Here is a 57,671-nt window from a genome sequence, read left to right on the forward strand (position 1 = left end):
CGGCCCCCCCGGCGGGGGGCCGGCCGCCCGCCCCCCCCCCCCCCCCCGCCGCCCCCCCCCCCCGCCCCCCCCCCGGGGGGGGCCCCCCCCCCCCCGGGGGGGCGCCCCCCCACGGCCTGCGGGGGTGACCGTCAGGCGTACGCGTCTGGCCCCGGGTCATGAGTGTTGGCAGAACTCCGCGTCGGCGAGGTCCCGGGCCGCCGCGCCCTGGAGCGCGAGGCTGTCGGTGTTGAAGTAGACGGTCATCCGGTGGCGGGTGTCGCGGGTGGAGACCGCGAGGGCCTCGAAGCCGTAGCCGCCGCCGCGGTACCCCCAGAGCTCGACCCCGCAGGAGGTGGTCATGCGGGCGATGCCGAGGCCCTGGTCGTCGATGCCGGCGGGCACGGTGGTGGTCATCTCCCGCAGCTGCGCCTGGGGCAGCAGCCGGCCGGTGAGCAGGGCACGGTAGAAGTGGTCGAGGTCGTCGGCCGTGCTGATGATCTCGCCACTGGCGCGGATCGCCGAGGGGTTGAACTCCGTGACGTCGACGCCCGGCGGGGGCAACTGGACCTGGGCGGTGGAGTAGTCCCGGCCGGACGGCCGGGGCAGCGACTCGCGGGTTCCGGGCGAGTCGGTGCCCCGCAGGTGGAGCGGGTCGATGATGCGACGGCGCAGCTCGTGCTCGTAGGAGCTGCCGGTGATCCGCTCCACGATCATCGCGGCCAGGAGGTAGTTGGTGTTGGAGTACACGAACCTCTCGCCGGGGTCGGCCGTGGGTGGCTTCGACATCGCGACGGCCAGGAGTTCCTCGGGTGTCCAGGTGTCGTGCAGGTGCTCGAGCCAGATCGGCCCGATCTGGTGCAGGGCGGGGTCGTTGAGGTAGTTGTACACACCGCTGGTGTGGTTCAGCAGCTGCCGGACGGTGATGCGGCGGCCGTCGTGGCCGTGGCCCCGGACCAGGCCCGGCAGCCACTTCTCCACGGTGTCGTCGATGCCGAGCCGCCCCTCCGCCTCCAGCTGGAGCACGAGCACGGCCGTGAACGTCTTGGTGATGCTGCCCACCCGGAAGTGGTCCGCCGGACGGGGCGGGCGTCCCGTCCTGCGGTCCGCCACCCCTGCCGTTCCCACCCATCGGCCTTCGCCCTCGGCCACGGTGACGAGGACCCCGGGCGCACCGTCCCGTACCGCCCGCTCCATCGCGGCCCGGGTCCGTGCGTGCTCCGGTCGGCCGGCCCCGTCGGCCGGTGCGGCGGCGGCCGCTGGGGACGCCGGGACCGGCAGGAGTGCGGTCAGGAGTGCGGCGGCCACGGCGGCGAGGATGGCCGGGCCTCTTCCGGTGGCCACGGGCATGGGCGTGCTCCCTCTCGGGGCGGGGATCATCCGTCCTCAGTCAAACAGAGGTGCCACCGCCCCGCATGCGGGGTGACCCGCCGGTGCTTGCCCCGTTCCGGTGAGGAAACCGCAGGTCACCGGGCCGCTGGGGGCGGACAATGCGACCAGGCGGCGGGAGCGGACGACCGTGGCGCCGTCGCCGCGGAGGTTCGGCCCGGCGATGGCGTCGGCGACCTCTGCGGGGGTGGGTGCAGGAGCACCGCGTCGCGTCGGACAGTTGGGTTCGGGGTACGGGCCAGGCCCGTCGATTCTCGCCGGCCGGGCTTCCAACGTCGGTGCGCGGAAGACGAATCGACGTAAGGATCAGGGTTTCGTCTGGCGTGTTCCTGGCAAGCTATCCCAACCATGGGCTTGTCGCCGGTCGCCGGTCATCCTCCTGTCGCTGTCTTCCGTGAGCCCCGGGGCGGGCGGCCCGACCCGGTGCTGGGGCCGCGGGTCGCCGCCGCGGCGGGGCGGGCCGCGCGCGTGCTGGACGGGGTGGCCACCCATGCCGGACCGGTCGAGCGGACCGCCGCGCTCCGGCAGGCCGCCGCGGCAGCGGGCGAGGTGGGGGCCGCGTTGGAGGCGCTGGCTCCGGCCCTGGCGGGTGAGGACGTGCCGGCGGAGTCGACCAGTCAGTCGTACTTCCGCGTCCGCGAGGTGGAGCTGTCGGACCAGCAGGCCGCCCTGCACGGCCTGTTGGTGATTCACCGCGGCCTGGAGGACCTCTGCGAGGCTCCGCTGTCGGGTGCCGACCTGGCGCTGGAGCTGGCCGGGATGCGGCGGTCGGTGCTCGACCTCACCGGAGTCGCGCCGGGCACCGAATCCGGGCCCGTTCCGGCGCCGGCCGTCCCGGAGCCCGGTGCGGGGCCGTCGTTGGAGAGCGCATGGAGCGCGCGCTGGCTCATCGGGCACCAGGTCCACGTGCTGTTCAACGTCTGCGCCGCGGTCGCCGTGGCCGACGCCACCCGCCACCTGCGCGACGGTGACGGCGACGCGGCACTGGGGCGGCTGGCGGACGCGACGGAGTACGTGCGCGGCTTCCCCGCGGCCATGAACCACGCCAGTACGATCCCGGCCGACTACTACATGGCCGCGATCCGCCGGACCATGGCGCCGCCGTCGACGGACATCCCGCTCAGCGGGCGCCAGCACCGCGGGTACAAGCTCTTCCGGGCGGCGATGAAGGACCTGCTGACGCTAGTTCCCGACTCGTACGGGCAACTGGCGGACCGCGAGCCCGAGTTGGCCGAGGTGCGGGACGCCCTTTTGGAAGCCGACATCGTGGACGCCGAACGGCACGTCACCCTCGCGTACTCGATGGTCCGGCTGCGCCGTTCCATCGCCCAGCGGCCCGAGGGCCCCGACAACGCCGTCGCCGAACTACGGCAGATGCGCCACCGCCGCGCGGCCCAGTACGCCCCCCTGATCCGATTCGGGGACCACTACGTCGCCGACGCCGTGGCCGGCCTGCGCCACTCGTGAGTCCGCGCGTCCGCCCGTCCACACCCCCGGCAGGAGACCCGATGCCCGGCACCACCCACAACACCGCCGCCGCCGCGGACTGGAACCTGGGCCCGGCCGACGCCGACACGTGCGAGCGACTGGCCCGGACCCTGTCCGCCGACGGGGGCGACCAGGTCGACAGCCCCGCGTGGGTGGCACGGGCCCGGGACGCCTGGGACGAACTCCCGCTGCCGCTGCGCCGGGCGGTGCGTCGGTTCCGACGGCACTCCGGCCCGCGCGGCACCCTGGTGATCGGCGGCCTGCCCGTCGACCGGGCGGCCCTGCCCCCGACACCGGCCGTACCCGGCTCGGTCCAGCGGCAGGCGACCGTCCCGGCCGCGCTGCTCACCATGGTGGCCTGCGGGCTCGGCGAGCCGCTCGCCTACCTGGCCGAGAAGTCGGGGGCCCTGGTGCAGGACGTCGTGCCCGTGCCCGGGCAGGAGGCCTTCCACGGCAACGCCGGATCGGTGCCGCTGTCCTTCCACACCGAGAACGGCTTCCACCCCCACCCGCCGGACTACGTGGTCTTCCTGTGCCTGCGCGCCGACCACGACCGGACCGCCGGGATGCGCGTCGCCGGCATCCGCCAGGCACTGCCCCTCCTCACCCCGGCCGAGCGGGAGGCCCTGTCCGCACCGGAGTTCCGCACCACGCCGCCGCCCTCCTTCGGCCCCGACGCCGCGAGCGGGGCCGGAGCCGAACCCCGACCGGTGCTGTCCGGTGCGGCCGAGGACCCCGACATCCGCATGGCCCAACTCGTCACCACCCCGCTCACCCCTCGGGCCGCCGCCGCGCTGGCCGCGTTCGGCCGGGCCTGCGAGGCGACCGCCCGCACCCTGCGCCTGGCCCCCGGCGACCTGGTCGTCATCGACAACCGCGTCACCGTCCACGGCCGTACCGCCTTCCGGCCCCGCTACGACGGGGCGGACCGCTGGCTGCAACGCACCTATGCCAGCGCCGACCTGCGCCGCTCCCGCGACCACCGACCCGACGACGGCCACGTCCTCGCCCGCTGACCGGCCGTGACGGGTGGGGGCGCCCCCAGCCCCCGCCCGCCGCGCACGGCACGCACGGTGCGGCCACCCGAGCCCGGAGGCCCTGGGTAGCCGCAACCCGGGACGCGATGTCAGCAGCAGCCGTGCCACTGGTAGTCCGTCGGGGTCTCGAGTCCGGCCTCGGAGGCGTCGCCGTCGGTGCCGGCCGCGGTGGCGGGGTGGATGGTGGTGCCCTTCTTGATGGTCTCGGCGACGGCGATGTCCTTGATCTCCTCCGGCGGGACCGTCAGCGGGTTCGCGGAGAGGATCACCAGGTCGGCGAGCTTGCCGACCTCGATGCTGCCCTTGCGGTCCTGCTCGAAGTACTGGTGGGCGGCGTGGATGGTGATGGACTTGACCGCGTCCAACGCCGACACGCACTGCTCGGGCCCGAGGACGACCTGGTCGGTGCGGGTGCGGCGGGTGACCTGGCTGGAGAGGATGGCGATCGAGTTGGGCAGGGCCACCGGGGCGTCGTGGTGCGAGGTGTAGACCATCCCCCGGTCCACGGCCCAGCGGGCGGGGGAGATGGTGGCGGCCCGCTCCGGCCCGAGGACGGTCTTGCGGTACCAGTCGCCCCAGTAGTACGTGTGCATGGAGAAGAAGGACGGGATGACGCCCAGGCGGGCGAAGTCCTCGATCTGCTCCTCGCGGGCGGTCTGGGCGTGGATCGCCACCGTCCGCCGGTCGGCGTCGGCGGGCTCGACCTCGGCGGAGGCGGTCCGGACCGCCTCGATGAACTGGTCGATCGCGGCGTCCCCGTTGACGTGCGCCAGCACCTGCCAGCCCCTGGCGTACGCGGTGCTCACCTGGTCCAGGACGACCTTGGGGTCCTCGATGGTGGGGTAGCCGCAGTAGCCCTCGGGAGTGCCTTCCGGCCGCTCCTCGTAGGGCTTGGTGAGCCAGGCCGTGCGGCCTTGCGGGGATCCATCCAGGTACATCTTGACGCCGGCAGCGCGCACGCCGCGGTGGTACTCCTGGCTCACGCCGACCGGGTCCGGCTCCGGTGAGGCCGTGGCCTCGTCGGCCCGTGCGTAGGCGACGACGTCGATCTTGAAGGGTTTGAGGGCCGCGGCGTCCCGCAGGGCCTTCAGGTTCTTCAGTGTGGCGCCGCCCTCCTGGACGGTCGTGAAGCCGAAGCTCGCGGCCGACGCCACGCCCTTGCTGAAGAGGGCGGCCATCGCGGTCAACGGCAGCCCCTCGGTGGCCTTTTCGGAGGCCGGACTGAAGGCCGTCTCCTCCAGGACGCCGTTGGGTTCGCCGAACGGCCGGGCCACGGGGCCGGGTTGGCGTCGGATGACGCCGCCGTCCGGGTCGGCGGTGGCCCTGGTGTAGCCCAACTCTCGCAGGCCCCGGCTGTTCACGGCCCCGAGGTGGAAGGACTGGTGGATGGCCAGCACCGGCCGGGTGGTGGACACCTTGTCGAGATCCTCGCGGGTGGGGTGCCGGCCTTCGGCGAGCATGGCGTCGTCGTAACCGAACCCGATGATCCACTTGGAGAAGGCGCCCACCGGTGTCTTCGCCCACGCGCGCAGCTTGTTCAGGAGCGAGTCGATGTCCGTGACGTCGCCGTCGGGGGCGGCCAGCAGGTTGGCGAGGGTGGCCTGCAGCCCGATGCCGCCCAGGTGGCCGTGGGCGTCGATGAACCCGGGCAGCAGCGCGCGCCCGGCGAGGTCCCGCACCTTCGTCCGCGGGCCCTGCCAGCGGTCGACGGCCTCCTGGTAGTCGCCGACGTGAACGATGACTCCGTCCTTGACGGCCACCGCCTCGGGACGGGGATCGGACTCCTGGGAGTCGGCGGCCGCCGTCACGATCTCACCGCCGTGGAAGATGACATCGGCCTCGTCGTACGGTGCCGCAGCCTGGACATCGCCGGCGTCCGTCGTCACTCCCGGCTGACCGCTCATTCCGGTTCCCTTCCGCTGCCTACGTTCGGTGATCCGCTGCCTACCCGTGGCTATCGGGGTGTGAACATGAATCTGAATCTGAACGCTGCTCGGGTACGGCGCTGGGGCAGGTACGGCTAGTGAGGTGGACCATCAGGAGTCGCCGGGTGCGGGCGCGCAAGGGCCGTCTCCCTTCTTGTCCGCGACGAACACCCCGCCGCATCGCCCCGCTCTGCTGCCGTTGCCGTTGTAGACGCTGACGACCTCGAACACGATCGGCTTCACCGCCGTGCGGTGGACGTACTGCGGGGGTTCCTGCGGGCCGACGTTGAAGTCATTGGCGCCGAATCTGTCCTTCTCTCCCCGGGAGCTCTTCTGCGCCGGTTTCCAGAAGGCATACTTCGACATATCGGACCAATTCGTCATGTAGTTCAGCAGGTCTGTGTTCAGGGTGGTGGCCTTGCCGGCCTGTGGCCATCCGGCCTGGACCGCTTCGGTGATCGGGGCGAACCGTGCGGCTTCGGCGAAGAGAACGGCCGGTTGGCACAGGGATGCTCCGTCAGCTCCGTTGCCCTTGTCGGCGAATTCCTTGACCGCGCTGTTCAGGCTGTTGTCCGTTATCTCCAGCCTTCCAGAGCTGATCTTTTCGCAGAGCTTGGGGTATTGCATGCCCTTCGTCCAGCTGCCGGTCCGATCGGCAGGGAAGGGATAGTCGCGCCATTTCTGCTCGGGTGTTTCGAATCGGATGTAGCTGTTCTTGTCCTCGTTGTACAGGCCGATGACGTAGAGGTCGTCCTTGCGCATCAGGAAGGTGATGTGCTGCGACTGGTCGCGGCTGGTGATCCGGAGCCCGACGAAGTCCTCCGTCGTGTATGACTTGGGATTCTTGGGTTTGGCGTCCACCACCTTCTGCTGAATAGACGGGCTGACGTGCAGCCTTCGCATGCCGACGGAGATCTCCACGTCAGCAGCGGGTGCCACGGCGTCGCGGATCGACGCGATGTAGGCGGCATAGGCGTCCGCGCCTTTCCACTGCGGCTCCCCGAATTCCAGGAGCGCGGGGAGCTGTGGGGCTTGCGGTGCTGCCTGTGGGTCGGCGGTCGGAGTGCCGGAGCAGGCGGCCAGGGACACGGCCGCGAGGCCCATGGCGAGGACGGACGGGTATCGGTGTGCGGAGGGCTCGGGCATGGGGTGACTTCTTTCGGGGCCCGATGGGCCCGCGCGGGTCGGAGGCGAGGGGGCTGCGCGCGACCGGGTGCGGCCGGAGGGCGGTTCAGGAGGCGGGGAGGCGCTTGCGTCGCCCGGCGGGCGCCGCCGTGCGTTTGGCGGGCGTCGTGCGCTTGGCTGCGGCCCGGCGGGGCTTCGCGTCCGTCGGGCGAGGCGCGGTGCGGGAGGTCCGTGTCGTACGCGGGGGCGTGGTGATGCGGCCGACCTGCGTGCGCTTCTCAGGGCCCGGAGGCTGGAGGGCTTTGCCTGTCCCGTCCTTGACCACGGGCATGGCCACCAGAATGACGGCCGTGGTGGCCTTCCCGACCAGGGTGAACGTCTGCTCGGCCACCGACGCGAGCGCGGGGACGACGAAGACGACGGTGAGGGATTTCCCGTCCTCGGACGGGGTGACCTTGGCGACGGTGGATCCGTGGTCGGGGACGAACCCTTCGCCCGTCACGGTGACCTCGAAGGTGGCCCCGCGTACGGTGCTCTGGCCCGTGTTGGTGAGGTTCCAGACGTAGGTGACGTTGTCGCCGACCAGGGGTGCGGGGGGAGAGACCGTCGTGGTGATCGCGACCTGCGCGGTGCTGCCGATGGGCACGGGGTCGCTGCCGGAGGCCAGACCGGTCGTGGTGCCGACGGTGGCGGACCGGGTGACGGCGGCCTTCGGGCCGGCCGGGTCGGGGGAGACGGCGACCCGTACGGCGATCTGCGCGGCCTCGCCCGGTGCGAGCTCTCCCACGGGAACGGTCCACCGGCCGGGGTGCGCCGGATCGACGGTGCCGCTGCGCGGGGCGGTGTCGACGGTGGCGTCCAGGAAGGCGAAGTCCTTCGGGAGCGTCAGGACGAACGAGGTGTCCCGGGCGCTGGAGGGCCCGTCGTTGCCGAGGGACCAGACCAGGACGCTCTCGCCGCCGGCGGTGACCGGGTAGGGGAGTTGGAAGGCGCTGATCCGTACGGTGCTGCGGACGGTGACGTTCAGCCGTGCGGTGTGGATGACCGGGCTCGCGCCGTCCGCGAAGAGCAGTGCGGTGACGGCGAGTGGATCGGGGCCTTTCGCCGTGGTGGCGGGAGCTCGGGGCGACACCCGGCAGGTGACCCGCACGGTCTGCTTCCCGGTGGCGAGGCCGTCGAGGCCGAGGGTGAGGTGTCCGTCGCTCTGCGACAGCGAGGACGGGGCCTGGCCGTCGATCAGGGCCTCGGTGACGGTGAGCTCCGGGGGCAGGGCGACCTGGAGGGAGGCGGGGCCGGTGGCGCAGGTGCCGGTTCTGGCGACCGTCCAGGTGAACGGGACGGTGGCACCGGCATCGAAGGTGCGGAGGTCGGCGGTGTCCGGGTCCGGGGTGAGGGTCAGGACGGCGTCGGAGTCGATCTCGATCCGCGCGGCCGCGTCGGCCGGAGTCTGCCCCTCCTCCTTGACCACGGCCCGTCCGCTCACCGTGCCCGGCGCCCGGGTCAGGTCGTCGGCGGTGGTGGTGCCGGTGGCGGTCACGGTGACGGACAGGCCGGGCTTGAGGTCGGGCAGGGATGTCGGACTGGCCTGGACGGGCGCCTTCCTGCCGTTCGAGACGGTGATCTTGGGATTGCTCAGTTCGGGTGGCAGCGTGAGGTCGGCGACGGCGCCGGAGGCCACCGACGGGCCGCGGTTGACCACCGTCCAGACGAGCGAGGCATGTTCGCCCACCGTCACCGGGCTGGGGGTGCCGATGCCGTTGAGCGTGAGCGCGCTCGCCCGGGTGACCTGCACCGAGCCGATCCGGCCCGTGGCGTCGGCGGTGTCGCCCGCCTTGGCGGTGGCGGTCACGGCGGGGATGTCCTTGGCGGCCGGGTCGACGAGGGCCGTGACCGTGACCGCGCGCTGCTCGCCCGGCTTGAGGTCGATCGGCGGCCACTGGACCCTTCTGCCGTCCGACGTCGCTCCGCCGTGGGAGGAAGCGCGGTAGGTGAGGGAGGCCGGCAGGCCGGCGGCGAGGTCGATCTTCTCTGCGGCGGGCCCGCCGGCGTGGGCGAGGGTCCACACGTAGGTCAGGTCGCGCCCGGCGACCACCGCAGGCGGGACAGCCTCGCCGGTGAGGCTCAACGCGACCTTGACCTCGGCCGTCAGGGTGTTCTTGGCGTCGGCGGCGTCGGTGGCCTGGGCGTGGGCGGTCGCCTCCAGCGGGCCGGCGGCATCCTTGCGAACGGTGGCGGTGGCCTCGAAGGTCAGCTGCTGGCCGTTCGACAGCGTGCCGAGGGAGTCGAAGACGAGCTGCCTCTTCGGCTCGTCCCAACGTGCCGTCTGCGATCCGCCTTCGGTGACCAGGCCCTTCGGGTCGGACACCTGGTCGGGCATGGTGATCCGGACGGTGAGCCCGGACGCGTCGGAGGGCCCCTTGTTGGCCAGCGTCCAGTGGTAGGTGATCCGCTTTCCGGCGTCGGCGGGGTTCGGGGTTACCGCCCCGGTCAGGTCCAGCTGGGACGAGACGCGGGCGGTGGCCTCGGCGGTCTTCCAGGCCGGGCGGGCCTGTGCGGAACAGGCGTACGCTCGGGCGGGCAGCGAGCCGGTGGCACCGTCGTCGACGACGGTCTTCACCGAGAAGTCCTGGGTCTTGCCCGGGGCGAGCGAACCCAGATAGCCGATGATCATCTTGGGGGTGGGGGTAGCGGGCAGCCCGTGAACCTCCGTCGGCTTGACGTCGGCGGGCAGGGTGATCGACACGTAGATGTTCTTGGCGGTGACGTTGCGACCGGTGTTCTTGAGGGTCCAGGAGTAGGTCAGGAACTTGCCGGGGTCGACCGTTTCCGGATCGGCTTTCGCCTTGGTGAACTTCAGTGTGGTGGTCTTGTCCTTCTCGTCGTCGTCATCGTCGTCCGACTCGTCGTGGTCCTTTCCGCTGCCTTCGCCGCCGAACGGGGGCGGGAAGCCGAAGGGCCCGAAGTCGAAGGGGAATCGGAAGTTACCCTTCCCCTGTTTGACGGGGATGGTGATGTCCTTGCTGGTCGCCTCGGTGGAGCCATCGCGGGTGAACAGGCCCGTGACGGTGACCTGGTGGTCCTGCGTGTCGCCGACCGTCGTGACGACCGTGAACCATCCGCCGGCCTTGCCGGGCGCCAACTCCTCCTGAGGATAGGTGGCTTGCTGGCCGTCGGCGAGGCTCAGGGCGCTCGGCAGCTTGACCGTACGGGTCACGTTGCGGGCCAGGGACGGACCGGTGTTCCTCACATTCCAGGCCAGGGCGAGCTGGTCGCCCTCCTGGACCGTGTCCGGGCTGAACCGGGTCTCGATGATCTCGAGTCGGTCCTGCACCGCCACCTGGACCGTGGCCGGTGCCTCGGGCGTTCTGGCCGGCTTCCCGGTGCGGGGGTCGAGTGTCTGCGCCTCAGCGCCGGCCTTGAGGGTGAGCGAGCCGCGAACCTCCGGGGCGGGCCAGACACGGAGGGTGAGGTCGGCCGGGCAGTTCGGCGGGAGGGGGCCCAGATCCCAGCTGATGTCCGTGCCCTTGACAGTGGCTGTCGGGGTGGCGGACACGAAGGTGGCGCCGGGCGGCAGGGTGACCCGTGCGGTGACGCCGGTCGCCGTGGAACTTCCCTTGTTGGTGAGTGTCCACCGGAAGGCAGCGGGGTGGTCACGGTCACCCGCCACCACCTGGGCCGGGTCGGTGGCTTCGGCGCGCAGCGACAGCACGGCCTCTGCGGTGGCGGTGACGGTCGCCTCGGTCGCCGGGACTTTGATCGGCTTCTTTGTCTTGGCATCCAGGGTCGTGGCGGAGGCCTTCGCCGAGGCGGTCAGCGGGCCGAGGGCCCCGGGGTCGACCTTCGCGGTGACGGCGACGGACGTGTCGCCGGACTCGACCGGGGGCAGCGCCCAGCTGACGATGCCGCCCTTCTGGAGCGTGCCGTGGTCAGTGGCGGAGACGAAAGCCAGACCGTCCGGCAGCGTCGCGGTGACGGCGAGGCCCCGGACGACGGAGGGGCCCTCGTTGTGGAAGGTCCAGGTGTAGGTGACCTCGTCCCGCCCGGCGACCGTCTGCGGGGGGACGGCGGCCGCTGTGCAGGTGAGCGTGGCGAGTTCCTGGACCTTCAGGGTGACGGGTACCTGCGGGGTGGTTGCCGGACTGCCAGAGCCGTCCGGCCTGCTGAAGGTCGCCACGGCGGTGGCGACCAGGGTGTCCCGTGTGGTCGGGGAGGTCTTCGCCTTGACCGTCACCGTGCGCGATTGGGGTGGGTCCAGGTAGCCGAGCTGCCAGAGGACGCTGCCATCGGCTTGTAGGGTGCCCTTGGTTTGTGGGGCTTCGTCCTCGTAGGCGGAGTCGAAGCGCACCCCGGGAGGCAGGACGGCCCGTACACTCACCATTTCTGCGCTGGACGGTCCTCGGCTCTCCACCTTCCAACGGAAACTGACGGGTTGATCTGCCGGCACCGTGCCGTCGGCGGAGTCACCCGTCAGGGAGAGGTCCACCTTCGACACGGGGTCCACGATGGTCTGCCGGTTTGGCGTCGCGTCGGCGGTGTGGACACCGAACAGGACACCCAGGGGGATGCCGGCGTTCGGTGCGATCTGCACGGTGAGGGCCACCACGGCTTTCTCGCCACGCTTCAAGGGCGGCAGCTTGTGCTCCGGGGCGCGCTTGTCGTCGATGGTGAAGTCGACTTCGCTCAGACCGTCCCCCATGTCGTACTCGCAGACGGCGGAGGTGACGTCGTCGGGCCCGAGGTTCGTCACCGTCCAGGAGAGGACCGCCTTCTCGCCCGCCACCGGTTCGGGAGGCTGCACGGTGCCCTGGCTCAAGTCGAGCGTGGCGTTCTCGAAGACGGTCCCCTTGCTGTTCGAAGAGCCGGGGTCGATGTGGGTGTCGTCGCCGAGGAACTCCGCCTTGACCGAGGCATCGGCGACCTTTGCCTCGTCCGTGTCGCCCGCTCGCCGCCGGGCGCTCGCCGTTCTCTTGGTGGCTGCCGTACGTGCCATCGTCCTGCTGCTCCTCGGTGTGGACTGCTCAGCGGGAAGGGGTGACCGGAAGCCGGTGGGGAACGGCGGGTGGGCACGGTCCTTCGCTCCGGCCGGGCGGGTTCTGATGGGCAGCGCCGGCCGGCGTCCCGCCTCAGGTCCGTTCGAGCCGGACCGCTGCTGCGCCATGGCGGGGACGCGGGGTCTCGCTCCGCAGTTGTCACTGTACGAATCGTGTGCGGATTCCGCCCGGCGGGAGCGTCCGCTCGGATCGTTGCCCGGTCCGGGTTCCGTCCGGCGGACCGGCCGAGGGCGTGACGCCGGACGGCCAGGACCGGCTCGCCAACGAGGCGTTCGAGCGCGCCGACCCGCTGAGGCTGATGCGGCCCTTCGGCATCGCGGAGCTGCCGGGTAGACGGCCTCCGGCCCGGAGCGGGGGAGTACCCCGTCCCGGGCCGGAGGCCGGAACCGCGGAACCATCGGTGCGTACGCCGGTGTTGTCCGGGCGCAGCGGCCTGAGCGGCCTGAGCGGCCTGAGCGGCCTCAGCGGCAGAGGGCTGCTTCGACGACGTTCTCGACGTGCCTCAGGGCGGCCTTGTCGGTCGGGCGGGAGGTCACGGCGATGTTGGCCGCGGCGCTGCCGTCCTCGGTGACGCCGCCGCGGGTCTCGTAGCCGGGGAAGCTGCCGCCGTGGCCCCAGTAGAGGCCGCCGCAGGGCAGGGGCCTGCTCACGAGACCGAGTCCGTAGGCGGCGCCGGGGCCGACGGCCTCGGCGGGGACGGTCTTCTTCATTTCGGCGAGCTGGGCGGGTGGGAGGAGGCCGCCGTGGAGGAGTGCGGAGAAGAAGTGGTTGAGGTCGGAGTTGGTGGAGATCATCTGACCGGCGGCCCAGCCGAAGGAGGGGTCGGTCTCGGTGACGTCCTGCTGGGGTGCGTCGGGGGTTTCGCGGTAGTAGCCCTTGGGGTGGGGCTCGCGGATGGCCGTGTCGCCGGGAGCGGGGAAGTAGGTGTGGCGCAGGCCGACGGGCTTGACGATGCGGCGGTCGATCTCCGCCGCGAGCGGGCGGCCGGTGACCCGTTGGACGATCAGGCCGGCCACGAGGTAGTTCGTGTTGCTGTAGTTGAACCGGTCGCCCGGGGCGAAGTCGGCCTTGAACCGCAGTGCGTTGTCGAGGAGGTCGCGCGGCTCGTAGTAGTGGAACGAGGCATCACCCCGCAGGTACTCCGGGAGCCCGCTGGTGTGCTGGAGGAGCTGACGGACGGTGATGTTCCGCCCGTCGATGCCGTCCCCGCGGACGAGGCCCGGCAGGTAGGTCTCGACGGGCGCGTCGAGGCCGATCTTCCCCTCTCCGACCAGCTGGAGCACGACCACCGCCGTGAACGTCTTGGTGTTGCTGCCCATCCGCACCTGACCGTCGACCGGGACCTTCGCCCCGGTGGCCAGGTCACCCACCCCGGCGGTGTAGTTGCGGGCTCGGCCGTGCCCCTTCTCGACGTTCGCCAGCGTGCCGACGATGCCGTCGTCCCGCACCAGTGCGTCGAGGCCCTGCTGGACGGTGTCCGGCTTCGGTGCCGCGAAGGCCGTGGTGGGGGCCAGCACCCCCGTCGTCAGGGCACCGACGGCCATCGCGGCCACCAGGACCTTCCTGGGGCGGGACGGGTGGACGGTCTGCTGCGCCTGATTGCGCATGCATCAACTCCGGTTGCTTGTCGAGGAAGCCGGCGGGTCACGCCGCTGCCCCAACCCTCTCCGGAGCGGACCACCTGCGACGATGCCGCTACCCACCCGGTCGTGGGTGGGGTTATCCCCCGGTATCCGCAGGAATGGCGGGTTCACGGCAGTACGGCCACCGCCGCCACGTCCGCCGACCGGTCGTCGTACCCGAGCACCGGGGCCTGCCCCTGCGCGCACGCGCCGGCCGCCGGCGGATCACCGGGGTTCGGCGACGAGCAGCGGGCCGCGCGGGCGGACGGTGGCGGCGGTGGCGCTCTCCCGGAGCGGGGTGGCCGTGGCCGGGCTGAGGTGCAGGCGGGCGAGGACGGCCGCGGTGACGACGAGCATCTCGGTCCAGGCGAAGGACTCGCCGACGCACTTGTGCCGGCCCGCGCCGAAGGGGATGAACAGCCTGGGTGGGGCGTGGCCGGCGGACTGGCGCCAGCGGTCGGGGTCGAACCGCGACGGGTCGGGGTGGAGCAGCGGGGAGCGGTGCAGCGCGGTCGGGCTGAAGAGGATCTCCGCCCCCGGGGGCAGGACGACGCCGCCGTACCGGAGGGGCTCCGTCGCCCGGCGCATCAGGATCCAGTTGGGGGTGTGGAGGCGGAGGGTCTCGCTGATCGCGTGGCCCGTGCGTTCCAGGAGCGGCAGGTCGTCCGGGGACACGGCACCGTCGGGGGCGACGGCGCGCACCTCCTCGCTCAGCTCGTCCTGGAGGTCCTGGTGCCGGGCGAGTTCGTGGAAGAGCCAGGCGAGCGTGGTGGCGGTCGTCTCGGTGCCGGCCAGGAGCAGCGAGACGGCCTCGTCCCGGACCTGGGCCGGTGGCATGGCGAGGCCGGTCTCCTCGTCACGGGTGGTCAGCAGCAGGGACAGCAGGGTGCCGTCCGGGCCCTGCTGCGGGGCGGCGGCCTGATCGACGATCTCGTCCACGACGGTGCGCAGGTCCCGGACCGCCGCGTCGAAGCGCCGGTTGGCCGGTAGGGGCAGCTTCTCCAGCAGCGGCGACGGGTAGAGCGCCCGCTGGACGAAGCCGGTGAGGACGACGGGCACGGCGCGGTCGATCCGGGTCTTCTGGGCGGCGCTCAGGCGGGTGGCGAACAGTGCCTCGACCACGATGTCCCGGGCGAGTCCGTGCATCCGCGGCTCGATCGGCGCGGGCCGCCCGGTCTCCCAGCGGGACACCGCGGCCGCTGCCAGCCGCGCGGCCAGGGCGGCGTACCGGCGGATGCCGTCGCGGTGGAAGGCCGGCTGCACCAGGCGCCGCTGGCGGAGGTGGAACGCGCCCTCGGAGATGAACAGGCCGTTGCCCAGCAGGCCGCGGGCCTGGTCGAAGACGAAGCCCTTCTCGGTCCTCGCGGCGTCCTGGACGAGCAGCCGGTGCACCAGCCCGGGGTCGGTGAGGACGTGAACGGGCCTGCGCCACAGGTGGATCCGCACCACCGGGCCGTGGTCGGCGAGCGACTGGAGGAACGGCACGGGGCGGGTCAGCAGCGGGAGCAGGTGGCCGAGCAGGGGCAGGTGGCCGGGCGCGCGCGGCGCGCTGCCGGGCGGGGCGGCGTCTTCGCGCATCAGTGCCTCGCCGCGGGGGACGGCACGTCGAACCGGGAGCTGCCGCGCGACCAGTCGATGTGCCCGCGCAGCCACAGCCCGAGGCTGCGGGCGTACGCGGAGGCCGCCTCGCTGCCGTCCGTGCGGACGGTCCGGCTCAGCTCGACGAACGCGCGCATCTCGGCGTCGCGCATGGCGACGGCCGACCGTCGGGCCTCGGCCGGGGAGCAGCGGTGGTGGCGGGCGAGGACCTCGATCAGGTTGTGGCGGCCCTGGCCGCCGGCGGCCTCCTTGGCGTGGGAGTACAGGTCGTTGTCCCAGCTCACCAGGTTCGCCGTGAGGTCCCTGAGCCTGCGCAGCGACGGTCCGTCCGCCTCCGCGGCCGGCACTTCGTCGCCGGCCGCGAGGTCGACCAGGGCGAGGCAGGTGTACGTCGCCCCAGCGTGCCGGCGCATGGCCACGTACTCGGCCAGGCCCGGTACGGTGCCCGCCTCCCGGTTGGCGGCCTCCCACACCTGGGCGGAGAGGTAGTCGCGGACCGTGCACTCCCACCGGAACAGCTGGGACGGCGAGGCCCGCGCGGCGACCCGGTCCCGGATCTCCCGCAGGGCCGTCGCGTAGGCGCCGGCCGGTCCGGGCAGCCCGTCGCCGGGCGGCTCGGGGTCGACCACCCGGGAGAGGAGGGCGGTCGTACGGGCCAACGGCCCGGGGGCGGCGCCGCGTTCGCGGTCCTCGCAGTACCCGTCGTCGAAGGCGAAGAGCCAGACGTACCAGTCGGACAGCAGGCGCAGCATCCCGGCGGAGACCTCCGGGTTGGTCCGCGCGGCCAGGTGGCCGCTGCGCTGGCGGCCGATCCGGTCGGACTGCCGGTGGCGCCCGTCCAGCAGCCGGTGGCGCGCCAGCCAGTCCAGGCTCTGCCGGTCGGCCTGCTCGGCGTGGGGGTTCGTCAGGGAGGGGAAGGGGCACCACAGGTCGTCCGGGGCGCTGGGTGGCTGCCCGTCGCGGGGCTCGGTCATGGGTGTGTCGGCCTTCGTCTGGTGTGGGGGCGGTCAGTTCCGGAAGGACGCGGTGAGGTCGGCGTGGCCGCGGAAGGTGAGGCGGTCGCGGCGGACCGCCGGGCCGGTGCGCCGCATGACGCTACGGCGGCGGGAGCCGGGGCGGTTGCGCGTCCGTGCACGGGGGGTGTCCCGGGAGGGAACCGATGGGCCGACGGCGGGAGCAGGGGCTGGGCACGCTGCGCGCCCGGAGCGGTACCCGCCGTAGTGCCGGGGCGGGTTGACGGATTGTAGCCTTGGGTGCCCGGGGAGTGGGCGGTGAGAACCCGAGGGGGACGAGAGTGGTGGACGGCGGGCGGGTTCCGGTCCTGGTCGGCCGGCAGCGGGAGACGGAGCTGCTGACGGCGGCGCTGGTCCAGGCCGTGGACGGTGCGAGCGGTTCCACGGTGCTGCTGCGCGGTGAGGCGGGGGTCGGCAAGAGCACACTGCTGGCCTGGGTGGAACGGGCGGCGCGCGAGCGCGGGTTCACCGTCCTGCGCGCGGTCGGCTCCGAGGCGGAGACGGACCTCGCGTTCGGCGCCCTCCACCAGGCCTTCTGGGCGCCGCTCCAGCGCTCCACCGCGCTGTCCGCCCACCAACGGGAGGCCCTGGAGAGCGCGTTCGGCGTCCGCCCCGGCGCCCCGAGCGGCCTCGCCGTCGGTGCCGCCGCGCTGGCCCTGCTGGAGGAGGCGGCGCGGGCCGCCCCGACGCTGCTCCTCCTCGACGACCTGCACTGGATCGACTCGTCGAGCGCGACCGTCTACGCCTTCCTCCACCGGCGCTGCGCCGAGCAGCGGGTGGTGATCGTCGGCGCCACCCGCCCGGACGGGCCGGCCGCCCGGCTCTGGTCCGCCGAGGCCGTCGACGTGCGGGCGCTGCCCCGGACGGACGCGGCCCTGCTGCTGGGCTCCCGCTACCCCGAACTCGCCGCGCCCGCCAGGGACCGGGTGCTGGCGGAGGCGGCCGGGAACGCGCTGGCGCTGGTGGAGCTGCCGCGCCAGCTCGCGGCCGCCCAGCAGCGCGGGGCCGCGCCACTGCCGGAGCGGCTGCCGCTGGGGCGGAAGCTGGAGCGGATGTTCACCGAACGGCTGGGCGCGGTGCCGCCGGAGGCCGGCCGTCTCCTGCTGCTCGGCGCCCTGGCCGCCAGCCCGGACTTCGGCAGCGGCGAGTGGCTGAGCGCGGTCGCGGACGAGAACGCGCGGGAGATCCTGGAGCGGATCGAGGCCGACGGACTGGCCCGGCTCGACCAGGCCGGGCAACTGGTGTTCCGGCACCCGCTGGTGCGCACCGCCGTCGTCTCCGCGGCCTCCGACACCGCGCGCCGCGAGGCGCACCGAGCGCTGTCCGACGCCCTCGCGCCGGGCGACCCCCGGCGGCTGGTCCACGAGGCCGCCGCCGCGCTGCTGCCCGACGAGGACCTCGCGCACCGCCTCCAGGAGGCCGGCCGCGACCTCGCCCGGCGCGGCGGCGACGCGGAGGGCGCGCTGCTGCTCGAACGCGCCGCCACCCTCAGCCCCAGCTCCTGCGAGCGCGCCCGCCGGCTCACCTGGGCCGCGGTGATGTCCGCCCACGGCGGGCAACTGCGGCACACCGCGGCCCTGGTGGAGGACCTGAAGGCCAGCACCGTGCCCGAGGACGTCGCCCCGCTGTTCGCGTACGCGGTGGTCTACGTCGACCAGAGCCACCACGTCGACTTCGAGTCCTCCTCCGCCCTGCTGCCCGCGGCCCTCGACGCGCTGACCGCGCCGGGCGCCGAATCCTTCGGCGGGCTGGTCGAACAGGCCTACTTCAAACTCCTCCTGGCCGCCAGCTACACGGACGACCCCTGGGCCTGGCAGGCCCTGGAACGGCACCGGGAGAACGTCTCCGAGGCGGGCAGGCTCTGCCTGCGCGCCTGGACCGACCCGGGCCCGGACACGGCCGCCGCGCTCCGGGCGGCGGCCGCGGACCTCAGCGAGGAGCAGGAGGCCGGTGCGGCCTGGCTCCTGCTCTGGACCGCCTCGGCGCTCGACTGCCCCGAGGGCGACCTGTGGCGCCGCTTCACCGGGCTGCACGGCTACGCCACCCAGGGCTCGGTCGCCAAGGCCAGGTGCCACCAGGACTTCCTGCTCGGACAGTGGGACCGGGCGGCCGTCTGCCTGCGCGAGGCCGGGATCGCGGAGGAGCTCGGCTACCGCACCAACGCCCTGGTGTTCCGCCTGTACCACGCCCACTTCCTGGCCGGCCGGGGCGACGAGGACGGCCTGCGGGAGATCGAACAGGCCGTCCGGCCGACCGCCACCCGCGCCCGGATGCGGTACGTCCTCGACCGCCTGAGCCACCTGCGCGGCCTGGCCGCGCTCGCCCACCGGCGCTACGAGGAGGCGTACGCCCACTTCTGCGAACTCACCCCGCCCGGACACCTGCCCGGCGGCCGGCCCTGGCACCACACACTGGTCCTCGACCTGGTGACGGCCGCCGTGCACACCGGCCGGCACGAGGAGGCCCGGCAGCACCTGGCGGCCGGACGCGCGGCGCGCTCGGCGGAGATCTCCGGCCGCCACGCCTTCCTCTTCGCGGCCGCCACCGCCCTGGCCGCCGCCGACGACGAGGCCGACGCCGCCTACCGCGCCGCGTACGCCGTGCCGGGCGCCGAGCGGTGGGCGTTCGACCTCGCCCGGCTGCGGCTCGCCCACGGCGGGTGGCTGCGCCGGCGCCACCGCCCCGGGGCCCGGGAACCGCTGCGCGCGGCCCACCACGTGTTCCGCCGCCTCCGGGCCGAGCCCTGGGCCCGGTGGTGCGAGGAGGAACTGCGGGCCGCCGGGGACTCCGCGGCCCTGCCGCCGGCCGGACCGGCCGCCGGACCGTCCGGCCTGACCGGCCATGAACTGCGCATCGCCCGGCTGGCCGCGACCGGCCTGACGAACAAGGAGATCGGCCGGGAGCTCCAGCTGTCGCCCCGCACCGTCGGGGCCCACCTGTACCGGATCTTCCCGAAGCTCGGCATCACCTCGCGGGCCGCGCTCGCCCACGCCCTCGACGGCGGCCGACCGGCCGGGACGGCGCTTCCTCCGACCGCTGTCGAACCAGGCAGTCAGATGACCTAACGGGCCGTCGCCGTCGAAGTCCAGGCTGAGTCGCGCAGGGCTTCGACGGGAGGACGGTCAGATGGGTGTGCGGGGGACGGCCGGGGCGGTCGTGGACGGGGGGAAGGCCGCGTTCCGGGGCGGTGCGGCGGCGCCGGTGCCGGTGGGGGCGCATCCGCTCACCGGGCGGCCGTCCGACGGGCTCCCGGTGTCGCACCGGCTCGGCTACGTGCGGATCTCCACCCTGGACGGGGACACCGCCCGGTTCTCCCGTAGCGCCGACCTGATCGCCCCGGCCCCGCGCACCGAGCCGCGAGTCGGGGTCGGGGTGCAGGAGTCCGGCCGGGCCGTGCTGGAGCAGGACGGGCGCCGCGCGGAGGTGCCGCCGGGCGGGCTCGTCCTGTACGACGCCGGGCGGCCGTTCGCCGTCGAGTACCCGGGGCGCTTCCGCACCCACCTGTTCCAACTGCCGTGCAGGCTGCTGGGCGTGTCGGAGCGCGACCTGCGGTACGCGGCGGGTACGGCCGTCGGCCCGGCGGACGGCTGCGGGCCCGTGCTCGGGCCCTTCCTCGGCACCCTGGCCGCCTCCGCGCACTCCTACCCCGGCCCGGTCGGGGACGAGCTGGCCGGGCGGGTCGCCGACCTGGTGAGCGCGCTGGTCGTCCAGCTGGCGGCGGACGGCCCCGGCAGTGTTGGCCCCGACGGCCCGAACGAGCACCTGGTCCGGCGGGTGCGGGAGTACATCGACCAGCGGCTGGGCGACCCGGAGCTGACGCCCGAGCGGATCGCGCACGCCCACCGGATCTCGGTGCGGTACCTGCACCGGCTGTTCGAGCACGAGGGAGTGACGGTGAGCCGGCTCGTCCGGCAGCGCCGCCTGGAGGCCTGCGCCCGCGAACTGGGCCGCCGCGGCCGGACCGCCCCGACCGTGTCGGCGGTCGCCCAGCGCTGGGGCTTCGTCAACCCGGCGCACTTCAGCCGGGCCTTCCGCGCCGCGTACGGGGTCTCGCCGCGCGACTGGCGCCCGCTCCGGACCGACGGGGCCTGCTGACGAGCCGCCGAACCAGCACGACCTGGGCCACCGCCGCCGAGGCGCAACCCGGCGCGGTCGGGCCCGCAGACCGAACAGGAGCACAGATGTCCGTCGTCCCGACCGCCGTTCTCGACACCGCCGGGGTGCCGGCCGCCGACCGCGCCGAGTACTGGCACGAGGCGGTCTCCCGTACCTTCGTCCCGCTCGACGTCGTCCTGCGCGAGGACGCGCCCGCGCCCGCGACGATCACCAGCCACCGGCTGGGCGCCGCCCAGGTCTCCCTGGTCCAGGCCGGCCCGCAGCGGGTCGAACGCAGCGCCCGGCTGATCGCCCGCGGTGGCGAGGACCACCTCACCCTGGCGCTCCAGCACCGCGGCACCGCCCGGCTGCTCCAGGACGGACGCCAGGTGGAGCTGCGCCCGGGCACCTTCGCGATCTCCGACGCCGGGCGGCCGTTCAGCAAGGAGCTGCCGGAGCCGTTCCTCTTCACGGCCTTCCACTGGCCGCGCTCGGCCGTCGGGGTCACCGAGGAGGACCTGCGGGTGCTCACGGCGACGGCCTTCGACATCCGCGAGGACGACACCGCCCGCCTGGTGGGCGCCTACCTGGACTGCCTCTCCCGCTCGGCCGGGAGCATGGAGCCGCCGGCGGCCGCCTGGCTCGCCACCACGGCGCTCGACCTGCTCGCGGTGCTCGCGCACGAACGCCGCGGCCGGTCCGTACCGGAGGCGCCCGAGGCGGCCCTGGCCACCCTGGCCCGGATGAAGGACCACATCCTGCGGCACCTGGGGGACCCGGAGCTCTCGCCGGAGCGGATCGCCGAGGCCCACCACGTGTCCGTGCGGTACCTGCACAAGCTGTTCGGCTTCGAGGGGGTGACGGTGACCCGCTGGATCCGGCGCCAGCGGCTGGACGCGTGCCGCCGGGACCTCGCCCGTACGGCGACCCGTTCGGCGACCGGTCCGACGGGTGGCCCGGCGACCGTGGCGGCGGTCGCCGGGCGGTGGGGCTTCGTGAGCGCCAGTCACTTCAGCCGGGCCTTCCGGGCCGCCTACGGGGTCTCGCCGCGCGAGTGGCAGGCGTGCGCCCGGGCGGGCCTCGCCCAGGGAGGCGCGGCCCGGCCGGAGGGGTACGGCATCGCGGTGTGACCGCCCCCGTGCCGGGGCACCGGTCACCGGTCGCCGTGCAGCTCCGCGACGTAGCCGCCGGGGAACCGCACCATGGCGCTGTCCCGGCCGTCCGCCCGGACCGGGCCGGACAGCACCGACGCGCCGGCGGCCTTCGCCCGCTCCAGGGTGGCGCCGAGGTCCGCCACGCCGTAGCCGGTGAGCTCCCGGCCGAAGGGGTACGGCAGGTGGCCGTCCGTCACGGCGACCGTCGTGGTGCCGAAGCCGGAGGTGAGGCGCAGCAGCCGGTAGGCGGTGCCGGGCAGTCCGATCGCGGCGCCGTCGGCCCGGCGGTCGTCGGAGACGATCCGGCCGTCGGTGAAGGCGAGGAAGCTGCGCAGGAAGGCGCCCACCGCGTCCGGTGACAGGTAGAGCCGGTTCTCCGGCACGCTGGCGAGCCCGGGGTAGGAGGGCGGGGTGGTGTGGACGTACAGCTGGGCGTTGACGCCGCCGGGGAACTGGACGACGGCGTCCCGGCCGATCGGGTCGGCGAACGGGGCCACGGTGACGGCGGCCCCGTCGGCGCGGGCGGCGCGGACCGCCTGGTCGAGGTCGGTGACCAGCCAGCCGGTGCGCTCGGTGCCGAAGGGGTACGGGACGGGCGTGGTGTAGTCGAACACCGAGAGGGTGCCCACCGGGGAGACGACCAGTTCGGAGAGCGTCCGGCTGGGCGTGGGGGTCACCTGGGTGGCGTTCGGCCCGATCGTGCTGCCGCCGAAGGTGGCCACCCAACTGGCCGCGAAGGCCTGCTCGGTGCCGGGCTCGACGTACACGTGGGTGGAGTCGTACTGGGGGCCGACGGCGAACTGCCGGTGCCCGGCGGTCGGCGCGGCCTGGGTGCCCTGGGCGGGGGCGGCGGTGGGGACGGCCGCCAGCGCGGCGACCGCCGCCACCAGCGGGACCAGGCGTCGGGTGAGGCATCGGGTCAGGGGGCGTTGCACGGGGGTGACCTCCCGGTCGTGGTCGGTGCGGGTGCTCGGAGTGTCGGTGCGGTGGTCAGGCCGTCGGTGCGGCCCAGGGCGCGTCGGGCCCGTGGGCCGCCGAGAGCCGGTGGGCGGCCAGCGCCGTGCCCAGGAGCAGCAGGGCGGCCAGGGCGAGGGCAGTGGCGGTCCGGCCGTGCAGGACCAGGACCGCGCCCGCGAGGCCGCCGAGCAGCATCGCCAGGGCGGAGAGGATCCGGCGCCCAGGCCGCGGCGCGGTGCCCCCGGCCGGGGCCGAGTCGGAGGCGAGGCCGGTCAGGGTGAGGGTGAGGACGGTGGTGGTCAGGTCGGGTACGGCGAGCCGCCGGGCCACCGCGTTCTGCAGGCCCATGCCCAGGCCTAGCAGGACGATCAGGGCGTAGCGGGCGCCGGCGCCGTCCGCGAGCGCGGCGGTGACGGCGGCGCCGGCGGTCAGGGCGGTCTGGACGCGGGCGGTCAGGGCCAGCAGGCGCCCGCGGTGGTCGGCGGACCGGCCGGCGAGCCGTCCGCCGCAGAGCGCGCCGGTCAGGAAGGCCGCGAGCGAGACCAGCGAGGCCGTGGCCGACAGGCCGGAGGCGCCCGCGAGGGCGAAGCCGAGGAAGACCACGTTGCCGGTCATGTTCGCCACGAAGACGTGCCCGAGGCCGAGGTAGCTCACCGCGTCGACCACGCCGGTGGCCACCGTCAGCAGCAGCATCAGCGGCGGCAGCGGTCCGTGCCGGTCGGTGCGCGGCGGGGCGAGCGTCCGCAGGGCGTCAGTGAGCAGGGGGCGCAACGGCGGTGGCTCCTTCGGGCGTGGCCGGGCGGTGCAGGACGGCCCGGGTGAGCAGTCCGCTGGCGGGGCCGAGCACGACGGCCGCGGCGGAGATCCAGAGCGGCCAGGCGGTCAGGCCGACGGCGTGGTCGACGGACCACCGGCCCGGGCCGGTGAGGGCGAGCGCCCCGGTGACGACGACCAGGACCAGCGGGTACTCGTAGCCGTCGTCCTGCACCCAGAGCCCGTGCGGCAGTTTGACGGTGATCGCGACCGTCATCACCCCCATGGCGACCATGGCCGCCGGCGGGGTGAGCGCGCCCAGGGCCAGGAACAGGCCCGATCCGATCTGCCCGGCGCCCGCGGCGAGCGCGGTGGGCGTCCCGCCGCGGAAGCCGTCGTGGCGGAACTCCGCCGTCCCGCCGGCGAGGCCGTGGCCCCCGAGGCGGTGGCTCACCTTCTGTACTCCGTGCCCGGCGATGAGCAGGCCCACCACCACGCGGAGGATCAGCAGTCCGGTATCCATCGTGTCCTGTTCCTGGTCCCTGGTTCCTGTGCTTCTTGTGCGGTGCCGGCTCAGCCCGCGGCGTGCTCGCCGAGGAAGGCCTGGGCGTAGACGATCCCGAGGCCGTATGCGCCGCCGTGCTCCTTGACGATGTCCGTGACCACGCCGTACGTCTCCGTGCGGGCCCAGTCACGCTGGAGTTCGAGCAGGACCTGCACCCAGGTGACGGGCACCGCGCCGGCCTGGGTCATCCGCTGGACGGCGTGCTCGTGGGCCTGCGGGGAGACGCCGCCGGAGGCGTCGGTGACGACGTAGACCTCGTAGCCCTGGTCGATCATGGACAGCACGGGAAGGACCAGGCAGACCTCGGTCCACAGTCCGGCTATCACGACCTTGCCGCGGCCGGTGGCCTTGACCGCCTCGACGACCGCCTCGTCCTCCCAGGCGTTCATCGAGGTGCGGTCGAGGACCTCGGCCTTGGGGAAGACCGCCGCCAGCTGCGGCAGCAGCGGGCCGGAGAAGGACTCGGCGGCGACGGTGGTCAGGACGGTCGGCACGTCGAAGGCCCGGGCGGCCTTGGCGAGGCCGACGGTGGCGTTGACGATCGCGGTGCGGTCGCCGCTGCCGGTGCCGAAGAACATCTGCGGCTGGTGGTCCACGAACAGCACCACGGCGTTGTCCGGGGTGAGCAGGTCGGGGCTGGGGGTGGCGCTGACCTGGGTGAGGTCGACCATGACGGGGTTCCCTTCGGTGCGGTGGGACAGGGTCCTTCGCGCGGTGGTCCGCGTGAAGGCGGGGCAGGTGGATCAGAGGAGGAAGCAGGGGTCGAACGGCGCTCCCTGCTCGGCGGCCAGGCCGCGCGCGACCCGCCAGCGGTGGTGCAGCTCGGACTCGGCGACGGCCTCGCCGAGCAGCTCCGCCTGGCGGGCGCCCGCGCCGTGGGCGGGGCGGGCGGGCTGGTAGCCGCCGAAGTGGGCGACCGGGCTCCAGCCGGGGCTGACCGGCGGGAGCTCCTCGTCCATGCCCTCGTACTCGGCCGCGGCGTGGACGATCCGGCCGCCGACGACGGTCAGCACGGACTCGATGGACGGGATCTCCGGCTCCGGCACCGTGAAGTAGTCCTCGGACAGCACCGCCAGGTCCCCGTAACTGCCCGGCCGCAGCACGCCCTTGACGTCCTGCTCGCCGGTGAGGGCGGCGCCGGCCGTGGTGTACATCGCGAGCGCGGTCGCCCGGTCGACCCGGTTCTCCGGGGGCCGGATCGCCAGGCCGCCGACCGTGCGGCCGGAGACCAGCCAGTGCAGGGCGACCCAGGGGTTGTAGGAGGACACCCGGGTGGCGTCCGTGCCGGCGGCCACGGTCAGTCCGCGCGCCAGCATGGCGCGGACCGGCGGTGCCTCGGCGGCGGCAGCGGCGCCGTACCGGCGGGTGAACACCTCGCCCTGGAAGGACAGCCGGTTCTGCACGGAGAGCGAGCCGCCGAGCGCCGCGATCCGGTCCAGGCTGTCCGGGGAGACGGTCTCGGCGTGGTCGAAGAGCCACCGGTTCCCGGCGGGGAAGAGCCCCTCGGCGGCGAGCCCCTCGAACACCGCGAGGTCGCGCCGGATCGTCTCGTCGTACGTCGCGTGCAGCCGGAAGCCCCAGCCGTGCTCGGTGAGCAGGCGCACGGCCTTGGCGAACTCCCCTTCGTAGGCGTTCAGTTCGGGGCGCGGCTCGGCGAAGTTCTCGAAGTCGGCGGCGGCCCAGGTGAGGTTCTCGCCGGCGCCGTTCAGCCGCAGCCACTCGTCGCCGTCCCCTGGGCGGACCGTCTCGACCCAGCGGGTGAGGTCGTCCAGCTCCTGGCCGGGGGTCTGCGGGAACAGGTGGTAGGCGATGCGGAGCGAGAGCAGCCCGTCGCGGGCGAGTTCGGTCACCGTGGCGTAGTTCTCCGGGAAGCTCTGGAACCCGCCGGCGGCGTCGATCGCGGAGGTCAGCCCGAAGCGGTTCAGCTCGCGCAGGAAGTGCCGGGTGGACGTCCTGCGCTCCTCGCCCTCCAGTGTCGGGGCCTTGGCGAGCGTGGAGTAGAGGACCAGGGCGCTCGGGGCGGCCAGCAGCATGCCGTTGGGCTCGCCGCCGCGGCCCCGGACGATCTGGCCGCCCTTCGGGTCCGGGGTGTCGCGGGTGCAGCCGACGGCGCGCAGCGCGGCGCGGTTGAGGACCGCCGACTGGTAGAGGTGGAGGACGAAGACCGGGGTGTCCGGCGCCGCCTCGTTCAGCTCGGCGGGGGTCGGCAGCCGCCGCTCGGCGAACTGCTCCGCCGACCAGCCGCCGACCACCCGCACCCACTGTCCCCGGGGTGTCCGGGCGGCCTGCTCCCGCAGCATCGCCAGGCCCTGGCGCAGCGACCGCACGCCGTCCCAGCGCAGCTCCAGGACGTAGTTGAGGCCGCCGCGGATCACGTGCAGGTGCGCGTCGTTGAGGCCGGGCACCACGCGGCGGCCGAGCGCGTCGACCACCACCGTGGACGGGCCGACGGCCGGGGCGACGTCCGCGTCGTCCCCGACGGCCGTGATCAGGCCGTTCCGGATGGCGAGGGCGCCGGCCTGCGGGCGGCGGGCGTCCCCGGTGTGGATCCGGGCGTTGCGGACGACGACATCGGCGGCGTGTTCGGTGACGTTCTCCGTGCGGGGGACCAGCCCGCCGACCGGCATTGCAGGCACCTCGACGGCCTCCAGTCATGGGTTCGGGCCGCCGCCCGGAGCGGGCGGCGGCGCGGCGCGGTCGAGCCGGACGAGCCCAAAAGGCCGTCCTGCTCGATCTCATGACGGAACGTTAGGCAGTGGCATGGTGCCGGAATTGGCCGACAGCGCACCGGCACCGGTCCGGGAGCGCACCGGCCGGTATCCTCGCCACGGCGGCGATCCGACGGCGACGCTCCCACCCGGGCAGCCGGGCGTTCCACTGTCGCCGGTGGCGCACGTGCTCGGCCGACCGGCCGCCGACGAACGGGCCGTTCGTCGGATGTGCTCCCGAATACGCTCACGAAAGAAGGAGGACCATGGCTCGCGTCCGCGTCGCGGTGTACGTCACGAGGCCCACGGCGAGCGGACCGGAGCTGCTGTCCTTCACCCACCGGGACTTCCCCGAGGCCGGTGTCCAGGTGCCGGCCGGGGGAGTCGAACCGGGGGAGGACCTGGAGAGCGCGGCTCGGCGGGAGTGCCTGGAGGAGACGGGGATCGCGGTGATCCGCGAGCTGTACGCCCTCGGGGTCGACCAGTCGCCGCATCCGGAGACCGGGGTGGAACGGGTCACGGTGTTCTTCCATGCCGCGCTCGGCCAGGCGGCACCCGATGGGTGGCGCCACGTCGTCGGCGGGGTCGGCACCGACGACGGGATGGTCTTCGACTGCCGCTTCGCCCCGTTGGACGACGTGGGCCCCACGCTCGTGGACGGCCAGGACGGCTTCCTCGGGATGATCCCCGCGCGGGTGCGTCCGGCGGTGGGCGCCGCCCCGGGCGAGGGGCGGCGCCCGCCGGTCAGCTCCCGGAGCGCCGCAGCAGGTAGGTGTCCATGATCCAGCCCTTGCGCTCGCGGGCCGACTCGCGCAACTCGCTGATCCGGGGGGCGGCTTCGGCCAGCGGCCCGGCGACGAGGATCTCGTCGGGGGTGCCGAGGTAGGCGCCGTAGCGGATCTCCAGCCCCTCCGGGTCGATCCCGGTGAAGGCGGCGCGGCCGTCGAGCATCACCACGACGTCGTCCACGCCCTCGGGGAAGCTCTCGGCCAGTCGGCGGCCGGTGGTGATCTGCACCGGGCGGCCGACCCGGGTCAGCGTGGTGCGGTGGCGGGCGGCGAGCGCGGAGACGCTGCTGATGCCCGGGACCACCTCGTAGTCGAAGCCGACGGCGCCGCGGGCCAGGACGTCGTCCACCACGGCGATGACGCTGTCGTAGAGGCTCGGATCCCCCCAGACCAGGAACGCGCCCGTCTCGCCCTCGCCGAGGTGCTCGGAGAGCAACTGCTCGACCAGGTCGGCCCGGCGGACGCGCCAGTCGTCCACGGCGGCCGCGTACGCGGGGGTGGTCCGGTCCCGCTCCGCGTCCGGTGCCTCGACCACCCGGTGGCCGGGCCGGCCGTGCTCGGCCAGCATCCGGCGGCGCAGCCGGATCAGGTCCTGCCGGTCCTCGTTCTTGTCGAGGATGAAGAAGACGTCCGTGCGGGCGAGCGCCTTGACCGCCTGCAGGGTGAGGTGGTCGGGGTCGCCCGCGCCGATGCCGATGACGAAGATGTGCCGCATGGGAGGCATTCTGCCGTCCGGGACGCCCTGGTGCTGCCGGCGGCCGGGAGGGGCGCGTCGCGATGTCGGGCGGCGGCCACCGTGATGTCACGTTCGAACCCTTGACCGGATCTTTTCCGTATCGCCATGATGGGCCGTCATGTTGTGACTCCGCCGCTGGGGGAAGTCCGGTTCGAATCCGGCGCTGGCCCGCAACGGTAGGCCGCCGGCTCCTGGTCGGCGGCGAGCCCGAGTACCCGTCGGCGGAGGCGTGTCGTCCCTCCTCCCGTCGTGGTCCGCGGGCCGGAGCCCCGAGGGCAGCCCCGGCTGTCGCCGCCGCCCTCCGGGCCCCTGCGCACGGGCCCGGAAAGGCCACCATGCCCACGCTCCGCCGCGCCCTCGGTCTGCTCGCGATACCCGCCGTGGCGCTCGCCACCGCACTCCCGGCGGCCACCGCCGCCCACGCCGCGCCCGAGAACGCGCCCGCCGCCGCGACCTCGTCCCCGACGGTCCGCCCCGACGCCGCCGCGGGCGGCTGGCTGGCCCGCCAACTCGTCGACGGCGACCACTTCGAGTCCGTCTTCAACGGGACCGCCTACCCCGACCAGGGCCTCACCATCGACGCCGTACTGGCCTTCGCCGCCTCGCGCGGCTCCGACGAGGCCGCCGCGAAGGCCACCGCCTGGCTGGCGAAGCCCGAGATCATCGGCGGCTACCTCGGCGACGGCACCACCGAGGCCTACGCGGGCGCGACCGCCAAGCTGCTGCTCGCCGTCGAGGTCCGCGGCGGGGACCCGGCGGCCTTCGGCGGCGTCGACCTGCCGGCCCGCCTGCGTTCGCTGCAGACCGCCGAGGGCCGGTTCTCCGACCGCTCCCAGTGGGGCGACTACAGCAACGCCTTCGGCCAGTCCCTCGCCGTGATCGCCCTGCACCGCACGCCCGGTGGCGCCCCGGCGGCGGCCGTGGACTTCCTGGCGAACAGCCAGTGCGCGGACGGCGGCTTCCCGCTCTCCTTCGGCCAGGCCGCCTGCACCGGCGACGCCGACGCCACCGCGCTCGCCGTCCAGGCCCTCGCCGCCACCGGGCGCGCCGCCAAGGCGAACACGGGCCTGGGCTGGCTCACCGCCCACCAGAACGCCGACGGCGGCTTCGCGGCCGCCGGGGCGACCGCCTCCAACGCCAACAGCACCGGCCTGGCCACCCAGGCGCTGCTCTCCGGCGGACGCCTCGGCCCCGGCCTCAAGGCCTGGGGCCGGCTGGTGAAGCTCCAGCAGGGCTGCTCCGCCGACCCGGCGGTCCGCGGCGCCGTCGCCTACGACGCGACCGGCTTCAACGCGGGCAACGGCGCCCGGGCCACGGCGCAGGCCGTCCTCGGCCTCGCGGGCACCCCGCTGTCCACGCTCTCCGCCTCCGGGGCCGCCCCCGACGCCCCGACCCAGGCCTGCCCGCCGGTCCCGGCCACGCGCTGAACCACGCTGACACCGCGAGGAGTTCACCGATGAGCGACACCCCCACCCCGGCCCGCCGTACGCTCGGGTCGATCGCCGCCGCGGCGGCCCTCACCGCCGGACTGCTCGGCGTCTGCGCCGTCCAGGCCCCGCAGGCGCGGGCGGCCGCCTGCGGCGGCACCACCGGAGTCACCGTCGTGGTCGACTTCACCGCCGTCGGCGGCGGCATCCAGACCGGCTGCGCGCCCGGCGACCCGGCCAGCGGCCTGGCCGCGCTCACCGGCGCCGGATTCTCGTACGCCTTCCACCCGCGCTACCCGGGCTTCGTCTGCACCATCAACGCCCTGCCGACGACCTGCACCAACCCGACCGGCAGCGCCTACTGGTCGTACTGGCACGCCCAGCACGGCGGCCCCTGGTCATACAGCAGCCTGGGCGCGGGCAGCTACGACCCGGCCCCCGGCGACGTCGAGGGCTGGTCCTTCGGCGCCGGCGCACAGCCGGGCACCACCGCGCCCTGACAGGCGGAGGGCCACCGGCGCCCCGCCCCCTTCTCCGGAAGGGGCCGGGGCGCCGGTGCCCCCGTCCTGCGTCGCGTCGTGCGGTCAGCCGCCGTAGCGCAGCGAGACGGTGTCGCCGAGGTGGACGGTCGCGGCCCGGGCGGCCGGGGTGGCGGTGGCGCCGTCCAGGCTGAGCTTCCAGGTGGAGGAGCCGGCGTTGGCCGTGCCGTTGAGCGCGGTGACGGTGCCGCCGCCGGTGGACGGGGTGACGGAGGTGACGCAGCCGCTCGGGGTCGCGGTGGCGGCCGCGTCGAGGACGTCGCCAAGGGTCGCGGTGGTGCCGGTCGGGGTGAGGGTGACGGCGCAGACCCTGAGCGCGCCGGTGCCGTCGTCGACGACCAGCGGGAGCCGGGCGGCGGTGCCGGCGGTGAAGTCGGTGGTCGCGGCCCAGGCGGGCTCGCCCGCGGTGGTCGGGGCGGGCGGGGTGGCGGTGAACCCGGCACCGGCGACGGCGCGCAGGCCGTCGACGGAGGCGTAGGCGGACGGGCTGGTGTCGGTGGGAAGGTACTTGAAGCCGCCGCCGGGCTTGAACTGCTGGGAGATCAGGAAGTCGACCGGGGTCTTGCCGGTGCCGCTGGTGAAGTCGGTGCCCTGGGGGTTGATGCCGCAGGCGTTGAGGCCGGACACGGCCCAGCCGTTGGAGTCGGTGTTCACCCCGAACATGGCGTTGAAGGCGCCGGAGGAGGCGAGCTTGCCCTTGAGGAAGTTCTTGGCGGCGACGACCGCGGAATCGGTGTTGGGCACTCCGGCGGTGCAGAGGGAGGCCATGGCGGCACCCGTCATGTCGATGTCGCTGCCCTGGGCGAGTGCCGTCGGGTCGCCCGCGGCCTTGCTGTAGTTCCAGCCGCCGTCGTTGTGCTGGTTGGCGCGCACGGCCGTGACGGAGGCGTCGAGCAGCGGCTGCGGGGCGCGCTGGGCGCCGGCCTGGGTCCTGGCGCCGGCGAGGGCGAGCAGGCCGAAGACGGTGCCGTTGAAGTTGGCGGACGGGCCGTAGTAGCCGGGTTCGGCGGTCTGCCAGTAGGCGGTGAGGTCGGCGAGGAGGTTGCGGCCGGGGCCGACGCGGGCGGGGTCGATGCCGGCCGCGTAAGCGTTGAGGACGGCGCGCTCGTAGTCCGTGGCCACGGGCGAGGTGCCGGGCCAGCCGGGGGCGGCGAGCTGGTTGCGGTAGACGAGGCGGGCGTTCCTGCTGCTGTCCCCGCCGGGGGTCACGTCGGCGGCGGCCGTTCCGGCGGCGGCGAGCGCGCTGAACGCCCACTCGTTGGAGAGTCCGCCGCCGGTGACGTAGCTGCCGTCGGCGGCCTGGAGGGACTTCAGGTACGTGACGCCGGTGCTCTTGGAGGTGGCTATCTGGGCCGGGGTGGCCGTCGCGTGGGCGGGGACGGCGGAGAGCAGCAGGGCGCCGGCCGTCAGGGCGACGGTGGTCGCCGAGGCGGCGCGGGACGAGGTGCGGAGGGGCACGGGACAGGCTCCTTGGGGTGGCGGGCGCCGACCCTGCCCCGGGACTCCCGCGTCCGCTCGGGGCGCGCGACTGCCGGAGCGGTCGCCGCCCGGATCGCGTGGGCCGGCATTCGCCGTGGTGCATGGCCGGGCGGGCATTCGGGCTCGGGACGGCACGGTCACCGCCCCACACCGCTGCGCGTCAGCCCCGGGTTCGCACCGGGTTCCCCCGCTCGGCCACCGCGGACGCTACCGCACAGGTCCATCGCCCGACGAGGTGATGTGATCGACCTGACGCCCCGTTGACTCTCCGTCGGTCAGCGTGGTCTGATGAACCGATTTTTTGCCCTCGGCATTCAGGGGAAGCCGGTCCAACTCCGGCGCTGACCCGCAACCGTGGACCCACCTGAGGGTGGGTGAGCCGGAATGCCTGGACCGGGGGTCTGTTCACAGAGCACTTGCGTCGTCGCGGACTACGACGCGGTTTCGACGGCCCCGTGCCCGCGGGCGACCGTCGGCTGCGCCGTCGCCTCGCGTGTCGACCGACCAGGGAGTCGTCGTGAGGGTCAGCAGCAATCGCACACGTCACAGGAACCGGGACCTCGCCTCGCTGGTGGTCGCCGGCACCGTCGCCGTCGCCGCCTGCGGCACGGTCCTGCTCGGGTACCCGGGTACCGCCTCGGCCGACCCGATCGAGCAGTGCACGGCGACGACGGGCGCGATCGTCGCCGTCGACTTCACCCACTGGGGCGGCGGCGTCGTCCGGGGCTGCGACGCCCACCCCACGACGGGCATGAACCTGCTGCACAACGCCGGCTTCACCACGACCGGCACCGAGCACGACGGACCGGCCTTCATCTGCCGGCTCGGGACCGGGACCTTCAACGGCGGCGCCCAGTACCCGACACCGGCCGAGGAGCCGTGCGTCAACACCCCGCAGGCCACCGCGTACTGGTCGTACTGGATCGCCGAACCCGGCCAACAGGCCTGGTCCTACAGCCGGTTCGGGGCCGGCACGCAGAAGCCCAAGCCCGGCGAGGTCGAGGCCTGGGTCTACGGCGGTACGGACATCGGCGGCACCAGCGGGGCGCCGAACTTCACCCCGGACTCCGTCCGCGCCAGGAACGGCGGCCCCTCGCCCTCCGCCTCCCCGTCGGCGACGGCGAGCCCGAGTACGACCCCGAGCCCCACCGGATCCCCCTCCGCCACGGGCGACCCGGCGGCCGCCGCGGCCTGGCTGGCCGGCCAACTCGTCGGCGGCGACCACATGGAGAACTGGGCCGCCCCGGGGCCCGACTACCCCCGGACCGCCCTCACCGCCATCGCGCTCGCGGCGGCGGGGACGCAGGACCCGGCGCTGCGCAAGGTGGTCGCCTTCCTCGACGCCCACACCGACGCGTTCCTGCACCCCGACGGGCCGGCCGGCGCGCCGGACACCAGGGCCGCCGCCCTGCTGGCCCTCGTCGCCGAGAGCACCGGCCGCGACCCGCGCGCCTTCGGCGGGCGGGACCCGGTCGCCGCGCTCACCGACCACGTCTGCACGGGGGCGGGGGAGAACGGCAGGTGCACCGCCGCCGGGGACTTCCTCGGCGCGTCCTCGCCCTGGGTCCAGTCCCTCGGCGTCATCGCCCTCCAGCGCGCCGGCGTCACACCGCCCGCCCCGGCCCTCGCGCGGTTCGCGGCCTTCCAGTGCGCCGACGGCGGCATGGCCGGTTCGATGATCGTCGCGGGTGACCACTGCGAGTCCGACCCGTCCGCCACCGCGATCGCCGCCCTCGCCCTGCGGACGGCCCCCGGCTACGAAGCGGCCGCCAGGAAGGCCGCCGACCAGCTCGCGGCGAGCCAGCAGCCCGACGGCTCCCTCCTCCCGTACCCCGGCGCCCCCGGCGACACCACCAGCACCGCGATCGCCGCCCAGGTCTTCCGGGCCACCGGCCAGGACGCCCGCCGGGCCGCCGCCACCGCCTGGCTCGCCGCCCGCCAGGGCAAGGACGGCGGCTTCGGCCCCGACGAGTCGACCACCGACCCGGACGCCGTCGCCACCGAGCAGGCCCTCCTGGCCCTCACCGGCACCGATCTCACCACCGTCCGGCACAACCCGGACGGCCCCACCACCACGCCGACCCCGCCCGCGGGGAGGAAGCCCGACGCGGCCAGGGGGAGCGCCTACCTCACCGACCCGTCCCGCCTGATCGACGGCCACTACTACGAGGGCTTCCCGGCCTTCGCCGACTTCGGCCTGACCATCGACGGGGCCTACGCCCTCGCCGCGACCGGCACCGACGACGCCGCGCTGCGCCGGATCGTCGACTTCCTCGACCAGCAGGGCAAGGACGCGAGCGAGCGCACCGTCAACGACTGGACCGCGATCGGCACCGAGTACGCCGGCGGCGGGTCCATCGGCAAGGAGGCGCTGCTCGCCGAGGCCGTCGGCCGCAACCCGCGGGACTTCGGCGGCCACGACCTGATCGCCGCCCTCGCCGCGCTGGTGTGCGCCAAGGCCGACGCGACCACCGGCTGCGCCGCCCCGGGCAACTACGCCTACGCCACCTCCGTCTTCTCCCAGGCGCTCGCCGTCATGGCCCAGCTTCGGGCCGGGGAGTCCACCGGCGCCGCCCCCGCGATCGCCTACCTGAAGGGCCTCCAGCACCCGGACGGCTCCTGGCCGAGCCTGATCCCCGCCACCGGCGACTCCGACGTGGACAGCACGGCGATGGCCGTCATGGCCCTCGCCCTCGTCCCCGGGGACGAGGCCGCCCGGGCGGTCGACCAGGGGCTCGGCTGGCTCGCCGCGCGGCAGCTGCCCGACGGCGGCTTCCCCGGCGCGTCCGGCGACTCCACCAACTCGGCCGCGCTGGCCGTCCAGGGCATGACGCTGCGCCAGGCCGCCTACGGTGGACAGATCGCCAAGGCGCTCGACTTCCTCGCCGGGCAGCAGAACGGCGACGGCGGGTTCAACGTCGCGGCCGCCGGGCAGCGGGGGTCGGACGTCCGCGCGTCCACGCAGGTGCTGGGCGGTGCCACCGGCATTTCCTTCGGGACGCTGTCCCGCGACCTCGCGGGCACGCCGACGCCTACTCCCACCGGGACTCCGACAGGTACCCCGACGGGGACGTCCTCCCCGACGGGTTCGCCCACCACGACCGGGCCGGCCCCGGCCACCGACGCCCCGTCGTCCGGCGGTGCCGCCGAGGCCGGGGGCGTACCGGTGCGGACCGGTTCAGGCGGCCTGGCCAGTACCGGAAGCCAGGCACTGGCACTGACGGCGGGAGCCGGCGCGCTGACCGCGCTCGGCGCCGGGGCCGTCCTCGTCGCCCGTCGCCGCACCGCGGCCGCCCCGGGGCGTCACCGGTGAGCCGGGGGCTCGGCACGCGCTTCGCCCGGCTGTCCGGGGCGGCGTCGCTGACCTTCGCGCTCGCCTTCGGCGGCGTCGCCGCGGGCACCGCCCCGGCCGCCGCGACCCCGTTGCCGATCGAGCAGTGCACCACCACCTCCGGTGCCGTACTCGCCGTGGACTTCGGGAAGTGGGGCGGCCCGCTGCTGCGCTCCTGCGGCACCACGCCCACCACCGGGTTCACCCTGCTCAACCAGGGCGGCTGGAAGACCACCGGCACCGGGCACGACGGGCCGGCCTTCATCTGCCGGATCGGCTACAGCGGCTTCCAGGGCGGAAAGCAGTACCCGACGCCGGAGCAGGAGAAGTGCGTCCTGACGCCCCCGGCCACCGCGTACTGGTCGTACTGGCACGCCGATCCGGGCCAGAACGAGTGGTCCTACAGCCAGCTCGGCGCGATGCTCTACCAGCCGAAGCCCGGCAGCGTCGACCTGTGGATCTTCGGCGGCACCAACGTCGAGGGCACCGAAGGGCGTCCGACGATCTCGCCGGACAGCGTCCGGGCCCACAACTCCAGCCCGGGCGGGCAGCCGGCCGACCCCGGCCAGGGCACGACGGGCGGCTCCGGCGGAGCGGCGGGCGGTTCCGGCGGGACGGGCGGATCCGGTACGACGGGCGGCAGCGGCTCCGGTGCGACCGGCGGCTCCGGGTCAACCGGCGGCACTGGCTCAACCGGCGGCCGGGCCCCGGCCCCCGCCACACCCCAGCCCGGCGGAGCCCGTCCGCCCGCGTCCGCCGCGACCCCGGGGACGGACCCCGCCGCCACCCCCGGGGACGGCAGCACCCCGTCGGGCGTGCCCGACCCCACGCCGGTGCCGGCCGAGCCGTCCACCGCCCCGCCGACCGACGCCCCGAGCGACCAGTCGACACCGCAGACGGCCGCGGCCGAGGCCGGGCCCACGTCCGCGGCAGCCGTGCCCGGCGGGGTGGTGGACGCCAACCCGGTGGCCGACGCCCCGCACGACTCCGGGTCGATGGTCCCCGCCGTGCTCGGCTCGGTCCTCGTCGTGGCGCTGGGCGTGGCCACGGTGGTGGCCGCCCGGCGCCGCCGCCGACGGGCCGAGTGATCCGGTGGGCACGCTCGACACACGCGAGTCCGGCTCCCCGCAGCGCGCCCCCGGGCGGGCCGCGGGGGGCCGGCGCGTTCCGCGCAACCTCCACCCGCTGGCCTGGTGGGCCTGGGCGCTGGCCCTGGCGACGGCGGCCAGCCGCACCACCAACCCGCTGCTGCTCCTGCTCGTCCTCGCCGTGCTCGGCTTCGTGGTCACCGCCCGCCGCAGCGAGGCGCCGTGGGCGCGCGGGTTCGCCTACTACCTGTGGCTGGCCCTGACGGTGGTGGCGATCCGGGTGGTCTTCCGGTGCGTCTTCGCCACCGGTGTCACCCCGCACGACCACCTGCTCTTCTCCCTGCCGCACATCCCCACCCCCGCCTGGTACGCGGGCATCGAGATCGGCGGCCCGGTCTCGCTGGAGGCCACGCTCTCGGCGGCCTTCGACGGGCTGCGGCTGGCCTGTCTGATCTGCTGCATCGGCGCCGCGAACACCCTGGCGAACCCCAAGCGGGCGCTGCGGGTGCTGCCCGGGGCCCTGTACGAGCTGGGCGTCGCCGTGACGGTGTCGCTCAGCGTCGCGCCCCAGCTGGTGCAGAGCGTCCAACGGGTCGCCCGGGCACGGCGGTTGCGTGCCGGGCGGCGCAAGGGCGTCCGTGCCCTGCGCAGCATCGTGGTGCCGGTCCTGGAGGACGCGCTGGAGCGTTCGCTCAGCCTCGCGGCCGCGATGGACTCGCGCGGCTACGGGCGTTCCGGCACCGCCTCGCGCCGCTCCCGCCGGCTGACCGGCGCGCTGATGCTGCTCGGCATGTGCGGCCTGTGCGCCGGGGTGTACGGGCTGCTGGACGGGACGGCCCCGGCCGCGCTCGGCCTGCCCGCCTTCCTCGCGGGCGCCGTGCTCTGCGTGGCGGGCCTGCTGCTCGGCGGGCGGCGGGTGCGGCGCACCACCTACCGGCCGGACCGCTGGCGGGCCGCCGAGTGGGGCGTGGCCGGCTGCGGGGTGACCGCCGCCGTGCTGCTGTTCGCCACCGTCGGTTACGACGCCACCGACCTCAACCCCTCGCTGTACCCGCTGACTTGGCCGACTCTGCCGCTCGTCCCGGTGCTCGCCCTGCTGCTGGCGGGGGCGGCCGGGATCGTCTCGCCGCCGCCCGGCCGGACGCCCGGACCCGCCGCCGGGCCGGGGCCGCGCCCGGCCGCACGTCCCGATGCCGCTCCCACCGACCGCACCGACCGCACGACCTCCGAGGTGAGCACGTGATCCGATTCGACCGGGTCGGCGTGGTGTACGACGGCGAGAGCACGCCCGTCCTGCGCGACGTCGACCTGCACATCCCGGAGGGCGAGCTCTGCCTGGTGGTCGGCCGCACCGGTGTCGGCAAGTCGACCCTGCTCGGCGCCGTCAACGGCCTGGTGCCGCACTTCACCGGCGGCACCCTGCGCGGCCGGGTCACCGTGGACGGCCGCGACACCGCCCACCACCCGCCGCGCGAACTCGCCGACGTGGTCGGCGTGGTCGGGCAGGACCCGCTGGCCGGCTTCACCACCGACACGGTGGAGGAGGAACTGGCGTACGTCATGGAGCAGTTGGCGATCCCGCCGGAGACCATGCGCAAGCGCGTCGAGGAGACCCTGGACCTGCTCGGCCTGGCCGACCTGCGCCACCGGGCCCTGTACGAGCTCTCCGGCGGCCAGCAGCAGCGCGTCGCCATCGGCTCGGTGCTCACCGCGCACCCGCGCGTCCTGGTGCTGGACGAGCCGACCTCCGCGCTCGACCCGACCGCCGCCGAGGAGGTGCTGGCCGCGATCACCCGGCTGGTCCACGACCTCGGCGTGACCGTCCTGCTGGCCGAGCACCGCCTGGAGCGGGTCGTCCAGTACGCCGACCGGGTCGCCTACCTGCCCGGCGACGGGACGGTCGTGCACGGCCCCCCGGCCGAGGTCTTCCGGGACACCGCGATCGCGCCGCCCGTCGTCGACCTCGGCCGGCTGGCCGGCTGGCGGCCGCTGCCGCTGTCCGTCCGGGACGCCCGCCGGGCCGCCGCGCCGCTGCGGGAGCGGCTCACGGACCTGCCGGTTCCCCCGCCGCGCCGGGCAGCGGTGGCGGGGGAGCCGGTGCTGGAGGCGACGGGGGTCGTCGTCCGGTACGGGCCGGTGGCCGCCGTCCGGGACGTCCGGCTGGAGCTGCGGGCGGGCGAGGTCACGGCGCTGATGGGCCGCAACGGCTCCGGCAAGTCCTCGCTCCTGTGGGCCCTCCAGGGCTCCGGGCCCCGCCAGGGCGGCAGCGTGAAGGTCACCGGCGCCGGGGGCGGCCCGGCCGCGGACCCCAAGCGGCTGCCCGCGGCCCGGGCCCGGCAGCTGGTCGGGCTCGTCCCGCAGACCCCCACCGACCTGCTGTACCTGGAGACGGTCGCCCAGGAACTCGCCCAGAGCGACCTCGAAGCCGACGGCGCCGGCGGGCCGACCGCACGGCAGGTCCTCGACCGCCTGGCCCCCGGGATCCCGGACGGCACCCACCCCCGGGACCTCTCCGAGGGGCAGAAGCTGGCCCTCGTCCTGGCGATCCAACTCGCCGCCGCACCAAGGGTCGTGCTGCTGGACGAACCCACCCGGGGGCTCGACTACCAGGCGAAGGAGGCGCTCACCGGCATCGTCGACGCCCTCGCCGCCGAAGGCCGTACGGTCGTCGTCTCCACCCACGACGTCGAGTTCGTCGCCTCCGCCGCCGACCGCGTCGTGGTGATGGCCGAGGGCGAGATCGTCGCCGACGGGCCCACCGCCGAGGTCATCGTCGCCTCGCCCACCTTCGCCCCGCAGACCGCCAAGATCCTCGCCCCGCTCGGCTATCTGACGGTACGTCAGGTCGCGGCGGCCGTGGAAGCGGTGGAGGCCGCCCGGTGACCGCCGTCCGGATCCCCGGCCGGGCCCGCGTCGTCGTCGCCCTGGCCGCCTTCATCGGGCTGGTGGCCTTCACCTGGCCGTTCGTCGTCGCCCCCGGGCGGTTCGGCTCCAACTACGCGCCGCCGCTGATCTTCGGCGCCCTGCTGGTCCTGGTGCTCGCCGTCGTCATCGCGGAGATCTCCGCGGGCGGCATCGACGCCAAGGCCCTCGCCATGCTCGGCGTCCTGTCCGCCGTCAACGCCGGACTCCGCCCGCTCGGCGCCGGGACCGCCGGAGTGGAGACGGTCTTCTTCATCCTGGTGCTGGCCGGCCGGGTCTTCGGCCCCGGCTTCGGCTTCACCCTCGGCTGCACCTCGCTGTTCGCCTCCGCGCTGCTCACCGGCGGCGTCGGCCCCTGGATGCCGTACCAGATGTTCGGCTGCGCCTTCGTCGGCATGCTCGCCGGGCTGCTGCCGGGGGCCGGGCGGCGCTGGGAGGTGCCGCTGCTGGCCGGGTACGGGGCGTTCTCCGGCTACCTCTTCGGCTTCCTGCTGAACCTCTCCTTCTGGCCGTTCTCCACCGACCCGAACAGCTCGATCGCCTACCTGCCGGGCCTGCCCTTCACCGAGCAGTGGCACCGCTACCTGCTGTTCGACCTGGCCACCTCGCTCGGCTGGGACACCGGCCGCGCCGTCACCACCTTCACCGCCGTGCTCGTCGTCGGGCCGGCCGTCCTCACCGTCTTCCGCCGCGCGGCCCGCCGCGCCAACTTCGAGCCCACGGTGCGCTTCGAGGCCCCGCCCGGCCCGCACGCCCCATCCGGCCAGGACGCCACGCCCGGCCCGGACACCACGGCAGGGCCGCCGACCGCCGCGCGGCCCACCGGCCCGGCGCACCCCTGAACCGAAAGGCCGACCATCGTGCCCAAGCCCGCGAAGCACCGGACGATGACGCTGGACGGGGTCGAGGTCGTCGTCCTGACCCCGGAACAGCATGCCGGACTGGAATCCGCCCGCCGCCAGCTGGGTGGAGCGCAGGCGCAGGTCGCCAGGATGAGGTCCGACCTCCAGCGGGGACGGCGGCTGCTGGGCGAAGCCGAACGGCTACTGGCGGGCATCCCCGCCGACCAGCGCGCGCGACTGGACGCCCGGCTGGGGCCGGGACGCGGCCTGACCGGACTGCTCGCGGACATCCGCGCCGCCCTGCCCGGCACGCCGGACACCCCGACGCGGACCTGACCACCGGCCCCGCGGGCCATGGTGGCGTCCCACCATCCGGACGGGTTCCGAGATTCCCGCGCCGGGCCCGGCGCTTTGCCCCTAAGCTGACGGTGCAGCTGGTTCGCCCTGTCCGCCAGGCAGGGCGTCGCAAGAGGGAACCCGGTGACGCCTTTCGACTGGCCAGTCCGGGACTGCCCCGCAGCGGTGAGTGGGAACGACCGCCGTCATACGCACTGGACCCGGGACGGGTCTGGGAAGCGACGGCCAGTAGGTGTCCGCCCTTCACGGGACGGACGCGCCCGCGAGTCCGAAGACCTGCCACTGCCCGCCCGCGGACGACCCGCGCGCGGCTATCCGGTGACCTCGTGGGCGGGTCGGCGACCATACCAGGCGGACCAGGCCCGTACGTTCCCGTGACGGCCGCCGCCGGGTACGTCATCCCTTCGCGCCCTCGTGCCGTCTCCGGGTACCTGAGGAGAACAGACTCGCGAAGGAGAGTCCCTTGACCACGAAGTCCGCAGCCGCGGCGAGCGTCGCCACCGCGTACGGCTACCCCCGCCAGGGCCGGGGCCGGGAGCTCAAGAAGGCCATCGAGGGCTACTGGAAGGGCTCGGTCACCGCCGAGGTGCTGCTGGCCACCGCCGCCGACCTGCGCCGGGGGAACTGGCAGCAGCTCGCCGACTCCGGAGTCGAAGAGGTCCCGACCGGTGACTTCTCGTTCTACGACCACGTGCTGGACACCACGGTCGCCGTCGGCGCGATCCCGCCCCGGCACCGGGCCGCCGTCGAAGCCGACCCGCTGGACGGGTACTTCGCCATGGCGCGCGGCAACCAGGACGTCGCCCCGCTGGAGATGACCAAGTGGTTCGACACCAACTACCACTACCTGGTGCCGGAGTTGGGCCCGGACACGGTGTTCACGGCGAACCCGGCCAAGGCGGTGGGCGAACTGCGCGAGGCGCTGCTGCTCGGCCACGCGGCCCGGCCGGTGCTGGTCGGGCCGGTCACCTACCTGCTGCTCGCCAAGCCGGCGCCCGGGGTGGCCGCCGACTTCCAGCCGATCACCCTGCTGGACCGGCTGCTGCCCGTCTACGCGGAGCTGCTGGCCGGGTTGCGCGCCGCCGGCGCCGACTGGGTGCAACTGGACGAGCCCGCACTGGTCCAGGACCGCACCCCGGCCGAGCTCAACGCCGCCGCCCGCGCCTACCGCGAGCTGGGCGCCCTCACCGACCGGCCCAAGCTGCTGGTCGCCAGCTACTTCGACCGGCTCGGCGACGCCCTGCCGGCCCTGGCGAAGGCCCCGATCGAGGGTCTGGCACTGGACTTCACCGGCCCGGCCGCGGCCAACCTGGAGGACCTCGCCGCCGCCGGCGGCCTGCCCGGCAAGCGGCTGGTGGCGGGGGTGATCGACGGGCGCAACATCTGGATCAACGACCTGGAGAAGTCCCTCACGACCCTGGCGACCCTGCTGGGCCTCGCCGACACCGTCGACGTCGCGCCGTCCTGCTCCCTGCTGCACGTGCCGATCGACGCCACCCTCGAACGCGACATCGACCCGCAGATCGCCCGCTGGCTGGCCTTCGCCAAGCAGAAGGCCGCCGAGGCGGCGCTGCTCGCCCGCGGCCTGCGCGAGGGCACCGGCGCGATCGCCGCCGACCTCGCGGCCAACCGGGCCGACCTGGCCTCCCGCGCGGGCTCGCCGATCACCCGCGACCCGGCGGTGCGCGCCCGGATCGCCGCCGTCACCGACGCGGACGCCCGTCGCGCCCAGGCCTACCCGCAGCGGGCCGAGGCCCAGCGCGCCCGGCTCGGCCTGCCGCTGCTGCCGACCACCACCATCGGCTCCTTCCCGCAGACCACCGAACTGCGCGTCGCCCGGGCCGACCTGACGGCCGGTCGGATCGACGGCGCCGCGTACCAGGAGCGGATGGAGGCCGAGGTCCGCGAGGTCATCGCGTACCAGGAGAAGGCCGGCCTGGACGTCCTGGTGCACGGCGAGCCCGAGCGCAACGACATGGTCCAGTACTTCGCCGAGCAGCTCACCGGCTACCTGGCCACCCGGCACGGCTGGGTGCAGTCCTACGGCACCCGGTACGTGCGCCCGCCGGTCCTCGCCGGGGACATCTCCCGGCCGCACCCGATGACCGTCGACTGGTTCCGCTACGCGCAGGGCCTGACCGACCGCCCCGTGAAGGGCATGCTGACCGGCCCGGTCACCATGCTCGCCTGGTCCTTCGTCCGCGACGACCAGCCGCTCGCCGACACCGCCCGCCAGGTCGCCCTCGCCCTGCGCGACGAGGTCGTCGACCTGGAGGCCGGGGGCGCCGCCGTCGTCCAGGTCGACGAGCCGGCCCTGCGCGAGACCCTCCCGCTGCGGGCCGCCGCCCGCCCGGCGTACCTGGACTGGGCCACCGAGGCCTTCCGCCTGGCCACCTCCGGCGTCCGCGCCGACACCCAGATCCACACCCACATGTGCTACGCCGAGTTCGGCGCCATCATGACGGCGATCGACGACCTCGACGCCGACGTCATCTCCCTGGAGGCGACCCGCTCCCACATGGAGGTCGCCGGCGAGCTGGCCGAGGCGGGCTACCCGCGCGAGGTCGGCCCCGGCGTCTGGGACATCCACTCCCCGCGCGTCCCCAGCACCGAGGAGGCCGTCTCCCTGCTGCGCGCGGGCCTGGCCGCGATCCCGGCGGAGCGGCTCTGGGTCAACCCTGACTGCGGGCTGAAGACCCGCGGCTGGCCGGAGACCCGGGCCTCGCTGGAGAGCCTGGTCGGCGCCGCCCGCCTGCTGCGCGAGGAGCTCGCCGGCTGACCCAACCGGGCGGGGACTCCTCCGCCGGTTCGGTACGCCCGCCACGGCATGCGGGCCGCGTCGCGACGCGGCCCGCATGCCCGTTCAGCCGGACCGGGGCAGTCCGAGGTTCTGGTAGATCTCGGTGGTGACCGTGGAGAAGTTCATGGTCATGAAATGCAGCCCGGGCACGCCTTCGGAAAGCAGCCGCCGGCACATGGCGGTGGCGTGCTCGATCCCGATCGAGCGAACGGCTGCGGGATCGTTTTGCTGTTCCAGCATGCGGTCGGAGAGGGCCGTGGGAATGGCAGCGGTGCTCAGGGTCGGAATTCGGCTTAGTGACCGGATACTGGTCACCGGCATGATCTCCGGAATCACCGGAATATCGCATCCGGACTTCTGGAGGCGATCCCGGAAACGGAGGTAGCTGTCCACCTCGAAGAACATCTGGGTGATCGCGTAGTCGGCTCCGGAACGGCACTTCGTGACAAAGTGCCGGATTTCGGAGTCCCAGTCCGGTGACCGCGGGTGCATTTCCGGGAAAGCCGCCACCCCGACGCAGAAGTCGCCCGAGTCCTTGATGAGGTGAACCAGGTCGGCGGCGTACTCGACCCCGCCCGGATGCCGGACCCAGGCGCCCAGCGGGTCGCCCGGAGGGTCGCCGCGCAGGGCCAGGATGTTCCGTACTCCCTGGTCGGCGTAGTGCCCGAGGATGTTCCTGAGCTCGCCGACGCTGTGGCCGACGGCGGTCAGATGGGCGGCCGGGGTGAGGGTCGTCTCCTGGGCGATGCGGCCGGTGACGTTCACCGTCCGCTCCCGGGTCGAGCCGCCCGCACCGTAGGTCACCGAGACGAAGGTGGGGGAGAGCGCCTCCAGTCGGCGGATCGCGTTCCACAGGCCGGCTTCCGCCTCGGCGTTCCGCGGTGGCATGAACTCGAACGAATAGGAGTGCTTTCCGGTGGCCAGGAGGTCGCGGACGGTTGCCGCCCGGTCGGTGCGCGTGGAGGGTTTCCCGAGTGTCATGACAGGACGGTATACGCCCGGTCGGAATGGCGTGGTGGAAAGTCCACAGTGTGATACGCGGGTTTTCGCCAATGACGGTCGATGGCCTTCGGGGGTGGTCGCGGAGCGGCCTCCGGAGGCTGCACAATAGGGGCATGGAAAGACATTCGTACGCCCTTCCCGGACTTCCCGACTGGGGTCGCTGCGCGGTCATGGGAATCCTCAACGTCACCCCGGACTCGTTCTCGGACGGGGGATGCTGGCTGGACCCGGGCCGGGCGGTGGAGCACGGACTGGCGCTGGCCGCGCGGGGGGCCGACATGGTGGACGTGGGCGGCGAGTCGACCCGCCCCGGCGCCCGCCGGGTGCCGGTCGAGGAGGAGCTCGCGCGGGTGCTGCCGGTGGTGCGCGGACTCGCCCGGCAGGGCGTCCTGGTGAGCATCGACACGATGCGCGCCCGGGTCGCCGAGGCCGCGGTGGACGCCGGGGCCCGGATCGTCAACGACGTCAGCGGCGGCCGGGCGGACGAGGCCATGGCGAAGACGGCCGCGCGGGCCGGCGTGCCGTTCGTCGTCATGCACTGGCGGGGGCAGTCCCAGGGGATGGACGACCTGGCGGACTACGGGGACGTCGTCGCCGAGGTGGTCGCCGAAGTGGGGCGCCAGCTGGACGCCGTGGTGTCGGCCGGGGTGGACCCGGAGCAGGTCGTCCTCGACCCCGGCCTCGGCTTCGCCAAGGGCCGGGGCGACGACTGGGCGCTGCTCGCCGCCCTGGACGCCTGGGCCGTGCTGGACCGCCCGCTCCTGGTCGGGCCCTCCCGCAAGCGCTTCCTCGGCGAGCTGCTCGCCGACCCGGCCACCGGCGCGCCCCGCCCGGCCCGGGAGCGGGACGACGCGACCTCGGCCGCGGCCGTCCTGGCCGCCGCGCAGGGCGCCTGGGCCGTACGGGTCCACGAGGTGCGGGCGGCCGCCGACGCCGTGCGGGTCGAGGCGGCCGTGCGGGCCCACCGGGCGACCGCCGACCGGCTGCCGGTGTAGGCCTTCGCAACCATCCGGGGAAGAGAAGACCGGGGAAGAAAAGAGAAGAGGGGTGCGTCGCACCATGGCACGTCCCGTCGGGCGCAAGATCTTCGCCCACGCCAAGCTGCGCCGGCTGCGCCGCGAGCACGGCATGAACCAGGTCGAGCTGGCCCACGAGCTCGGCATCTCGACCAGCTACCTCAACCAGATCGAGCACAGCCAGCGGCCGCTCACCGCCGCCGTGCTGCTGCGGATCGCCGAAGTGTTCGGCGTGGACCCGGAGTTCTTCTCCGAGGCCGACGAGGAGCGCCTCGCCGCCGACCTGCGCGCCGCCCTCGCCGACGAGGCGTGCGGTGCCCCCGTCCCGGCCGAGGACGTCGCGGAGGTGAGCCGGGACCACCCCGACGTGGCCCGGGCGCTCGTCGCGCTGTACCGCCGCTACCGGGAGGCGGCCGCCAGGGTCGCCGATCTCGGCGACACCGCCGGGACCGCCGCGCTCAGCCCGGCCGAACCCCACGACGAGGTACGGGACTTCTTCTACACGCACCACAACCACATCGCCGCCCTGGACGAGCAGGCCGAGCGCACCGCGACCGCGCTCGGGGCGACCACGGCGGGTGGCCTCGCCGCCGCGCTGGCGACCGCACTCGGCGAACGGCACGGCGTGCGGGTGGTCGACGCGGACCACCGGCGGCAGGCGGAGATGCGCCGGTTCGATCCGGTGAGCGGCACCCTCCGCCTCTCCGCGTGGCTGACCGACGGTCAGCGGGCCTTCCAACTGGCCACCCAGCTCGCGCTGCTGGAGCACCGGCCGCTGCTCGACGCGCTGGTTTCGGCGGCGGGGCCCGACCTCACCTCGCCCCAGGCGGCGGACCTCGCCCGGATCGGCCTCGCCACCTACTTCGCCGGTGCGCTGCTGATGCCCTACTCGGCCTTCCACGCCGCCGCCGAGGAGCTGCGCTACGACATCGACCTGCTCGGCGCCCGCTTCGGGGTCGGCTTCGAGACGGTCTGCCACCGGCTGAGCACCCTGCAGCGCACCGGCCGCCGGGGCGTGCCGTTCTCCTTCCTGCGCGCCGACCGGGCGGGCAACATCTCCAAGCGGCAGTCCGCGACCGACTTCCACTTCTCCCGCCTCGGCGGCACCTGCCCGCTCTGGACGGTCTACGAGGCCTTCTCGGCGCCGGGGCGGATCCTCACCCAGATCGCCGAAATGCCGGACGGCAAGCGGTACTTCTGGATCGCCCGCACCGTCACCCACGGCGGCTTCGGCCACCGTGCGCCGCGCAGCGAGTTCGCCGTCGCGCTCGGCTGCGAGCTGCGCCACGCCCACCGCCTGGTCTACGCCGAGGGCATCGCCCTGGACGGCCGGGAGGCGGCCACGCCGATCGGCCTGGGCTGCCGGATCTGCGAGCGGACCGACTGCGCTCAGCGGGCCCGGCCCCCCGTCGGCGGCCGGCTGGTGGTGGACCCGGACCGGCGCACCAGGGTGCCGTACCCGGTCGTCGCCGAAGGGCGCGACGGAGATCGGGAGGGGCGCCGCTGACCGGTGCCGCCGAGACGTCGCACCGGCGGCGGGCGGCACCCGGGTGCCGCGGTCGGGGCCGTGTGGTCGGGGCGTCCCGGCCGCAGGCCGGGCGACGGTGACGGACCCGGCACCGTGCCGCCGACCGTGTGGCCCTGGGTCCTTCCGGGTGGTGATGTGGGTCCCTCGGGGTGAACGCCGGGAGGGGGCGTCAGGCCCGGGGGGACACCCAGAAAATGTCAGATCATCAGATTGTCTCGCGAAGGCTGATCCTGGCCGCGGCCGGGTTGTCGGTCCTCGGCGCCGCAGGGTGCGGGGGAGCACGGCGGGCCGGGGAACCCGGTACCGCGCCGAGAGGGAACGCCGGGCCGCCGCCCGCGGCCGCGCCCCCGGCGGCCGCACCGGAAGCCGCACCGGCGGCCGCACCTGAAACCGCACCTGAAACCGCCCCGGAAGCCCCCAGGGTGCTGACCGAGGCGGAGAGCCGGCCGCTGTTCGAACTCGCCGAGGAGGGGAAGGTGGTGGCCCTCACCATCGACGACGGTCCCCATCCGCGCCACACCCCCGACGTCCTGGCGCTGCTGGAGAAGCACGGGATCTGGGCGACGTTCTTCCTGATCGGCGAGAACGCGGCCGCCCGTCCCGACCTGGTCCGGGAGATCGCGGCGCGGGGGCACCGCATCGGGAACCACACCTGGAGCCATCCGGACCTCCGTCACCTTCCCGACGACGCCCAGGTGCGGGAGGAGCTGACGCGCACCTCCGACCTCCTCGCCGGGATCACCGGCAAGTCGCCCGTCTGGTTCCGGGCCCCGGGCGGGGACTGGGCCCCGAGGACGCTCAGGACGAGCAGGGAGCTCGGGATGCGGCCGATGGGCTGGACGGTCGACCCGGAGGACTGGGCAGAGCCGGGGACGGACGTGATCCTCGGTCGGCTCACGAAGGAGATGCGCCCGGGAGCGATCGTGCTCACCCATGACGGCGGGGGCGACCGTTCGCAGACGGTGGCCGCTCTCACGCGCTTCCTCCCCTCCCTGATCGACTCCGGCTACCGCTTCACCACCCCGCGGGCCTGACCGGACGGCGGTGCCGGTCTCCTACGCGGAGGCCGGCACCGGCCGCTGTTCCGGGCCGTCGTAGGAGGCGAGCGGGCGGATCAGGGCGTTGTGGGCGAGCTGTTCGGTGATGTGGGCGGTCCAGCCGGTGACCCGGCTCATCACGAAGAGCGGGGTGAAGACCGGGGTGTCGAAGCCCATCAGGTGGTAGGCGAGGCCCGCGGGGTAGTCGAGGTTGGGGTGGATGCCCTTGCGGTCCAGTACCGCCTCGCGCAGCGCCGCGTGCAGGGCGGCCAGCCGGGTCGTCCCGGGGTCGGCCGCCAGGGCCACCAGCTCGTCGAGGGCGGCCTGCATGATCGGGACACGGGAGTCGCCGTGCTGGTAGACCCGGTGGCCGAAGCCCATGACCTTCCGCTTCGCCGCGAGGGCGTCGTCGAGCCAGTCGGCGGCGCGGGCCGGGTCGCCGATCTCCTCCAGCATGTGCATCACGGCCTCGTTGGCGCCGCCGTGCAGCGGGCCCTTGAGCGCGCCGATCGCGGCGGTGACGGCGCTGTAGAGGTCGGAGAGGGTGGAGGTGACGACGCGGGCGGTGAAGGTGGAGGCGTTGAAGCTGTGCTCGGCGTACAGCACCAGCGAGACCTCGAAGCAGCGGACCACCTCGGGGGCGGGCACGGCGCCGAAGCACATGTGGAAGAAGTTCTCCGCGTACCCGAGGTCCGGGTCCGGGGCGATCGGGGCGAGGCCCCGGCGACGGCGCTGGTCGGCGGCGACGACGGTGGGCAGTTTCGCCAGCAGGGTCAGGGACTTGGCGAGGCCGGACGCCGGGCGGCCGTCGTCCTCGGTCGGGTCCTCGGCGCCGAAGAAGCTGACGGCGGTGCGCAGCACGTCCATCGGGTGGCAGGTCTCGGGCAGTTTCGCCAGCAGCTCGGCAGTGGTGCGGTCGAGCGGGCGCAGGGCGTGTTCGCGGGCCCGGAACTCGCGCAGCTGGGCGCCGTCGGGCAGTTCGCCGTGCCAGAGCAGGTAGGCGACCTCCTCGAAGGAGCGGTGGGCGGCGAGGTCCTGGACGGGGTAGCCGCGGTAGGTGAGGGAGTTGGTCTCCGGGATGACGGTGGAGATCCCGGTGGTGTCGACGACGACACCGGCGAGGCCGCGGTGGATCCCGGGTGCGGTGGTGGGCATGGCTGGTCTCCGGTGCGGGTCAGGTGCCGGGCGGGAGGGTGAAGTCGAAGACGGCCGAGTCGAAGGCCGCGTAGTCGGCGTAGCCGAGGAGTTCGTACAGCCGGGAGCGGGTCTGCATGCGCGGCAGGAGGGACTGCTGGGTGCCCTCGGTGGCGATGGTGCGCAGCCCGTCCTCGATCGCGCCCATGGCGAGCCGCAGCAGGGTGACCGGGTAGAGGGCGATGTTGTAGCCGAGGCTCTCCAGGGTGCGGGTGTCCAGCAGCGGGGTCCTGCCGAACTCGGTGAGGTTCGCGAGCAGCGGCACGTCCACGGCCTTGCGGAACGCCTCGTACTCGGCCTCGTCGGCGAGGGCCTCGGGGAAGATCGCGTCGGCTCCGGCGTCGACGTAGGCCTTGGCCCGGTCGATCGCGGCGCCGAGTCCTTCGACGGAGCGGGCGTCGGTGCGGGCCATCAGCAGGAAGTCGGGGTCGCGGCGGGCGTCGACGGCGGCGCGCAGCCGGCGGACCATCTCCTCGCGGGGCGCGATGGTCTTGCCGTCGAGGTGGCCGCAGCGCTTGGGGTTGACCTGGTCCTCCAGGTGCAGCCCGGCCAGGCCCGCGTCCTCCAGGAGCTGGACGGTACGGGCGGCGTTCATCGGCTCGCCGAAGCCGGTGTCGGCGTCGATCAGCACCGGGAGGTCGGTGACCCGGGTGGTCTGCTGGGCGCGGGCGGCGATCTCGGTGGAGGTGGTCAGGCCGATGTCCGGCAGGCCGAGGTCGGCGGCGAGGACGGCGCCGGAGAGGTAGACGGCGTCGAAGCCGAGGTCCTGGATGAGCCGGGCGGAGAGCGGGTTGATCGCGCCGGGGACGCGCAGCAGCCGTCCGGAGGCGAGCTGTTCGCGCAGCGCCCGGCGGCGCTCGGCGGCGGTGGTGCGGGTGTGCAGCATCAGAACAGGCCCTTCGGCAGGGTGCGGTCGAACTCGCGGACGGCCTCGAAGTCGACGGCCGGGAACAGTTCGTCGAGGCCGGCGGCTGTCAGCTCGGCGAGACCGGCCGCGGCCGACAGGAAGCGGTCCTGGTCGGTGGGGGTGACGACGCCCTCGGTGAGGGTGCGGAACTTCCGCTGGTACGCGGGGCGGTCGAAGGGGCGGGCGCCGGCCGGGTGGGCGTCGGCGACGGCCAGTTCGTCCTCGATGACGGAGCCGTCGTCCAGGGTGATCACGATCCGGCCGCCGAAGGCCCGGTGCTGCGGGTCGGGGTCGTGGTAGCGGCGGGTCCACTCCGGGTCCTCGACCGTGCTGACCTTCCGCCACAGGGCGACGGTCTCCGGGCGGTTGGCCCGCTCGGGGGCGTAGGAGCGCTCGTGGTGCCAGCCGCCGTCCTCCAGGGCCACGGCGAGGATGTACGGGATCGAGTGGTCGAGGGTCTCCCGGCTGGCGCCGGGGTCGTACTTCTGCGGGTCGTTGGCGCCGGAGCCGATGACGTGGTGGGTGTGGTGGCTGGTGTGCAGCACCACCGAGCGCACCCGCTCCAGCGGCCCGGTCTTCTCGCGCAGCCGCCGGGCCAGGTCGATGACCGCCTGGGCCTGGTACTCGGCGGAGTGCTCCTTGGTGTAGGTGTCCAGGATCGCCCGGCGCGGTTCGCCGGGCTCGGGCAGCGGCACGGTGTAGTCGGCGTCCGGGCCGTCGAGCATCCAGGCGAGGAAGCCGTCCTCGCCCTCGTAGACCGGGGAGGGCGAGGTCTCGCCGCGCATCGCCCGGTCCACCGCCTCGATCGCGGCCTTGCCGGCGAAGGCCGGGGCGAAGGCCTTCCAGCTGGAGATCTCGCCCTTGCGGGACTGCCGGGTCGCCGTCGTGGTGTGCACGGCCTGCTGCACCGCCTGGTACACCGTCTCCGTCGGCAGCCGCAGCAGCGCGCCGAGCCCGCAGGCGGTGGCCGCGCTCAGGTGCGCGACGTGGTCGATCCGGTGGGCGTGCAGACAGATGCCCTTGACCAGGGCGACGTGGACCTCGTAGGCGGTGACGATGCCGCGCAGCAGGTCGGCGCCGGTGCGCCCGGTGTGCTGGGAGACGGCCAGCAGCGGCGGGATGTTGTCCCCGGGGTGGGAGTAGTCGGCGGCGAGGTAGGTGTCGTGGAAGTCCAGCTCGCGCACGGCGGTGCCGTTGGCCCAGGCCGCCCACTCGGGGGAGACCCTGGCCAGGCTGCCGAACACCCGGGCGCCGGGCGCCCCGTGGTGCGCGAGCGCCTGGGACCGGGCCACCGCCACCGGTCGGCGCAGCAGCGACGCGACCGCGACCGAGGCGTTGTCGACGACCCGGTTGACGGCCATGCCCACGGCGGCCGGGTCCAGTTCCTCGGTGGCAGTGGCGACGGCGGCCAGTTTCCAGGCCAACTGCTCCTCTCGCGGCAGCCGGTCGGCGCTGGGGTGGACGCGGACGTGGTGCTCGATCACGGGACTCCTCGGGAGCGTCGGGACCGCCCTGACGGGCTCGTACGCTCCAGGCTGCCGCGCCGGCGGGCGGGGATCCAGCAGGCCAATCCGCGGAATCCGGACAGCTCCGGGCTGCGAATCCGCGAATCCTGCGAATCCGCGGATCGTGCGAATCCGCGGATCGTACGAACCTGCGGAGCCCGCGAACCCGCAGAGCCCGCGAATCCTGTGGACCGGTCTCGCGGGGCTAGGATCCACAGGGCCTCCTCCGCCGGTGATCACCGCACCTCGCCGCCGGGACCGGGCCGGCCCGACCGCCCCCTGCCTCTGAGGTGATCACAGCGAACAGCCTGGTGTCCGAGCTGCGGCGACCCGCCGTCCTCCGCTCCGCGCGGTCGGAGGACGGCTCGTGTCGTCACCTGCTGGTGTGGAAGGCCGGCCCGGGCTGGCGGATGGTCAGCAGCGCCGTGCTGGGCGGGGGGATCGGCGAGCGAGGCTGGGTGGTGAACGCCCAGGTCCGGCCCGGCTACAGCCGGATGGACCCGGAGCGGCACCTGGCGGAGCTGGCCGAGGCCGAGGGCCTGCGCGGGCCGGGCGTCGGGCTGATGACCGCCGCGGAGGTCGACGACTGCACCTGGGGTGAGGACGGCGGCGCCGTCGCCCTGGTGACGACCGGCATCGGCGTCCCGACCTGGGCCGCGGCAGCCGCGGCACCGACCGGACCGTACGTCCCGGGGACGATCAACATCCTCGCGGTCGTGCCCGCGCCGGTGGCCGACGCGGGGCTGGTGAACCTGCTGGCGACGGCCACCGAGGCGAAGGTGCAGGCCCTCCTGGACGCCGGCTACTCGTGCTCGGGCACCCCGTCCGACGCCGTGTGCGTGGCCGTCCGCACCCCGGTCGACGGCGAGGCGGCCGACCCCTTCGGCGGCCCGCGGTCGGTCTGGGGCTCCCGGCTGGCCCGCGCCGTCCACCGGGCCGTCCTCGACGGGGCGGAACGCGACCGGGCCCGGCGGCGGGAGGGGCCGGGTGTGCCGCACCAGGGGCCCCGGCCGGACTGCCACCGGGCGGACGTCCTTTCAGCCGGAGCGGCCGGACCGACTGGAGCGGTCGAAGCGCTCGGATCGGCTGGAGCGCCCGGACGCGTCACCGCCTGAAACCACGCCGCCCCGCCGGTGCCCGGCCCTCCGCGACGGGAGCCGGGCACCGGCGGGGCGCGCTCGTCACGCCGAGGCGTGCGCGTGGAACCCCCGTCCGCTCTTGCGGCCGAGCAGTCCGGCCTCCACCATGCGGGAGAGCAGCGGCGGGGGCGCGTACAGCGGTTCCTTGTACTCCTCGTACATGGACCGGGCGATCGCCTCGACGGTGTCCAGCCCGATCAGGTCGGCGAGTTGGAGCGGCCCCATGGGGTGGGCGCAGCCGTGGACCATCCCGGCGTCGATGTCCTCGGGGCTGGCGTGGCCGGCCTCGGCCATCCGGATCGCGGCGAGCAGGTACGGCACCAGCAGGGCGTTGACCACGAAGCCGGCCCGGTCGCGGGAGTGGACGACGTGCTTGCCGAGGACGTCCCGGGCGAAGGCCGCCACCCGGTCGAGGACGGTCGGGGCGGTGTGCAGCGAGGACACCAGCTCGACCAGGGGCATCACCGGGGCCGGGTTGAAGAAATGCAGGCCCAGGATGTGGGAGGCGCGGCCGGTGGCGATGCCGAGGCGGGTGACCGGGATGGCCGAGGTGTTGGTGGCCAGGACGGCGTCCTCGGCGACGAGCACCTTGTCCAGGGTGGTGAGCACCTCGGTCTTGACCCGTTCGTCCTCGACGACGGCCTCGACCACCAACTGGCGGTCGGCGAGCGCCTCCAGGTCGTCGGCGAACAGCAGGTGGGCCCAGGCGTCGGTGCGCTGCTCCTCGCTGATCCGGCCGCGGTCGGCGGCGCGGTGCAGCGAGCGGTCGATCCGGGCCCGGGCGGTGCGCAGGGCGTCCCGGCCGGCCTCGCAGACGACGGTGTCGAGCCCGGCGCGGGCGAAGACCTCGGCGATGCCGGCGCCCATCTGTCCGGCGCCGACGACCGCGACGCGGCGGATGTCGTTCATGGTGCACTGCCTCCGTGGTGGGGCGGCTCAGGCCGCGGTGCGGATCCGCACGAGGTGGCGGGCGTAGGCCTCGGTGGTGAGGAAGGCGGGCAGGTCGGCGCCGAGGGCGGTGTCCTCCAGGATCCGCACCGCGTCGTCCACCAGCGTCGGGTCGGCGCCCTCGGCGAGCAGCGTGGCGCGCTCCCGGTCGATCAGGCGCCGCACCATGTCCGGGGTGACGAGCGAGCCGCCGGTCAGCCGGGTGCAGTGGTGCTGCCACTGCCAGATCTGGCAGCGGGCGATCTCGGCGGTGGCGACGTCCTCCATCAGCCCGAAGACGGCGACGGCTCCGGAACCGCCGAGCCAGGCGGTGAGGTAGCGCAGGGCGACGGCGATGTTGGAGCGCAGCCCCTGGTCGGTCGGCAGGCCGGCGGACAGCCTGTGCACGCCGAGCAGGTCGGCGGCGGTGACCTCGACGTCCTCGCGGGTGCGGTCGAGCTGGTTCGGCCGGTCGCCGAGGACGTCGTCGAAGGCGGTGCGGCAGGTGGCGACCAGGCCGGGGTGGGCGACCCAGGAGCCGTCGAAGCCGTCGCCGGCCTCCCGCTCCTTGTCGGCGCGCACCTTGGTGAGGGCCACCGCGTTGGCCTCCGGGGCGCGCTGGGGGATGGCGGCGGCCATCCCGCCGATGGCGTGGGCGCCGCGCCGGTGGCAGGTGCGCACCAGCAGGTCGGTGTAGGCGCGCAGGAAGGGCTGGGTCATGGTGAGGGTGGCGCGGTCCGGCAGGACGTAGCGCGGGCCGTGCTGGGCGAAGTTCTTGATCAGGCTGAACAGGTAGTCCCAGCGCCCGGCGTTGAGCCCGGCGGCGTGCTCGCGCAGCTCGTAGAGGATCTCGTCCATCTCGAAGGCCGCGGTGATGGTCTCGATCAGCACGGTGGCCCGGATCGTGCCGTGCGGGATGCCCAACTCGGCCTGGGCGAAGGCGAAGACCTCGTTCCAGAGCCGGGCTTCGCGGTGGTCCTCCAGCTTGGGCAGGTAGAAGTACGGGCCGCTGCCGCGCTCGATCTGCCGCTTGCCGCAGTGGAAGAGGTAGAGGCCGAAGTCGACCAGGGCGCCGACGGCGGGGCGGCCGCCGACCAGCAGGTGCTGCTCGTCGAGGTGCCAGCCGCGCGGGCGGACGACGATGGTGGCGGGGGAGTCGCCGATGCGGTAGCGCTTGCCCTCCGGGGTGGTGTCGTCGATCCGGCGTTCGACCGCGTCGACCAGGTTGAGCTGCCCGGAGACCAGGTTGTGCCAGGTGGGGGCGGTGGCGTCCTCGAAGTCGGCGAGCCACACCCTGGCACCGGAGTTGAGCGCGTTGACGGTCATCCGGCGCTCGGGCGGGCCGGTGATCTCCACCCGGCGGTCGGCCAGGCCCGGCCCGGCGCCGGCCACGCGCCACGTGCTGTCCTCGCGGACGGCGCGGGTCCCGGGGAGGAAGTCGAGGCTGCCGCCGTCCGCCAACTCGGCGCGGCGCCGGTCGCGTTCGGCGAGCAGCGCGGTGCGGCGGGCGGCGAACCGGTCGTGCAGACGGGCGAGGAAGGCGAGCGCCTCGGGGGTGAGGATCTCGTCGAAGCGGTCCTCGTGTTCTCCGAGGACCTCGATGCGGCTGGGCTGGCTCATCCGGTGCTCCAGGGGCGGGTGGAAGGCGCCCGGGGCCTCGTCCCTCAACGAGGCCCCGGGCGGCGGGGTGGGCGGCGGCCGCTCCCCAAAGCGGCCGCCAGGGTGGCTCGGTGGTGCTGTCCTTCCGGCTCGGCGGCCCGCTTCGGGCCCGGCGGCCTCCTTCGGACTCAGTGGAACTGCTCGGCCTCGGTGGAGCCGGTCAGGGCGAGCGTCTCGGCGTTCGGGTTGAGCGCGGTGGAGACCAGGTCGAAGTACCCGGTGCCGACCTCGCGCTGGTGCTTCACGGCGGTGTAGCCGTCCGGCACGGCCGCGAACTCGGCCTCCTGGAGGTCGACGTAGGCCGTCATCCCGTGCTCGGCGTAGCCGCGGGCGAGCTGGAACATCGAGTGGTTGAGCGCGTGGAAGCCGGCCAGCGTGATGAACTGGAAGCGGTAGCCCATCGCCCCCAACTCCCGCTGGAACTTGGCGATCTGGTCGTCGTCCAGCGCGGCCTTCCAGTTGAAGGAGGGCGAGCAGTTGTAGGCGAGCATCGTGTCCGGGTGCTCGGCCTTGACCGCCTCGGCGAACTCCCGGGCCTGCTCCAGGTCCGGGGTGCCGGTCTCCACCCAGAGCAGGTCCGCGTACGGGGCGAAGGCCAGGCCGCGCGAGATCACCGGGCCCATGCCGGGCTCGACCCGGTAGAAGCCCTCGGCCGTCCGCTCGCCGGTGGAGAACCGGGCGTCGCGCTCGTCCACGTCGCTGGTCAGCAGGTTGGCGGCGAGCGCGTCGGTGCGGGCGACGATCAGGGTCGGCACGTCGGCGATGTCGGCCGCGAGGCGGGCGGCGTTCAGGGTACGGATGTGCTGGGCGGTGGGGACGAGCACCTTGCCGCCCAGGTGGCCGCACTTCTTCTCGGAGGCCAGCTGGTCCTCGTAGTGGATGCCCGCCGCGCCGGCCGCGATCATGCCCTTGGTGAGCTCGAAGGCGTTCAGCGGGCCGCCGAAGCCGGCCTCCGCGTCGGCGACGATCGGCACCAGCCAGTCCGGGCCGCCGTTGCCCTCCGCCGCGTCGATCCCGTCCGCCCGCAGCAGCGCGTTGTTGATCCGACGCACCACCTGGGGAACGGAGTTGGCGGGGTAGAGGCTCTGGTCCGGGTACGTCTGCCCGGCCTGGTTGGCGTCGGCCGCGACCTGCCAGCCGGACAGGTAGATCGCCTGCAGCCCGGCCTTCACCATCTGCACGGCCTGGCCGCCGGTCAGCGCGCCGAGCGCGTGGACGTAGTCCTGCTCGTGCAGTTGCCGCCACAGCCGCTCGGCGCCGCGCCGGGCCAGGGTGTGCTCCTCGCGCACCGTCCCGGACAGCCGGACGACGTCGGCCGCCGTGTACGTGCGCTCGATGCCCGCCCACCGCGGGTCGGAGGCCCACCGGGCGGCGAGCTCCGCCGCCGCCTGCTGCTCCTGCTGCTGCCGGACCGACTGAGTCATGGGTCTGCTCCCCAGGGTGCTCGTTTGCTCGTTGCGAAGGATGTGACGCACCTCACCGCGAGGGCGAGTGGGCGGCCGGACGGTGCCGGGCTGCGGTGGCGCACCGCGGGACGTGGAGGCCCGGACAGCCCACCGGACCGCGAGCGACCTGGTGTTCTGCGGCTGTCCTGCGCACCTCCCGGCCGCAGCACCGACTCTGGCACCCCCGCCGAGCCGCCGTCACCGGTGGACCGCGGCCAACTTCTGCGAACGCTCCCCGGTGAATCCGCGAAGGTTGCGAAGGCCTGACCGGCTGCCCTGCGGCTAGGCTGCCCGCGCCGGATCGACCGATGCGCACAGCGGGGAGAACGACACCATGGGAAAGGCCTTCGCCGGTGCCAGGCTGCGCCGCCTGCGCGAGGAGCGCGGCCTCAGCCAGGCCGCCCTCGCCCGGCTGCTCGACCTCTCGCCCAGCTACGTCAACCAGTTGGAGCACGACGCCCGGCCCCTCACCGTGCCCGTCCTGCTGCGCCTCACCGAGGCCTTCGGCGTCGAGGCCGGCTACTTCGCCCCGCCCGACAGCGCCCGGCTCACCGCCGAACTGCGCGACGCGCTCGGCGAGGAGGTCACGGCTGGCCGGATCACCGGCGGGGACCTCGACGAGCTCGCCGCCCGACTGCCCTCCGTGGCACGGCTGTTGAGCGACCTGGCCCGCGGCCGCCGGGACGCCGCCGAGCAGCTCGCCGTCCTCGCCGGAGACCGCGGCCTCGGAGTCGACACGCACACCCCGCACGAGCAGGTCCGCGAGTTCTTCTACCGCCGCCGGAACTACCTCCACGAACTCGACACGGCCGCCGAGGACTTGGCGACATCCATCGGCCTGCGGCGCGGGGAGGTCCGGACCGTGCTGGCCGAACGGCTCGCCACCGGGCACCGGGTCCGGATCGCCACCGGAGGCGGCCGACTGCACCAGTACGACGAGCCGACCCGGACCCTCCGGCTGTCCGACCGGCTGCGCCCCGGCCAGCAGGCCTTCCGGATGGCCACCCAGCTGGCCTACCTGGAACACGACCCCCTGCTGTCCGAACTCGCCTCCCAGGACAGCCCGGAGGGCTCCACCGCCTTCGCGCTCACCCGCATCGGCCTGGCCAACTACTTCGCCGCCGCCCTCGTTCTGCCCTATGCCGCCTTCCACGCCCAGGCGGAGGCGGCCCGCTACGACATCGAGCACCTCGCCGACCACTTCGGCGTCGGCTACGAGACGGTCTGCCACCGGCTCAGCACCCTCCAGCGCCCCGGCCTGCGCGGCGTGCCGTTCTCCTTCGTACGCGTCGACCGGGCCGGGAACGTCTCGAAGCGCCAGTCCGCCACGCCCTTCCACTTCTCCCGCACCGGCGGCACCTGCCCGCTGTGGAACGTCTACGACGCCTTCGCCGCCCCCGGGCGCGTCCACGTCCAGGTCGCCGCCATGCCGGACGGCCGCCGCTACCTCTGGACCGCCCGCGCCGTCACCCGCTCGCCCGGCGGCTGGGGCCGCCCCGGCAAGACCTTCGCCATCGGCCTCGGCTGCGAGATCCGGCACGCC

The 57,671-nt window shown here is 74.3% G+C and carries 40 protein-coding genes, 1 pseudogene and 4 riboswitches (1 of these 45 running past the window's edge); of the genes and pseudogenes, 20 read left to right on the forward strand and 21 right to left on the reverse strand.

Features of this window, described 5'->3' with window-relative positions:
- Window positions 1-156 precede the first annotated feature (156 nt).
- Window positions 157-1,329, reverse strand: a complete 1,173-nt coding sequence (locus tag ACLWS4_RS34175) for a serine hydrolase domain-containing protein (RefSeq protein WP_416876148.1) — start codon at window positions 1,327-1,329, stop codon at window positions 157-159.
- A 462-nt stretch (window positions 1,330-1,791) separates the two neighbouring features.
- Between ACLWS4_RS34175 and ACLWS4_RS34180 the strand changes: the two genes are divergently transcribed.
- A complete protein-coding gene (locus ACLWS4_RS34180) occupies window positions 1,792-2,835 on the forward strand; it encodes a hypothetical protein (RefSeq protein ID WP_416876149.1) in 1,044 nt (347 codons plus the stop codon).
- Window positions 2,836-2,876: 41 nt separating this feature from the next.
- The gene (locus ACLWS4_RS34185) at window positions 2,877-3,872 is read left to right on the forward strand and encodes a TauD/TfdA family dioxygenase (RefSeq protein WP_416876150.1); all 996 of its coding nucleotides are present in this window, start codon (window positions 2,877-2,879) and stop codon (window positions 3,870-3,872) included.
- A gap of 110 nt (window positions 3,873-3,982) precedes the next feature.
- Here ACLWS4_RS34185 and ACLWS4_RS34190 read toward each other — a convergent pair whose 3' ends face one another.
- The 6 genes from ACLWS4_RS34190 to ACLWS4_RS34215 form a co-directional block, all read right to left on the reverse strand.
- Window positions 3,983-5,797 carry an amidohydrolase gene (locus ACLWS4_RS34190; RefSeq protein ID WP_416876151.1) on the reverse strand — a complete coding sequence of 605 codons (1,815 nt, stop codon included), beginning with the start codon at window positions 5,795-5,797 and terminating at the stop codon, window positions 3,983-3,985.
- Window positions 5,798-5,929: 132 nt separating this feature from the next.
- The gene (locus ACLWS4_RS34195; RefSeq protein ID WP_416876152.1) at window positions 5,930-6,964 is read right to left on the reverse strand and encodes a ribosome-inactivating family protein; all 1,035 of its coding nucleotides are present in this window, start codon (window positions 6,962-6,964) and stop codon (window positions 5,930-5,932) included.
- 85 nt (window positions 6,965-7,049) lie between these two features.
- Complete coding sequence (locus tag ACLWS4_RS34200) at window positions 7,050-11,933, reverse strand: hypothetical protein (protein ID WP_416876153.1); 4,884 nt, start codon at window positions 11,931-11,933, stop codon at window positions 7,050-7,052.
- A 522-nt stretch (window positions 11,934-12,455) separates the two neighbouring features.
- A complete protein-coding gene (locus tag ACLWS4_RS34205; protein ID WP_416876154.1) occupies window positions 12,456-13,601 on the reverse strand; it encodes a serine hydrolase domain-containing protein in 1,146 nt (381 codons plus the stop codon).
- 240 nt (window positions 13,602-13,841) lie between these two features.
- Window positions 13,842-15,194: a cytochrome P450 gene (locus tag ACLWS4_RS34210; RefSeq protein WP_416876155.1), complete on the reverse strand. Its 1,353-nt coding sequence runs from the start codon at window positions 15,192-15,194 to the stop codon at window positions 13,842-13,844.
- A complete protein-coding gene (locus tag ACLWS4_RS34215; protein ID WP_416876156.1) occupies window positions 15,194-16,189 on the reverse strand; it encodes a terpene synthase family protein in 996 nt (331 codons plus the stop codon). Before ACLWS4_RS34215 ends, ACLWS4_RS34210 begins: the two co-directional genes overlap by 1 nt.
- Before the next feature lie 320 nt (window positions 16,190-16,509).
- On the opposite strand from ACLWS4_RS34215, the gene ACLWS4_RS34220 reads away from it, so the two are divergent.
- From ACLWS4_RS34220 to ACLWS4_RS34230, 3 genes are all read left to right on the forward strand, one after another.
- Window positions 16,510-19,293, forward strand: a complete 2,784-nt coding sequence (locus tag ACLWS4_RS34220) for a BREX system ATP-binding domain-containing protein (protein ID WP_416876157.1) — start codon at window positions 16,510-16,512, stop codon at window positions 19,291-19,293.
- 61 nt (window positions 19,294-19,354) lie between these two features.
- On the forward strand, window positions 19,355-20,323 hold the full coding sequence (locus ACLWS4_RS34225; RefSeq protein ID WP_416876158.1) for a helix-turn-helix domain-containing protein: 969 nt from the start codon (window positions 19,355-19,357) through the stop codon (window positions 20,321-20,323).
- A gap of 86 nt (window positions 20,324-20,409) precedes the next feature.
- Complete coding sequence (locus tag ACLWS4_RS34230) at window positions 20,410-21,453, forward strand: helix-turn-helix domain-containing protein (protein WP_416876159.1); 1,044 nt, start codon at window positions 20,410-20,412, stop codon at window positions 21,451-21,453.
- A 23-nt stretch (window positions 21,454-21,476) separates the two neighbouring features.
- Here ACLWS4_RS34230 and ACLWS4_RS34235 read toward each other — a convergent pair whose 3' ends face one another.
- The 5 genes from ACLWS4_RS34235 to ACLWS4_RS34255 all read right to left on the reverse strand — a co-directional run bounded on the left by ACLWS4_RS34235 (window position 21,477) and on the right by ACLWS4_RS34255 (window position 26,379).
- The gene (locus ACLWS4_RS34235) at window positions 21,477-22,412 is read right to left on the reverse strand and encodes a VOC family protein (protein ID WP_416876160.1); all 936 of its coding nucleotides are present in this window, start codon (window positions 22,410-22,412) and stop codon (window positions 21,477-21,479) included.
- A gap of 55 nt (window positions 22,413-22,467) precedes the next feature.
- Complete coding sequence (locus ACLWS4_RS34240) at window positions 22,468-23,205, reverse strand: YoaK family protein (protein WP_416876161.1); 738 nt, start codon at window positions 23,203-23,205, stop codon at window positions 22,468-22,470.
- Window positions 23,186-23,710, reverse strand: a complete 525-nt coding sequence (locus ACLWS4_RS34245) for a DoxX family protein (RefSeq protein ID WP_416876162.1) — start codon at window positions 23,708-23,710, stop codon at window positions 23,186-23,188. Before ACLWS4_RS34245 ends, ACLWS4_RS34240 begins: the two co-directional genes overlap by 20 nt.
- Window positions 23,711-23,760: 50 nt before the next feature.
- Complete coding sequence (locus ACLWS4_RS34250; protein WP_049653335.1) at window positions 23,761-24,423, reverse strand: hydrolase; 663 nt, start codon at window positions 24,421-24,423, stop codon at window positions 23,761-23,763.
- 72 nt (window positions 24,424-24,495) lie between these two features.
- Window positions 24,496-26,379: an amidohydrolase gene (locus ACLWS4_RS34255; protein WP_416876195.1), complete on the reverse strand. Its 1,884-nt coding sequence runs from the start codon at window positions 26,377-26,379 to the stop codon at window positions 24,496-24,498.
- A 347-nt stretch (window positions 26,380-26,726) separates the two neighbouring features.
- Between ACLWS4_RS34255 and ACLWS4_RS34260 the strand changes: the two genes are divergently transcribed.
- On the forward strand, window positions 26,727-27,242 hold the full coding sequence (locus tag ACLWS4_RS34260) for an NUDIX hydrolase (RefSeq protein WP_416876163.1): 516 nt from the start codon (window positions 26,727-26,729) through the stop codon (window positions 27,240-27,242).
- On the opposite strand, the gene cobF is transcribed toward ACLWS4_RS34260, so the two are convergent.
- Window positions 27,205-27,963, reverse strand: a complete 759-nt coding sequence (gene cobF / locus ACLWS4_RS34265) for a precorrin-6A synthase (deacetylating) (protein ID WP_416876164.1) — start codon at window positions 27,961-27,963, stop codon at window positions 27,205-27,207. The genes ACLWS4_RS34260 and cobF overlap by 38 nt on opposite strands.
- 118 nt (window positions 27,964-28,081) lie before the next feature.
- Window positions 28,082-28,222, forward strand: a riboswitch (cobalamin riboswitch).
- A gap of 97 nt (window positions 28,223-28,319) precedes the next feature.
- Between cobF and ACLWS4_RS34270 the strand changes: the two genes are divergently transcribed.
- Window positions 28,320-29,411: a prenyltransferase/squalene oxidase repeat-containing protein gene (locus tag ACLWS4_RS34270; RefSeq protein ID WP_416876165.1), complete on the forward strand. Its 1,092-nt coding sequence runs from the start codon at window positions 28,320-28,322 to the stop codon at window positions 29,409-29,411.
- A 29-nt stretch (window positions 29,412-29,440) separates the two neighbouring features.
- Entirely contained in the window at window positions 29,441-29,911 is a 471-nt protein-coding gene (locus ACLWS4_RS34275) for a flagellar hook-length control protein FliK (protein ID WP_416876166.1), read from the forward strand.
- Window positions 29,912-29,995: 84 nt separating this feature from the next.
- Here ACLWS4_RS34275 and ACLWS4_RS34280 read toward each other — a convergent pair whose 3' ends face one another.
- Complete coding sequence (locus tag ACLWS4_RS34280) at window positions 29,996-31,408, reverse strand: hypothetical protein (protein WP_416876167.1); 1,413 nt, start codon at window positions 31,406-31,408, stop codon at window positions 29,996-29,998.
- A gap of 132 nt (window positions 31,409-31,540) precedes the next feature.
- A riboswitch (cobalamin riboswitch) is annotated at window positions 31,541-31,617 on the reverse strand.
- A gap of 78 nt (window positions 31,618-31,695) precedes the next feature.
- Window positions 31,696-31,840, forward strand: a riboswitch (cobalamin riboswitch).
- A gap of 106 nt (window positions 31,841-31,946) precedes the next feature.
- Here ACLWS4_RS34280 and ACLWS4_RS34285 point away from each other — a divergent pair.
- The 7 genes from ACLWS4_RS34285 (at window position 31,947) to metE (ending at window position 42,748) form a co-directional block, all read left to right on the forward strand.
- The gene (locus tag ACLWS4_RS34285; RefSeq protein WP_416876168.1) at window positions 31,947-34,742 is read left to right on the forward strand and encodes a prenyltransferase/squalene oxidase repeat-containing protein; all 2,796 of its coding nucleotides are present in this window, start codon (window positions 31,947-31,949) and stop codon (window positions 34,740-34,742) included.
- Window positions 34,739-35,848: a hypothetical protein gene (locus tag ACLWS4_RS34290; RefSeq protein ID WP_416876169.1), complete on the forward strand. Its 1,110-nt coding sequence runs from the start codon at window positions 34,739-34,741 to the stop codon at window positions 35,846-35,848. Before ACLWS4_RS34285 ends, ACLWS4_RS34290 begins: the two co-directional genes overlap by 4 nt.
- Before the next feature lie 4 nt (window positions 35,849-35,852).
- Window positions 35,853-37,091, forward strand: coding sequence for a CbiQ family ECF transporter T component (locus tag ACLWS4_RS34295; protein ID WP_416876170.1), 1,239 nt, complete (start codon window positions 35,853-35,855; stop codon window positions 37,089-37,091).
- Window positions 37,088-38,731: an ABC transporter ATP-binding protein gene (locus ACLWS4_RS34300; RefSeq protein WP_388046767.1), complete on the forward strand. Its 1,644-nt coding sequence runs from the start codon at window positions 37,088-37,090 to the stop codon at window positions 38,729-38,731. The genes ACLWS4_RS34295 and ACLWS4_RS34300 overlap by 4 nt, the downstream gene beginning before the upstream one ends.
- Window positions 38,728-39,612 carry an ECF transporter S component gene (locus tag ACLWS4_RS34305; protein WP_416876171.1) on the forward strand — a complete coding sequence of 295 codons (885 nt, stop codon included), beginning with the start codon at window positions 38,728-38,730 and terminating at the stop codon, window positions 39,610-39,612. The genes ACLWS4_RS34300 and ACLWS4_RS34305 overlap by 4 nt, the downstream gene beginning before the upstream one ends.
- An 18-nt stretch (window positions 39,613-39,630) precedes the next feature.
- The gene (locus tag ACLWS4_RS34310; RefSeq protein ID WP_416876172.1) at window positions 39,631-39,948 is read left to right on the forward strand and encodes a hypothetical protein; all 318 of its coding nucleotides are present in this window, start codon (window positions 39,631-39,633) and stop codon (window positions 39,946-39,948) included.
- Window positions 39,949-40,030: 82 nt separating this feature from the next.
- Window positions 40,031-40,268: riboswitch (cobalamin riboswitch) on the forward strand.
- Between the two features lie 164 nt (window positions 40,269-40,432).
- Window positions 40,433-42,748, forward strand: coding sequence for a 5-methyltetrahydropteroyltriglutamate--homocysteine S-methyltransferase (metE, locus tag ACLWS4_RS34315; protein WP_416876173.1), 2,316 nt, complete (start codon window positions 40,433-40,435; stop codon window positions 42,746-42,748).
- An 84-nt stretch (window positions 42,749-42,832) separates the two neighbouring features.
- Here metE and metF read toward each other — a convergent pair whose 3' ends face one another.
- Window positions 42,833-43,750 carry a methylenetetrahydrofolate reductase [NAD(P)H] gene (gene metF / locus ACLWS4_RS34320; protein WP_416876174.1) on the reverse strand — a complete coding sequence of 306 codons (918 nt, stop codon included), beginning with the start codon at window positions 43,748-43,750 and terminating at the stop codon, window positions 42,833-42,835.
- 191 nt (window positions 43,751-43,941) lie between these two features.
- Here metF and folP point away from each other — a divergent pair, with 191 nt between their 5' ends.
- The 3 genes from folP to ACLWS4_RS34335 all read left to right on the forward strand — a co-directional run bounded on the left by folP (window position 43,942) and on the right by ACLWS4_RS34335 (window position 47,349).
- Window positions 43,942-44,766, forward strand: coding sequence for a dihydropteroate synthase (folP, locus tag ACLWS4_RS34325; RefSeq protein ID WP_416876175.1), 825 nt, complete (start codon window positions 43,942-43,944; stop codon window positions 44,764-44,766).
- Window positions 44,767-44,830: 64 nt separating this feature from the next.
- The gene (locus ACLWS4_RS34330; protein ID WP_416876176.1) at window positions 44,831-46,294 is read left to right on the forward strand and encodes a short-chain fatty acyl-CoA regulator family protein; all 1,464 of its coding nucleotides are present in this window, start codon (window positions 44,831-44,833) and stop codon (window positions 46,292-46,294) included.
- A gap of 443 nt (window positions 46,295-46,737) precedes the next feature.
- Window positions 46,738-47,349 carry a polysaccharide deacetylase family protein gene (locus tag ACLWS4_RS34335; protein WP_416876177.1) on the forward strand — a complete coding sequence of 204 codons (612 nt, stop codon included), beginning with the start codon at window positions 46,738-46,740 and terminating at the stop codon, window positions 47,347-47,349.
- 21 nt (window positions 47,350-47,370) lie between these two features.
- Here ACLWS4_RS34335 and ACLWS4_RS34340 read toward each other — a convergent pair whose 3' ends face one another.
- From ACLWS4_RS34340 to ACLWS4_RS34350, 3 genes are read right to left on the reverse strand one after another with little or no spacing between them, the layout of a single operon-like run.
- A complete protein-coding gene (locus tag ACLWS4_RS34340) occupies window positions 47,371-48,507 on the reverse strand; it encodes a bifunctional 2-methylcitrate synthase/citrate synthase (RefSeq protein ID WP_416876178.1) in 1,137 nt (378 codons plus the stop codon).
- Between the two features lie 19 nt (window positions 48,508-48,526).
- Window positions 48,527-49,432, reverse strand: coding sequence for a methylisocitrate lyase (gene prpB, locus ACLWS4_RS34345; RefSeq protein ID WP_416876179.1), 906 nt, complete (start codon window positions 49,430-49,432; stop codon window positions 48,527-48,529).
- Window positions 49,432-50,937 carry an MmgE/PrpD family protein gene (locus ACLWS4_RS34350; RefSeq protein WP_416876180.1) on the reverse strand — a complete coding sequence of 502 codons (1,506 nt, stop codon included), beginning with the start codon at window positions 50,935-50,937 and terminating at the stop codon, window positions 49,432-49,434. Before ACLWS4_RS34350 ends, prpB begins: the two co-directional genes overlap by 1 nt.
- Window positions 50,938-51,248: 311 nt before the next feature.
- Between ACLWS4_RS34350 and ACLWS4_RS34355 the strand changes: the two are divergent.
- Window positions 51,249-51,899, forward strand: a pseudogene (locus ACLWS4_RS34355) (adenosylcobinamide amidohydrolase); the annotation flags it as partial.
- A gap of 240 nt (window positions 51,900-52,139) precedes the next feature.
- On the opposite strand, the gene ACLWS4_RS34360 reads toward ACLWS4_RS34355, so the two are convergent.
- The 3 genes from ACLWS4_RS34360 to aceA form a co-directional block, all read right to left on the reverse strand.
- Window positions 52,140-53,006, reverse strand: coding sequence for a 3-hydroxybutyryl-CoA dehydrogenase (locus ACLWS4_RS34360; RefSeq protein WP_416876181.1), 867 nt, complete (start codon window positions 53,004-53,006; stop codon window positions 52,140-52,142).
- A gap of 27 nt (window positions 53,007-53,033) precedes the next feature.
- Window positions 53,034-54,644, reverse strand: a complete 1,611-nt coding sequence (gene aceB, locus ACLWS4_RS34365; protein ID WP_416876182.1) for a malate synthase A — start codon at window positions 54,642-54,644, stop codon at window positions 53,034-53,036.
- Between the two features lie 167 nt (window positions 54,645-54,811).
- On the reverse strand, window positions 54,812-56,107 hold the full coding sequence (gene aceA / locus ACLWS4_RS34370; protein WP_416876183.1) for an isocitrate lyase: 1,296 nt from the start codon (window positions 56,105-56,107) through the stop codon (window positions 54,812-54,814).
- Between the two features lie 355 nt (window positions 56,108-56,462).
- On the opposite strand from aceA, the gene ACLWS4_RS34375 reads away from it, so the two are divergent.
- Window positions 56,463-57,671 carry the 5' portion of a short-chain fatty acyl-CoA regulator family protein gene (locus ACLWS4_RS34375; RefSeq protein WP_416876184.1) on the forward strand. 195 nt of this gene lie beyond the right edge of the window, so 1,209 of the gene's 1,404 nt are visible here — the first part of the coding sequence; the start codon lies at window positions 56,463-56,465; its stop codon lies beyond the right edge, outside the window.

This window comes from Kitasatospora sp. SC0581 (assembly GCF_048159585.1).
Classification (GTDB): Bacteria; Actinomycetota; Actinomycetes; order Streptomycetales; family Streptomycetaceae; genus Kitasatospora.

Bases quoted from the DNA above. Each gene is read 5' to 3' on its own strand.
- ACLWS4_RS34205 (WP_416876154.1), bottom strand. From the start codon at position 13,601: ATGCGCAATCAGGCGCAGCAGACCGTCCACCCGTCCCGCCCCAGGAAG.
- ACLWS4_RS34260 (WP_416876163.1), top strand. From the start codon at position 26,727: ATGGCTCGCGTCCGCGTCGCGGTGTACGTCACGAGGCCCACGGCGAGC.
- cobF (WP_416876164.1), bottom strand. From the start codon at position 27,963: ATGCGGCACATCTTCGTCATCGGCATCGGCGCGGGCGACCCCGACCAC.
- aceB (WP_416876182.1), bottom strand. From the start codon at position 54,644: ATGAGCCAGCCCAGCCGCATCGAGGTCCTCGGAGAACACGAGGACCGC.
- ACLWS4_RS34190 (WP_416876151.1), bottom strand. From the start codon at position 5,797: ATGAGCGGTCAGCCGGGAGTGACGACGGACGCCGGCGATGTCCAGGCT.
- ACLWS4_RS34200 (WP_416876153.1), bottom strand. From the start codon at position 11,933: ATGGCACGTACGGCAGCCACCAAGAGAACGGCGAGCGCCCGGCGGCGA.
- metF (WP_416876174.1), bottom strand. From the start codon at position 43,750: ATGACACTCGGGAAACCCTCCACGCGCACCGACCGGGCGGCAACCGTC.
- ACLWS4_RS34225 (WP_416876158.1), top strand. From the start codon at position 19,355: ATGGGTGTGCGGGGGACGGCCGGGGCGGTCGTGGACGGGGGGAAGGCC.
- ACLWS4_RS34210 (WP_416876155.1), bottom strand. From the start codon at position 15,194: ATGCGCGAAGACGCCGCCCCGCCCGGCAGCGCGCCGCGCGCGCCCGGC.
- ACLWS4_RS34275 (WP_416876166.1), top strand. From the start codon at position 29,441: ATGAGCGACACCCCCACCCCGGCCCGCCGTACGCTCGGGTCGATCGCC.
- ACLWS4_RS34245 (WP_416876162.1), bottom strand. From the start codon at position 23,710: ATGGATACCGGACTGCTGATCCTCCGCGTGGTGGTGGGCCTGCTCATC.
- ACLWS4_RS34185 (WP_416876150.1), top strand. From the start codon at position 2,877: ATGCCCGGCACCACCCACAACACCGCCGCCGCCGCGGACTGGAACCTG.
- ACLWS4_RS34360 (WP_416876181.1), bottom strand. From the start codon at position 53,006: ATGAACGACATCCGCCGCGTCGCGGTCGTCGGCGCCGGACAGATGGGC.
- ACLWS4_RS34175 (WP_416876148.1), bottom strand. From the start codon at position 1,329: ATGCCCGTGGCCACCGGAAGAGGCCCGGCCATCCTCGCCGCCGTGGCC.
- ACLWS4_RS34230 (WP_416876159.1), top strand. From the start codon at position 20,410: ATGTCCGTCGTCCCGACCGCCGTTCTCGACACCGCCGGGGTGCCGGCC.
- folP (WP_416876175.1), top strand. From the start codon at position 43,942: ATGGGAATCCTCAACGTCACCCCGGACTCGTTCTCGGACGGGGGATGC.
- ACLWS4_RS34330 (WP_416876176.1), top strand. From the start codon at position 44,831: ATGGCACGTCCCGTCGGGCGCAAGATCTTCGCCCACGCCAAGCTGCGC.
- ACLWS4_RS34340 (WP_416876178.1), bottom strand. From the start codon at position 48,507: ATGCCCACCACCGCACCCGGGATCCACCGCGGCCTCGCCGGTGTCGTC.
- aceA (WP_416876183.1), bottom strand. From the start codon at position 56,107: ATGACTCAGTCGGTCCGGCAGCAGCAGGAGCAGCAGGCGGCGGCGGAG.
- ACLWS4_RS34270 (WP_416876165.1), top strand. From the start codon at position 28,320: ATGCCCACGCTCCGCCGCGCCCTCGGTCTGCTCGCGATACCCGCCGTG.
- ACLWS4_RS34215 (WP_416876156.1), bottom strand. From the start codon at position 16,189: ATGACCGAGCCCCGCGACGGGCAGCCACCCAGCGCCCCGGACGACCTG.
- ACLWS4_RS34250 (WP_049653335.1), bottom strand. From the start codon at position 24,423: ATGGTCGACCTCACCCAGGTCAGCGCCACCCCCAGCCCCGACCTGCTC.
- ACLWS4_RS34255 (WP_416876195.1), bottom strand. From the start codon at position 26,379: ATGCCGGTCGGCGGGCTGGTCCCCCGCACGGAGAACGTCACCGAACAC.
- prpB (WP_416876179.1), bottom strand. From the start codon at position 49,432: ATGCTGCACACCCGCACCACCGCCGCCGAGCGCCGCCGGGCGCTGCGC.
- ACLWS4_RS34195 (WP_416876152.1), bottom strand. From the start codon at position 6,964: ATGCCCGAGCCCTCCGCACACCGATACCCGTCCGTCCTCGCCATGGGC.